Genomic DNA, 55,832 nt, shown 5'->3' on the forward strand with positions numbered 1-55,832 from the left:
TACACGCGGCGGGCAGAACTACACGCTGACTGACGCGCAAATCGCGGGCTGAGCCCCACTTCGCCCCGCTTGTCAGGCCGGCGGGGCGTCCTTGCCGGCCGCCGCCTTCACCAATTCATCCCAACTCGCCCGGCCGGCCGCCGCGGCGCTCACGCGCAGCTGCTTGCGCCTGGAAGTCTCTCCGCGCGCCAGCGTGACCGCCTGCTGTGGAACACCAAGGCAGCCGGCCAGCCATTTGACGAGCGCCTGGTTGGCTTTGCCGTCGACCGGCGGCGCATTCAGCCGCAGGCGCAGCGCCTGCTGGCCGTCTTCGCCGTGCAGGCCCACGACTTGTGTTTTGGCGGCGTTCGGCACCACGTGCACGTCGACCAGCACGTCTCCGTTCTTTTCCATTCTCAGAAAAGGAAGGTCAGGCAAGGGCGCGAATGGGGTCATGGGCAGGAGAGGTTGAGCGGCAACCGGCGAGTGGGTAGAGCAAAACAGCACGGGCATGAAAAAAGCCCGACATCTTTCGATATCGGGCTCTAAGCAGAAATACCTTACTGCTTACGGCTTGCTGGCTGTCGGAAACGGCCAGGCAGCTTGCGGGTTCAGAGTCGTCTGAGCCGCAGGGGCAGCCGCTACAGCGGGTGCTTTGGCAGCAGGTTTTTTCGCGGCTTTCTTCGCAGCGGGCTTCTTCGCTGCTTTCTTGGCGGCAGGCTTCTTCGCAGCGGCTTTCTTGGCCGCTGGTTTCTTCGCTACCTTTTTCGCGGCCTTCTTGGCTGCTGGCTTTTTAGCTGCGGCTTTCTTCGCCGCTGGCTTCTTGGCCGCTACCTTCTTGGCTGCTGGCTTTTTAGCTGGCGATTTTTTCGCAGCTGGCTTCTTAGCCGCTACTTTTTTCGCTGGAGCTTTTTTAGCCGGAGCTTTTTTAGCTGCTACTTTTTTAGCAGGAGCCTTCTTAGCCGCTACTTTTTTAGCAGGGGCTTTCTTCGGAGCAGCTTTTTTAGCCGCAGTTTTTTTCGCAGTTGCCATAGTTTTCTCCTTGATCACGTTGCAAAGAGCACTTCACGGTTGGAGTACGTAAAGCGATTCACGGCGTTGGGCTCCGGATAAACCGGGCCCAGCGCCGCGAACACAGGAGCAAAGCCCAGCGCGCACTCTGCGGTGCTGTCATTGGTCATTGCAATTCTAGAAATCATTGTCGGTTTGCGTTGAGCGTCTTGTTCAATCAATCCCAGGAAAGGGCACCACCGGACTGGTACTCGATCACACGGGTTTCGAAGAAGTTGCGCTCTTTTTTCAGGTCGATCATTTCGCTCATCCACGGAAACGGATTCTCCTCGTTGGGGAAAAGAGTTTCAAGCCCGATCTGCGTGGCGCGGCGGTTGGCGATGTAGCGGAGGTAACCCTTGAACATGGAGGCATTGAGGCCGAGCACGCCGCGAGGCATGGTGTCTTCGGCGTAACGGTATTCCAGTTCGACGGCTTTCATGAACAAGGCCTTGATCTCGGCCTTGAACTCGGCCGTCCAGAGGTGCGGGTTCTCAAGCTTGAGCTGGTTGATCAGGTCGATGCCGAAGTTGCAATGCATGGACTCGTCGCGCAGGATGTACTGGTACTGCTCGGCGGCGCCGGTCATCTTGTTCTGGCGGCCCAGGGCCAAAATCTGCGTGAAGCCGACGTAGAAGAACAGGCCTTCCATCAGGCAGGCGAACACGATCAGCGACTTGAGCAGGGTCTGGTCGGCCTCGGTGGTGCCGGTCTTGAAGTGCGGGTCGGAGATGACTTCAATGAAAGGAATCAGGAACTGGTCCTTGTCCTTGATGGACTGCACTTCGTTGTAGGCGTTGAAGATCTCGGCTTCGTCCAGGCCCAGCGACTCTGTGATGTACTGGTAGGCGTGGGTGTGGATGGCCTCTTCGAAGGCCTGGCGCAGCAGGAACTGGCGGCACTCGGGCGCCGTGATGTGGCGGTAGGTGCCCAGCACGATGTTGTTGGCGGCCAGCGAGTCGGCGGTCACAAAGAAACCCAGGTTGCGCTTGACCAGGCGGCGTTCGTCTTCGGTCAGGCCGTTCGGGTCTTTCCAGAGCGCGATGTCGCGCGTCATGTTCACTTCCTGCGGCATCCAGTGGTTGGCGCAGCTGGCGAGGTATTTTTCCCAAGCCCATTTGTATTTGAACGGCACCAGCTGGTTGACGTCGGTCTGGCCGTTGATGATGCGTTTGTCGGAGGCTTTGACTCGCTGGGTCTTGGCGGGTTCAGCAACGGGGGCCGCTGCTTGAGTTGCCGGGAAGGCGCCGTCATTGAGCATGCGCACTTGCGCCTGGTGTTGCTCAACAGCGTTAAAAGAAAGAGGCGGAAGTTCCATCGAGCGGCCTTCAGGCGAGCCGCTGTTATGAGGTGTTTGCAACGATGGTTTGACTTCTTCGTCCCAGGTCAACATAGAGGTTTCCAATACTGTGGGATTATGAAAGCAGCGATACAAAATGAAAAGTGTTCATTCACATCGCTACAAGATTGTGTTGCTCATATACATCGAATCGCGCGGCCGGGTAACCGCGCGATCCGGTGTTTTTTTATTGGCAGGCCTCGCAACCTGGATCATCGATCGCGCAGAACTTGATGTCGGTGGCGGGCGTTGCGTTCATCTGCGCCTGCGCCGCGGCGGCGGCCGCTTCGAGTGCGCTCATGCCGCTGGGCGCTGTAGCGGTGCTGGATGCCACCGAGTTCATCTTGCCCGCGGTCACGGTTGATTTCTCGGCGTGCGTCGCGCTTTGCGTGCGCAGGTAGTAGGTGGTCTTGAGGCCGCGCAGCCAGGCCAGCTTGTAGGTGTCGTCGAGCTTCTTGCCCGAGGCGCCCGCCATATAGATATTGAGCGACTGTGCCTGGTCTATCCATTTCTGGCGGCGCGCGGCCGCTTCCACGATCCAGGAGGTTTCCACTTCGAAGGCCGTGGCGTACAGCGCCTTGACGTCCTGCGGCACGCGGTCGATGGGGCGCAGCGAACCGTCAAAGTGCTTGAGGTCCACCACCATCACGTCGTCCCACAGGTTCAGGCGCTTGAGGTCGCGCACCAGGTAGTGGTTGATGACCGTGAACTCACCGGACAGGTTGGACTTGACCGAGAGGTTGCCGAAGCAGGGCTCGATGCAGGCGTCCACGCCGATGATGTTGGAGATGGTGGCGGTCGGGGCGATGGCCACGCAGTTGGAGTTGCGCATGCCGTCCTGGGCGATCTTCTTGCGCAGGGCTTCCCAGTCCAGCGTGGCGGAGCGGTCGACTTCGACGTAGCCTCCGCGCTGCTCGGCCAGCATGTCCAGCGTGTCCAGCGGCAGGATGCCCTTGTCCCAGAGCGAGCCCTTGTAGCTGGCGTACTTTCCGCGCTCTTTGGCCAGCTCGGTGGATGCCCAGTAGGCGTGGTAGCAGACGGCTTCCATGGACTTGTCGGCGAACTCCACGGCTTCCTGCGAGGCGTAAGGCACGCGCAACTCGTACAGGCAGTCCTGGAAACCCATGATGCCCAGGCCCACGGGGCGGTGGCGCATGTTGGAGTCCCGGGCCTTCTTGACGGCGTAGTAGTTGATGTCGATCACGTTGTCCAGCATGCGCATGGCCGTGGTGATGGTCTTCTTGAGCTTTTCGTGGTCGACCGCGCCGTCCTTCAGGTGCTGGACGAGGTTGACCGAGCCGAGGTTGCAGACGGCGGTTTCGGTGTCGCTGGTATTGAGTGTGATCTCGGTGCACAGGTTGGAGGAGTGCACGACGCCGGCGTGCTGCTGGGGCGAGCGCACGTTGCAGGCGTCCTTGAAGGTGATCCAGGGATGGCCGGTTTCAAACAGCATCGACAGCATCTTGCGCCACATGTCGGTGGCCTGCAGCTTGCGGGACGGCTTGATCTCGCCGCGCTCGGCCTTGGCTTCGTAGGCGGTGTAGATTTTTTCGAAGTCCTTGCCGAACTTGTCGTGCAGGTCCGGCGTGTCGGACGGCGAGAACAGCGTCCAGCTGCCCTTTTCCATCACGCGGCGCATGAAGAGGTCGGGAATCCAGTTGGCGGTGTTCATGTCGTGCGTGCGGCGGCGGTCGTCGCCGGTGTTCTTGCGCAGCTCCAGGAACTCCTCGATGTCCAGGTGCCAGGTTTCCAGGTAGGCGCAGACCGCGCCTTTGCGCTTGCCGCCCTGGTTGACGGCGACGGCCGTGTCGTTGACGACCTTCAGGAAAGGCACGACGCCTTGCGATTCGCCATTGGTGCCCTTGATGTGGGCGCCCAGTGCGCGTACCGGGGTCCAGTCATTGCCCAGGCCGCCGGCAAATTTGGACAGCAGGGCATTTTCCTTGATGGCGTCGTAAATGCCGCCCAGGTCGTCGGCGACCGTGGTCAGGTAGCAGGACGACAGCTGCGAGCGCAGGGTGCCGGCATTGAACAGGGTCGGCGTGCTCGACATGAAGTCGAAGGACGACAGGATTTCGTAGAACTCGATGGCGCGCTCTTCGCGGTTGATCTCGTTGAGCGACAGGCCCATGGCCACGCGCATGAAGAAAGCCTGAGGCAGCTCGATGCGCTGCTTGCGCACGTGCAGGAAGTAGCGGTCAAACAGGGTCTGCAGGCCGAGGTAGTCGAATTTCAGGTCGCGCTCGGGCTTGAGCGCGGCGCCCAGGCGGGCCAGGTCGAACTGCTGCAGCTTTTCGTCGAGCAACTCGTTCTGCACGCCCTTGGCGATGAATTGCGGGAAGTACTCGGCATAGCGGATGGCCATGTCTTCCTGGTTGACTTCCTCGCCCAGCACTTCGCGGCGGATGGTGTGCATCAGCAGGCGCGCGGTGGCGTAGGTGTAGTCGGGGTCTTTTTCGATCAGGGTACGCGCCGCCAGGATGGACGCCTTGTAGACCTCGTCGATCGGAACGCCGTCGTAGAGGTTGCGCATGGTTTCCGCAACGATGGGATCGGGCTTGACGTCGGCACCCAGGTTGGCGCAGGACGCTTCGATCAGGGCCTGCAGGTTGCGGATGTCCAGGGCGACGCGGTTGCCGCGGTCGGTCACATGGATCAGCGGCGCTGCCGGTGCCTGGCTTTGCGGCTGGCGCGCGCGCTCCTGCGTGCGCTTTTCGCGGTACAGCACATAGGCGCGGGCGATCTCGTGGTGGCCGCCGCGCATCAGGCCGAGCTCGACCTGGTCCTGCACGTCTTCTATATGAAAGGTGCCGCCGCCCGGGCGCGAGCGCATCAGGGCACGGATGACCGCCTGGGTCAGGCCGTCAACCGTTTCGCGAACGCTCGCGGAGGCCGCGCCCTGCGTGCCGTGAACGGCCAGGAAGGCCTTCATCATGGCCACGGCGATCTTGTTGGGCTCGAAGGGCACCACGCCGCCGTTGCGGCGAATGATCTGGTAGTGGGCCAGTGGATTGGACTGGGTGTTGGTATCGCCTGTTGCCGGGTTGCTCGCGGCAACGCTGGACGTTGCGGGCACTGCGTGCTGTGCTGTTTGCATGACTTCCTCTTTGCTTTGTTTTGTGACTGGCTTGATGTGCTGTTCCGGGCAATCCGTTTTGGCGTGAGGGGTTCAAAAGCATGAACCAATTCCTCGCCGCCGGGGCCCGAATTACATCAAACTGAATTAGGGCTTAGACACTATACCTAGGGTATGGGGGGAATACAAGCCACTACAGGTAGTGTATCGCCGTCTGAATGCACCGTTACGTTTTGTGGCTTTTTACGCCCCGGTGCGGGCACTGTTATCGGGCCCTCGCATCGAGCCTTTCAAGCTCGCGGCAAACCCTTGTTTCATCAGGCCTGCGAGGGCCATGCAACGCTGCGGCGCGGCTTTTTGCGGGCTTTGCCCCGCTAACACAAGCCCATATTAGCGCGGTAAAAATACCGGAAAATTCCGGGCGGCAAAGCGCACCACCGCGGTGTGGTTTTGCGCGGCGCGGCGTCAAACGGTTTCGGGAAAATACCTAGGCGGCAGGGCCAGCGCGCCTTGCAGCAAAGGCCAGTCGAAACCGGGGCCGGGATCCTGTTTGCGGCCTGGCGCGATGTGTTCATGCCCGGCAATATGGGCGATGGGCCAGGCCTGGAGCAGCGCGGCGCACAGCCCGGCAAGCGTCTCGTACTGCGGCGCTTCAAACGTGCTTCCTTCCAGGCCTTCGAGTTCGATGCCGATGGAGTCGTCGTTGCAGTTGCCGCGCCCGCGGTAGTTCGACTCCCCGGCATGCCAGGCCCGGTCTGCGCAGCCGACAAACTGCCACAAGGCGCCGGAGCGCTCAATGAAGAAGTGCGACGAAACCTGCAGGCCGCAAATGCCCTGGAAGTAAGCGTGAGCTTCCCAGTCGAGCTGATTGGTGAAGAGGCGCTGCACGTTGCCGTTGCCGAACTCGCCGGGCGGCAGGCTGATGGAGTGGATCACGACGAGGTCGACCTGCGCGCCCTGGGGCCGCGGGCCGAAATTCGGCGACGCCAGCGCGCGCGCATAGCGGTACCAGCCGTCCCGCCACAGGGGCTGGGCGGCGGCCTGGGTTTCAGGCGGGCTCATCGGCGGCGTCGAGGCTGTCGGCGGGGTCGTCGCTGCCCGGCGTCACGATGTTCAGGCGGGCGATGCGGTAGCGGATCTGGCGAAGGCTCAAGCCCAGCCTGGACGCCGCGGCGGTACGGTTGAAGCCGGTTTCGAGCAGGACCTTCGTCAGGATGCTGCGCTCCTGCCTGTCCAGGTACTCCTGCAGGTTTTCCGGGACGGCGACATGTTCTTCGGCCGGCGCGTCGAAGTGCAGCTCGCTGCCTTCGCCGAGCGCCACCGCCCGGTGCAGGGTGTTTTCGAGTTCGCGGACGTTGCCGTTGAAGGGCAACGCGCGCAGCTGTTCCATCACGGCTTCCGTGAGCTCGGGCATCGCAAAGCCGGACTCCTGGCAGATCCTGCCCAGCAGGGCCTTGCACAGGGCCGGCAGGTCTTCCCTGCGTTCGCGCAGGGCCGGCACGAGTATCTCTATCACGTTGAGGCGGTAATAAAGATCCTGGCGGAAGGTTCCGGCCTGGACCTCGGCCGCCAGGTCCTTGTGCGTGGCGCTGACGACGCGCACGTCCACCGCGTCTTCCTGCGCGGAGCCCAGCGGCCGAACGGTGCGCTCCTGGATGGCGCGCAGCAGCTTGGACTGCATGGCCAGCGGCAGGTCTCCGATTTCGTCGAGGAACAGGGTGCCGCCTTTGGCCGCCTGGAAGTAACCCTGCCTGTCCTGGGTGGAGCCGGTGTAGGCGCCTTTGCGCGCGCCGAAAAATTCGGCTTCCAGCAGGTTCTCGGGGATAGCGCTGCAGTTGACAGCCACAAATGGGCCGGCCGCGCGGTGGCTGCAACCGTGCACCGCGCGCGCCACCAGTTCCTTGCCTGTGCCCGACTCTCCCTGTATCAGCACCGGCGCCATGCTGCCGGCCACCTTGACGATGCGCGACTTGACGGCGCGCATCACAGCCGATTCACCGACCAGCTTCTTCAGGATGGGCGGGGCTTCGGCGGCCGGTGCCGGGGCCAGTGTCAGGGGCGCGATGCCGGTGTCCGGCGCGGCGCGCTCGGCCTTGGCGGCGGGCGGCAGGGGTGCGGGCGCCGTTTGTTTCGTGCCTTGCACGGCTGAGGCCACCACGCTGCGGAACTGCTTGAGGTCGACCGGCTTGGTCAGGTAGTCAAAGGCGCCGGCCTTGAGGGCTTCGACGGCGTTTTCGGCGGAGCCGTGCGCCGTGATGACCACGCAGCGCTCGGGGCGCTGCTGGTTGACCATGTCGCGCAACAGCTCAAGGCCCAGGCCGTCCGGCAGCCGCATGTCGGTGATGACGGCATCGAAGCGGTTTTCGCTGAGTTGCTGGCGGGCCTGCGACAGGTCGCCGGCCGCCTCCACCCGGTAACCCTCCCTGAGCAAGGTCAGCTCGTACAGGGTCCGCAGGTCCGGCTCGTCGTCGATGACGAGGATGCGGGCTTGCTGGGGGACAGGGGTTTGCATGCTCATGGTTCAGGTGGGCATTGTGGCAAAAGAGGGCGATGGCGTGTTCGGGAACTGCGGGGAAGGCCGGAACACGACGAAAAACTCATTGCCGTCGGTGCCGTTTCGCTGCACGCGCTGGTAGCCGATCAGGGCGCCGTAGCGCTCGCACAATTCACGGCATATATAGAGGCCCAGGCCGCTGGAGCGGCTTTCCGACGAGAAAAATGGCTCAAACAGGTGGGTCTGCACGGTCTGCTCCAGCGGCTGCCCGTCGCTCCAGACGGACAGGCGCGCCTGACCGGGCGTCACCACCTGGGTGGCGATGTCTATCGCGTGGGCGCCATCGCTGGCATAGCGCAGCGCGTTGTCCAGCAGGTTGATCATCAGGCGCCGCAGATGCTCCGGTTCAAAGCCCACCACGGCGTTGTCCGAATCGAGTGTGACGCGCATGCGCGCCGAGGCCGCGGTCTGCCCCGCCCAGTCGGACGCGATTTTTTGCACCGCGTCGTCCAGCGGCAGGGTGCTGGTTTGCGCCGCAGGCAGCTGCGCCTGGGCCCGGGAAATATTCAGCACTTCGTCCACGATATGGGCAAGGCGCTGCGCGTTCTGCCTGACCATGGCGGTCAGTTGCCGGTGTCCCGCGTCCTGCAGGTCTTCTTCGAGCAAGGCATTGGCCTGCGAGATGGCCGCCAGCGGATTGCGGATTTCATGGGCCACCGCGGCCGACATGCGGCCCATGGCGGCCATTTTCTCGGTTCGCACACGCGCTTCCATTTCGCGCAGGTCTTCCAGGAACATCACGCACAGGCTTTCATGCGTGCCGTTAGGCGAGGCGGCCAGCCGCGTGCGCACATGCAGCCGCCGGGTGTGGCCGCCGGGGGTGTTCAGGCTGACGTCGGCTTCCTGCGGCGATTGCTCCGCGAAGGTACGGTGCATCAACTCGGCCAGGGGTTGCCAGGTATTTTCGGCGGCCAGGATAAAGGGAGCGCTACGCACGGAATCGCCGGCCGCCAGCAGCCGCCGGGAAGCCGGGTTGGCCGAGCGAACGATCCCGTTGATGTCGACGACCAGCACGCCGTCGGCCAGGGCTTCAATCACGAGTTCGTTCACCTGCGTTTGCATGCGCGCGGCGGACTGGCTGCGTTTGGCCAGCTGCTCTTCCCTGGCCAGGCGCAAGGCCAGGTGGTTGGCGAGCAGCGCCACCAGGAAGAAGCCGGAGCCGCTCAGGCCGGACTGCAGGAAACGCGCGTTGGGGTCCCCGAGCGCTTGCAGCCAGTTCCACCAGGCGTCGGCCAGCAGCAGCAGCGTCACGCTGGCGGCCGTCCCGAAGGCCAGCAAAATCGGCCCGAGTATGGACGACAGCAATACCGGCAGCGCGAACAGCGGTGTGTAATTGATGCCGCCCGACTGCAGGAAATTCAGTGCCGAAAAAGTGATGACGTCCACGCCGATGGTCGACAGCCACTGCGCGTCAAAGGTGCTGCCGGGCGGCCGCGGCTTGGCCCAGAGGCGCACCGCCAGCGTGGCGAACAGGTAGGCGATGCAGACCGCGATGGACCAGCGGTTGGTGATGTTGCCCAGCGCGTAGATAAATGCCTGCAGGATGACCAGCACGGTCGCGATGGCGACCCGCGCCGTCATGAACGCGTGCCACAGGCGGCCGAACGAACCGAGCTCGTGCGAGGTTTCCCAGGTGCTCGAGCCCTTGTCGCCCGTTTCGAACCAGTGGGAAGGCGTGTTCATCTAGCCCCCGGCCTGGCGGCGGTGCGCGTCGCTGCAGTAAATACCCCGGCCGCCGATCAGAGCCTCGGATTTCGGCAAATGCACACCGCAGACGTCGCAGGCCACCATTTCGGTGACGGCGGTTTCGCGTTGCGGCGGTGCCGGCGCGCGAGGCGCGGCGGCATCTCGTTCGGCTTCGCGCTTGTTCCGCCAGACCCAGAACACCACCAGCACCAACCCCATGACCAGCAGGTACTTCATGCGCGCCTCAGGATGACTTCAAGCACAAAGCGTGAACCGGCATAGCCCAGCAGCAGCAGGCCCGAGCCCAGGTACAGCACGTGGACCGCCTTGCGGCCGCGCCAGCCCAGGCGCGCGCGGCCTATCAGCAGCCCGGCAAACGTCAGCCAGGCCAGAACCGAGAACACGGTTTTGTGGTTCCACTTCCAGGCCAGGCCCGGGCCGTAAAGCGTTTCGGCGAACAGCCAGCCGACGAACAGGGTGGCCGACAACAGCACGAAGCCGGCCTCCACGAAACGAAAGGTCAGGCGTTCCAGCGTCATCAGCGGCACGCCGGCGTCGGTCTGCGCGGCCAGCCGGATCGAGCGCTCGGAGCGCGTCATGAGCCAGCCGTGCACCACCGCCGCGGCGAACAGCCCATAGGACGCGATGCCCAGGGCCCAGTGCACGGGCAGCCAGGGCGAGGCGATCGCGTGGTAGGTGGTGCCCGGGAAAACCGCCGCCAGGATGACCGCCACGCTGCCCAGGCCCGCCAGCGCCCAGTGGGCCTGCATTTGCGGGAACAGGCGGCTTTCGATGGCGTACACGGTCAGCACCAGCCAGACGGTCATGGACATCGCGGGCGCAAAACCGAAGCGGGCAGGCTCGCCGAGCAGGCCGTCGGCCAGCGCCAGCGCATGCAGCAGCCAGGCGGCCACCAGCATGCCGCGTATGGTGCCGGCGCCCAGGCGCGGCGTAGCCAGTGCCAGGACGGCATAGGCGATGGCGGCGCCGGCCGCTGCCGCAAGACCCCACCAGTCGCTCAAAGCTAAAATCATGGCTAGAGTTTAGCCTTTACTGCTTTGCCGGCGGCCTTCCTGTCGCCACGCAGCAGCCTTTCGTCCCCTCACCTAACTGCACCACGCCCGTGGCGCCTTCCCATGGCCTCAGCCCTCACCGACAAGTTATCCCGCCTCGTCAAGGAAATGCGCGGCCAGGCCCGCATCACCGAATCCAATGTGCAGGACATGCTGCGCGAGGTGCGCATGGCGCTGCTCGAAGCCGACGTGGCCCTGCCCGTGGTGCGCGACTTCATCGCCCGCGTCAAGGAAAAAGCGCTGGGCCAGGAGGTGATGGGCTCGCTCTCGCCGGGGCAGGCGCTGGTCGGCATCGTCAGCAAGGAACTCGCCGCCACCATGGGCGAAGGCGTGAGCGACATCAACCTGGCGGCCCAGCCGCCGGCCGTCATCCTGATGGCCGGCCTGCAGGGCGCGGGTAAAACCACCACCACGGCCAAGCTGGCCAAGCACCTGATCGAAAAGCGCAAGAAGAAAGTGCTGACGGTCTCGGGCGACGTCTACCGCCCGGCCGCCATCGAGCAGCTCAAGACCGTCACAAAACAGGCCGGCGCCGAATGGTTCCCCAGCACGCCCGACCAGAAGCCGGCCGACATCGCCCGCGCCGCCATCGACTACGCCCGCAGGCATTTCTTTGACGTGCTGCTGGTCGACACGGCCGGCCGCCTGGCCATCGACGAAGCCCTGATGGCGGAAATCAAGGAACTGCATGCCATCCTGAACCCGGTCGAAACCCTGTTCGTCGTCGACGCCATGCAGGGCCAGGACGCGGTCAACACAGCCAAGGCCTTCAAGGAAGCATTGCCGCTGACCGGCATCATCCTGACCAAGACCGACGGCGACTCGCGCGGCGGCGCGGCGCTCAGCGTGCGGCAGATTACCGGCGCGCCCATCAAGTTCTCGGGCACCAGCGAGAAGATCGACGGCCTGGAGGTGTTCGACGCCGAGCGCCACGCCGGCCGCATCCTGGGCATGGGGGACATCGTCGCGCTGGTCGAGCAGGTGGCGGCCGGCGTGGACATGGCCTCCGCCCAGAAACTCGCCGCCAAGATCAAGTCGGGCGACGGCTTTGACCTCAACGACTTCCTGGGCCAGCTGCAGCAGATGAAAAACATGGGCGGGCTGTCCAGCCTGCTCGACAAGCTGCCCGCGCACATGAGCGCCAAGGCCGGCCAGGTCGACATGGACAAGGCCGAGAAAGACATCAAGCGCAAGGAAGGCATCATCCAGAGCATGACGCCGCTGGAGCGCCGCAAACCCGAGCTCATCAAGGCCACCCGCAAGCGCCGCATCGCCGCCGGCTCGGGCGTTCACGTCCAGGAAGTCAACCGCCTGCTCAACGAATTCGAGCAGATGCAGGGCATGATGAAGAAGATGAAGGGCAGCGGCATGATGAAGATGATGAAACGCATGGGTGGCATGAAGGGCATGCCCAAGTTCTGAAGAACCGAAGCCATAAAAAAAGCCGCTTGATCAAGCGGCTTTTTTATTGGGAAGGCAGTTTCAGGCCGCCTTGAGTCCCGGTGCTGCCAGCCGGCTCGCATGCAGCCAGGCGCGGCGCAGCACCGCCGGCGAGCGGGTTTCTTCCGGAATCAGCAAATAGTTTTGCGCGCGCAGGGCGGTGCCAACGCCGACCTTGCTGGTGAGCACCGTCATCGGGATCGCCAGCAGCAGCGGCAGGCCCACCGGGATCAGCCAGACCAGCGCGCGCGCGTCGATCACGGCGATGCCGACGGCCAGCAGCGCGATCACGCCGGACATGGGCGCCAGCTGCACCAGCGCGTGGCGCCAGGGCACGGCGGCGGCTTCGCGCGGGGGCGACTTCCACTCGAGCTTCAGGCCCGTCAGCGCCACCACCACGAACAGCGAGTGCGCCAGCATGCGGATGGGCGCCTGCAGCAGGGCGATCAGGGTTTCCAGCAGCGCGCTGCGCAGCAGGCTGGCGGTGCCGCCGTAGGACTGCTGCTCGCGGTTGATCAGCACGGCGGCGATGCCCAGGATGCGCGGCAGGAACAGCATGCAAAGCGTCCAGGCCCACAGCGACATCAGCTCGCCCGGCAGCAGCGTCCAGTCGGCGATCATGGGCGAGCCCGACAGCCACAGCGCAGTGCCCAGCGTCAGGAAGCACAGCCACAGCGGTGCCGAAAGATAGGCCATGGCGCCGGTGCCGAACATGGAGCGATGCACCGGGTGAATGCCCGGTTCAGCGATCAGGCGCGAGTTTTGCAGGTTGCCCTGGCACCAGCGGCGGTCGCGCTGTAGTTCGGCCAGCAGGTCGGGCGGCTGCTGTTCGTAGCTGCCCACCAGGTCGCCCACCAGCCAGACGTGGAAGCCGGCGCGGCGCATCAGCGCGGCTTCGACAAAATCGTGCGACATGATGCTGCCGGCCATGCCGCCCGTGCCCTTGATGTGGGCCAGCGCGCAATGCTCCATGAAGGGGGCGATGCGGATGATGGCGTTGTGGCCCCAGTAATGGGACTCGCCCATCTGCCAGAACTGCATGCCCAGCGTGAACAGGCGGCCCGTCACGCGCGAGGCGAACTGTTGCGCGCGCGCATGCAGCGTCACATGGCCTATCGCCTGGGTGGCGGTCTGGATGATGCCGGCCTTGGGGTTGGCTTCCATCAGCTTGACCATGGAGACCAGGCAGTCGCCGCTCATCACGCTGTCGGCGTCCAGCACCACCATGTAGCGGTAGTCCTTGCCCCAGCGGCGGCAGAAGTCGGCCACATTGCCGGCCTTGCGGTCGGTGCGGCGCTTGCGCAGGCGGTAGTAGACCTCGATCTGCGGCTGCTCGGGGTGGCCGGCCAACTGGGTGCGCAGGTCTTCCCACGCGGCGCGCTCGGCCTGGATGATGGCCGGGTTGTTGCTGTCGGACAGCACGAACACGTCGAAGCTTTTCACATGGCCGGTCATCGCGACCGACTCGCAGGTGGCGCGCAGGCCGGCGAACACGGTGCGCACGTCCTCGTTGCAGATCGGCATGATGATGGCGGTGCGCGTGGAGGCATGGAGCGGGTAGTGCTGGACTTTCTTCGACGACAGCGCGTGCCTGTCGCCGAAGATCGTGACGTAAAAGCCCATCATCGCGGTCATGAAACCGGTCACCACCCAGGCCGATAGCAGCGCGAACAGCGTGATCTGGCCGTACTGCAGCCAGGCGTTGTCGTAGTCGGGCTGCATGTCGGCAAAGATGCTGGTGGCCAGCACCGTGCTGACCAGCGTGAGCAGCAGGAACACCGCGCGGCGGCGTTTGGCCGCGCGCTGCCAGGGTTCCGGCCGCGCTGCGGGCAGGGGGCGCAGGGGCGTGGCCGGGTTGCCGGCCTTGAACAGCGTCACCATGGGCAACAACAAGGCCGTTGCCATGCTGTTCCAGAAGCCGCGCCAGGGGCGCGGCGCCATGGAGCCGCGGTTCAGCGGCGGCGCCGTGACCGAATTCGGATGACGTTCTTCGCGCAGGGTGCTGCGCGCGCCGGACGGTATCAGGGTGTGATCAGGTTGGTCCATGTTTCGCTTACGGTGTGGTTGTCGTGTTTCAGGAAGGCGCGCAGTTCAACCGGCTGGGCCGGGTTCAGCCGCTGCACGCGCAGCGTCATGCGCCATGCGCCGGTGACGGGGTTTTTGTAGGCAATGCTTTCCAGCACGCGGCCGTTGGCATCGGCGCTGGAAATCGCTTCGACCTTGGCGTCTTCGGCCAGGCCGTCCAGCGCCGGGCCGGCAAAGTCGATGACGAACTGGACCTGGCCCGTGAGGTCGGTTCCGGCCTTCGAATACCCGATGCCGCGGCGTGATTGCGTGACCCAGCCGTTGGGCGGCAGCTGCTGGTTTTTGCCCTGCCAGCTGATTTGCCAGGCGATGTCCAGCGACTGGCCGGGCGCCGGCATTTTTTCGGGCACCCAGTAAGCCGCGACGTTGTCGTGGGTCTCGTCGGGTGTGGTGAATTGCAGCATCTCGACCCGGCCGGGGCCCCAGTCGCCCACGGGCGTGATCCAGGCGCTGGGCCGCAGTTCATAGCGGGCTTCGGTGTCTTCGTAGCTGGCGAAGTTGCGGTCGCGTTGCATCAGGCCGAAGCCCTTGAGCGACTTCATGCTGAAGGAGGTCGTCACCGGGGCCGACGGGTTCTGCAGCGGCCGCCACAGCCACTCGCCACCGCCCTTGCCGTCATCGGTGGCCATCATCAGGCCGTCCGAATCGTGCACCTCGGGGCGGAAGTCGCCGGGCCGGGGCTGGTTTTCACCGGAAAAGAACATGCTGGTCAGCGGTGCGATACCCAGCGTGGCCACCGCCGCGCTGTTGCCGCTGGTGGCGGCCGGGCGCATGAAGATACGCGCCTGCACCTGGGTGGTGGTCTGCTCGCCGGGCGTGATGTCAAAACGGTAGGCGCCCGTCATGCGCTCTGAGTCCATCAGTGCGTAGACGGTCAGCGGCTTCGCATCGCCGGCGGGCTTTTCGAGCCAGAAGTCGGTGAAGCGCGGAAACTCTTCCTTGGCGCCGCCCGAGGTGTCCACGGCCAGGCCGCGCGCCGAGACGCCATAACGCTGGCCCGCGCCCAGGGCGCGGAAATAGGTGGCGCCCGTGAAAACCACCAACTCGTCCTTGTAGGTGGGTGAGTTGAGGTTGCTGAAAAAGCGCGCGCCGCCGTAGCCCAGGTCGCCCCAGGTCTGCGGTGACAATTTGTTTTTTCCGAAATTGAAGCTGGCCGGGTTGTAAGGCAGGTGCTTCACGCCCTCTGTCGTGATTTCGTGAATGCGGACCGAGTCGCCGTGACGGCCGACGTGGAAAAAGTTCGCTTCATAAGGCAGTTGGTCGGCACGCCAAAGCGTGCTGTCGGCGTTGAAACGAATGTCGCGGTAGTCGTCGTACTCCATCCTGGCAAGCTCGACGGGCACGGCGTGGGAGGCCTCGCGCCACGGCGCTTGCGAGCGCTGGCGCGCCATCGCAGCCACATCGTCCAGGCTGAAGGCCTGTGCCTGGCTTGCGGCGAGTGTCAGCGCTGCCAGGCCTGCGCATGCGGCGAAGCGGGCTTGCAGCAGGAAGCCGCTGCGCGGTTTGGCGTCGCTGAAGGAGGCTGAAAAAGGCGGAAAAAAAGCTGGCATGCCATGACTAGGGCAAACCCTGTGCCAGCTTCAAAAAACTGTTCTAAATCAACGAGTTAAACGTGATACCTGACTTATCCAAATGTAATCAGGCTCAAAAGCACCGGGAGAGGCTGTTTTTGTCGCCAGTGAGCGACAAGTTCTGCGGGCGAATGGATTAAGTCGTTTTAAATCAAGGGCTTAAGCCTGTCGCCAGAGAGCGACGGCTCACGGCGGGCGAGGCGACTTCTTCAGGTCGAACCGGGGCTCTCAGCCTTGAAGTGGCCTGGCGTCAACCCGTGCTTTTGCATCAACCGGTAAAACTCCGTGCGGTTGCGGTCCGCCAGCCGGGCCGCATCGGCCACGTTCCCGTCCGTCAATTTGAGCAGGCCGACCAGGTAGTCGCGCTCGAAATGCTGCTTGGCTTCGGCAAACGTGAGCACCTGCACGCTGGGCGAGCGCAGCGCCCGCTGCACCAGGGCCAGCGGCACCAGCGGCGTGGTCGACAGCGCGCAGACCTGCTCCACCACGTTGTAGAGCTGGCGCACATTGCCCGGCCAGGCGGCCGTGGTCAGGGCCTTGATCGCTTCGGGCGCGAAACCGCTCAGGCGCTTGTCGTATTTGGCGGCCAGCTTCAGCAGGAAGTGGTTGGCCAGCAGGGGGATGTCTTCGCGGCGCTCCGACAGCGGCGGCAGGGTCAGCGTGACGACGTTGAGCCGGTAATAGAGGTCGGCGCGGAACTGGCCTTCGGCCATGGCCGCGTCGAGGTCGCGGTGGGTGGCCGAGATGATGCGCACGTCCACCGGGATCGACTGGCTGGAGCCCAGCGGCCGCACCACGCGCTCCTGCAGCACGCGCAGCAGCTTGACCTGCAGCGCGGGCGGCATGTCACCGATTTCGTCGAGCAGCAGCGTGCCGCCGTCGGCCGCCTGGAACAGGCCCTTGTGGTTGGCCACGGCGTCGGTGAAGGCACCCTTGACGTGGCCGAACAGTTCGGATTCGAGCAGGGCTTCGGGAATGGCGCCGCAGTTCACCGCGATGAATGGCTTGCTGGCGCGCGCGCCGGCCTGGTGGATGGCCTGGGCCAGCAGTTCCTTGCCGGTGCCGCTTTCGCCGCGCAGCAGCACGCTCGCGTCGGATTGCGCCACCATGCGCGCCTCGGCCAGCGCTTCGGCCATGCGGCTGGAGCGGCTGATGATCTGGTTTTGCCAGGCTTCGGGGCTGCCGCGTCTGGCGGGGTTAGCGGGTGCGCTCAGGGACAGCGCCTGGGCGATCTTGTCGAGCAGGCCCTTGCCGTCAAAAGGCTTGGTGAGATAAGTGAAGACGCCGCGCTCGGTCGCCTCTACGGCGTCGGGAATGGTGCCGTGGGCGGTCAGCAAAATCACCGGCAGGGACGGGTGCTGCTGGCGGATGTCGTCGAACAGCGCCAGGCCGTCCTTGCCGGGCAGGCGCACGTCGCTGAGCACCAGTTGCGGCCGCTCGATGTGAAGCTGGGTCAGCGCCGCCTCGGCGGAAGTGACCGCGGTGACGCGATAACCCGCCGCCGTGAGCCGCATGGTCAGCAGGCGCAGCATGTCCGCATCGTCGTCCACGACGAGCAGGTGGGGCGAAATGGCGTTGGCGCTGTCGCTCATGGCGCGGCGGGACGGGCCCGGTTGTTCGCGGGGGCCGAGGCCGCTGCCGCGGGCTGGCGGCTCGTCAGGCTGCGTTCTATCGCCTTGAGCGCTTCCAGCCGCTCATTGGTCTGGTCCAGGCGGCGCTGCACGTCGCGCAGTTGCTGGTTCTGCTTTTCAAGTTGTTCTTCCAGGCGGCGCTGCTCGCCGTAGCGCGAGGCCAGCAGCCGCGCCAGCGGGTGCAGCGCCCGGGCCTCGCCGTTGCCGAGCACGCGGGCGAGCAATTCCTGGGCGCGCACCAGCTCGGGCAACTGGCGCAACTGGCTCAGCGCCAATGAAAGCTGCAGTTGCGCGCCGGGGCTGGCGGCATCCCCCAGCCGTGCGATTTCCTGGTTGAGTTCGGGCGGCTGCATCAGGCGCACCCGCTCGGCGTAGGCCAGCATGCGCGCCGTGGTGTCGTCCACGACAGGGGCCGTGATGCTTACCGGCGCCGGCTGGCTGGCGCTGGGGCGCGCCGCTTCGGCGACGGCCGACGCGAGCCGGGCCTGGGCAGCCGCCGTTTCCGCCGCGCGCTGGCTTGACGGGCCCGCGCCGCAGCCCGCCAGCAATGCGATGGTCATGGAGGCGGTCAGGCTGTGGCGAAAAGGCAAGGTCATGCGGGCAGGCGTTCGGGTGGGGTGTGTGAAAAATTCAGTGCTTGGAAACATGGGGGAGTTCTATCCTGAAGTGTGCACCAGGTTGGTCCGGCATGAGGGCAATGCTGCCGCCGTGCGCCGCGATGTATTCATGCACGATGGACAGGCCGATGCCGCTGCCGCGAACCACGTCGACCGGCTGACGTTCACCGCGGTAAAAGGGCTCGAAGATGCGCTCGCGGTCGGCCTGGGCCACACCCACGCCCTGGTCGTGGATGTCGATGCGGACAAAACCCCGCTGCACGCTGAGCTCCAGCCGGATCTGGCCTTTGGCCGGCGAATAGCGGATGGCGTTGGACAGCAGGTTGGCCAGCGCGGTGCCGATTTTCTCGGCATCGATTTCCATCACCAGCGGCTCGCCGGCCACGGTGACCGCCAGCTCGCGCGCGCGCCATTGCAGGCGCTGCGCGTAGACCTGGTCTTCCATGAGCTGCAGCAGGTCGACGCTTTGGCGGTGCAGCTGGCGCGCTTCGAAGGCCGCGGTATTGAAACGCAGCAGGTCTTCGATCTGGCTTTGCAGCACGCCGGTGTTGTGCCTGAGGATCTGCGCGATCTCGCGCTGGTCGTTGCTCAGCGTTCCGGCCACGCCGTCTTCCAGCAGCGACACGCCTTCGCGCAGCGAGGCCAGCGGCGTCTTGAGCTCGTGCGAGATATGGCGCAAAAACCGCGACTTGTCGGCGTCCAGCTCGACCAGGCGCAGGCGCAGCCAGTTCAGCCGCTGCCCGACCAGCGCCAGGTCGGCCGGCCCCTGGATGGCGATCACCTGGTCGAGCCGGTTTTCGCCCAGGCCCACGATGGCGTTCTCCAGGCGCCGCAGCGGCAAGGTGAACCACACGCCGAAGGCCAGCGCCATGGCGACGGCCAGCACGATGGCCCAGGTCACCTGCTGCGTCAGGCGCAGGCGGCTGGCCTCCAGCTTTCCTTCGAGCGACTTGTTGCGCTGCTGGATCGCCTGCTGCACCTGCACCGCGATGGCGGCGTTGACGCCCTCCAGCTCGCGGAATTCCTGCGCCAGCTGGCGTTCCCGGTCCAGCGCGGTATCGGGCGGGCCGGCCAGCAGGCCGGTGATGGCCTGCAAATGCGAGCGCCATTGCCGCGCCCGGGCGGCGGGAATGTCCTCGCGCGCCAGGCCCGCCAGGATGTCGCCGGCTTCGCGCGCTTCCGAAGCGAAGCGTTCCTTGAGCACCCGGTCGTCGAGCACTACCGACTGGCGCGAGGTGCGCTCCATCGAGACGCTGCGCTCGCTGAGCGATTGCGCCGCGCCGCTCAGCTCCAGCGCCCGCTCGGCATTGTCGCGGCTTTGCAGCGAAAGGTCTTCCAGGGTGAACAGCGCCCGCAGCGAGGCGGCGCCCAGCAGGGCGGCGATCAGCAGGAAAGCGATCACCAGCAGTTGCCGGAACGAAAATCGTTGCAGCATGCGTGTCGGGTGCTTGAGCAAGGGCGGCGTCAGGCCGCGACGGCGAGGTCCCGCGTCAGGACTTCGCCCCGCAGGGAGCGCTGCGTGGCCTGGGTGATGCTGATGTCCAGCATCTGGCCGATCAGCCGCGGCTGGCCCTTGAAGTTGACCACGCGGTTGCATTCCGTGCGGCCCATGAGTTCGGTCGGGTCCTTGCGCGACGCGCCCTCGACCAGGATGCGCTGCACCGTTCCCTGGCGGCTGGCGCTGATGGCGCGCACGCTGTCGTCGATGGTGGCTTGCAGGTGCTGCAGGCGCCTGAGCTTGACTTCGTGCGGCGTGTCGTCGTGCAGCGCCGCGGCGGGCGTGCCGGGGCGCGGGCTGTAGATGAAGCTGAAGGAGGTGTCGTAGCCGATCTCGTCGATCAGCTTCATCAGCTTGCCGAAATCGTCCTCGGTCTCGCCGGGGAACCCGACGATGAAATCGCTGCTCATGGCCAGGTCGGGGCGGATGGCGCGCAGCTTGCGCACCGTGCTTTTGTATTCCATGGCGGTGTAGCCGCGCTTCATCGCCATCAGGATGCGGTCGGAACCGTGCTGCACCGGCAGGTGCAGGTGGTTCACCAGCTTGGGCAGCTTGGCGTAGGCGTCGATCAGGCTTTGCGTGAACTCGTTGGGGTGGCTGGTCACGTAGCGGATGCGCTCAATGCCCGGGATGTCGGACACGTATTCGAGCAGCGTCGCGAAATCGGCGATCTCGGCCGTGCCGCCGATGCGCGTGCTCATGGGGCCGCGGTAGGCGTTGACGTTCTGCCCGAGCAGGGTGACTTCCTTGACACCCTGGTCGGCCAGGCCCGCGACCTCGACCAGCACGTCCTCGAAGGGGCGCGAGACCTCTTCGCCGCGGGTGTAGGGCACCACGCAGTAGCTGCAGTATTTGGAGCAGCCTTCCATGATGCTCACGAAGGCGCTGGCGCCCTCGACCCGCGCCGGCGGCAGGTGGTCGAATTTCTCGATCTCGGGGAAACTGATGTCGACCTGCGGTTTGCCCAGCCGGGCGCGGTTGGCCAGCAGCTGCGGCAGGCGGTGCAGGGTCTGCGGGCCGAAAACCACGTCGACGTAAGGCGCGCGCTGGATGATGGCCGCGCCTTCCTGGCTGGCCACGCAGCCGCCCACGCCGATCAGCACGCCTTTTTCCTTCAGGTGCTTGACGCGGCCCAGGTCGCTGAAGACTTTTTCCTGCGCCTTTTCGCGCACCGAGCAGGTGTTGAACAGGATCAGGTCGGCCTGCTCCATGTCCTGCGTGGGTTCGTAGCCTTCGGCCGCGTGCAGCACGTCGGACATCTTGTCCGAGTCGTACTCGTTCATCTGGCAACCAAAGGTTTTGATAAAGACTTTTTTACTCATGATCTGCTGGCTCTGCTGACGGGTGGCCGCTGGACTCGATGTCGAATGGAGAGCTGCCTGGCCCGTGGGAAAGAAAGAAATGCCGATGCAAGCCGGCGAATGTCCGGGGACGGAGGGACTCAGCGCTTGTAGGCGGGCAACTGGTCGTACGGCGTCTTGCCGTTGTCCGCCGGGGCGGGAGTGCTGGGACCGCCGCCGGTGATGAAGTTGAAGAAGGTCGTGCTGTCGCCCGGCCGCTTTTCCTTGGTTTCCTCCGCGTTGAGGATCCAGACTTCATGCACCATGCCGGTGTTGTCGAGCACGTAATTCACCACCAGCTTCTGGTTCAGCAAGGCGCTTGACAGCACAAAATGGTTGTTGACGTCGCGTATGCGCGCGCCCACGGACAGCCGCGCCTGCTTGCCGTTCATGCCGATGACCGGCGGCGCCAGTACCACCATTTCGCCGCGCACGGCCTTGGGTGGGAATTTCCGGACGTTGGGCTTGACTGGTTCGGTGGGGGCGGTGCCCTCGGTGGCCTGGGTGCTCTGGTCGCTTTGGGCCAAGGCGGGCAGGCTCAGCAAGCCGGCGGAGGCGGCCAACGCCACGAGGAAGGGGGTCAGACGGAGGTTGCAGCGGTTCATGGTATGTGTCCAGAGGCTGTTGAATATCAAAAGGATAGCAAAGAATGGCCAAAGTGCGCCATAAAAGGACCCGCAAAGGCCCGGAACACAAAGAACAAAGCCCCAGGGGAGGGGACCCTCTGGGGCTTTGCAAGTATTCTTGGTGGTCGTAGGTGGACTTGAACCACCGACATCAGCATTATGAATGCTGCGCTCTAACCAACTGAGCTATACGACCGACAGCCTAAGATTATAGCTATAAAAACACCTCCGTCCAGGCTCACTGCGTGTAGCCTGTTCCCCCCTCGAGGGGTCGAGGGGCGGCGCCTGCGGTCTGGCAAAGCCAGTCCCGCAGCCCCTGCTGGTTGGGGTTCACCTGTGTTTAAAAACTGGCTTGCGCTTGTTCACAAAGGCATCCATGCCCTCTTTCTGGTCTTCGGTCGCAAACATCGCATGGAACAGGCGCCGCTCGAACATCACGCCGTCGCTGAGCCCGCTTTCAAACGAGCGGTTGACGGCTTCCTTGGCGGCCATGACGCTGATCTGGCCGAAGCCGCAGATCAGCAGGGCGGCGCCCAGCGCCTCGTCCATCAGTTTTTCCAGCGGCACCACGCGGCTGACGAGGCCTGAGCGCTCGGCCTCCTGGGCGTCCATCATGCGGCCGGTCAGGGCCATGTCCATGGCCTTGGACTTGCCCACCGCGCGTGGCAGGCGCTGGGTGCCGCCGGCGCCCGGGATGATGCCCAGCTTGATCTCGGGCTGGCCGAAGCGCGCGTTGTCGGCGGCGATGATGAAGTCGCACATCATGGCCAGCTCGCAGCCTCCGCCCAGGGCAAAGCCGCTGACGGCGGCAATGACCGGCTTGCGCACGCTGCGGATCTGCTCCCAGTTGCGCGTGATGTAGTCCTGGTTGTAGACGTCGGCAAAGCCGTAGCCGGCCATGGCGCCGATGTCGGCGCCGGCGGCGAAAGCCTTTTCGCTGCCGGTCAGGATCATGCAGCCTATGCCCTCGTCGGCATCAAAGGCCTTGAGGGCGGCGCCCAGTTCGTCCATCAGCTGGTCGTTCAGGGCGTTGAGCTGCTTGGGCCGGTTCAGCGTGACGATGCCCACCTTGCGGCCGTCCGGGCCTTCGGTGCGGGTTTCAATGGTTTCGTAGGTCATGAAAGAGGTCCTTGGGGAATGCTGGGGCAATGATGCCACGAGCCGAACGGCCCCCGGGAGGCCGCGCCGCAGGTGCTAGATTCGGGGCAGGAGACCTCGCCCATGCCCACCGCTTCCTTTTCCTCCCCCGACCCCTCTGTCTTGTACGCGACCGAGGGCGCCGTGGCCGTCGTCACGCTCAACCGCCCGCAGGCCCTCAACAGTTTCACGCGGCAGATGCACGGCGAACTGTGGGCCGCGCTCGACCGGGCCGAGGCCGATCCGCAGGTTCGCGCGCTGGTGATCACCGGCGCGGGCCGCGGCTTTTGCGCCGGCGCCGACCTGTCGGAATTTGATTTCTCGCCCGGCCCACGCCTCGTCGAGCGCGCCGACCCGGGCCCGCTGATCGACCAGGCCTTCAACCCCACGGCGCGCCGGCTGTTGGCGCTGCGCATGCCCACGGTCGCGGCCGTCAACGGCGTGGCCGCGGGGGCCGGCGCCTCGCTGGCCATGAGTTGCGACATGGCGGTGGCCGCGCCCGGCGCCAGCTTTATCCAGGCCTTCAGCAAGATTGGCCTGGTACCCGATGCGGGCAGCAGCTGGCTGCTGGTGCAAAAGCTGGGGCTGGCCCGCGCCATGGGCCTGGCGCTCACGGGCGACAAACTGCCGGCGGCGCAGGCCAAGGAGTGGGGCTTGATCTGGGACGTCGCCGACGATCCCGTGGCGGCCGCCATGGCGCTGGCGCAGCGGCTGGCCGCGTTGCCGACGCGCGCTTTGGTGGCGACACGGCAGCTGATGCGCGAGGGCATTACCCGCACGCTGCACCAGCAACTCGATGCGGAGCGCGACATGCAGTCGGCGCTGGGCCGCACGCACGATTATCTGGAGGGAGTGGCCGCTTTCCTGGAAAAACGGCCGGCGGCTTTCAGGGGAGATTAGAGCGAGGCAGGCTCAGGCCTTGGGCCCCAGCCACTGGTCCATCAGCGCGGCATCCTGCACCGCCAGGCGCCAGGTGGTGAGCGCGGGCGGCATGGCCAGCTCCAGCCGCATCAGTCGCTTGTCGCGCGACACCAGCGCGATGACTTTTTTGGCGTTGCCGGCATAGTGTGTCAGGTCGTCGAGCCGGCTCATGCGCCAGCCGCCGTCCATGCCTTGCGCTGCGGTTTTAGTGGCAGGCGCCAGCCCCAGCCATTCATCCCCGGGCGCAAAGCCGGCGCGCTCGGCGGCGCCGCCGCGCAACACATTTTTGATCTGCACCGTACCCTGGTTTTCGGCCGCGCGCAGTCCCAGCCGGTGGGCCAGCTGCGCGGGCTCCTCCGTCACGGCCACGCCGTGCTGCAGCAGCAGCGCCTTGAGCGGCAGTTCGTCGCGGCCGTGCACCCAGCCGGCGAGTTCCGCTGCAAATGATCGATGTCCGGCCGCCGCAAGTTCTTCCGCAAAATCGGCCTCGCGCATGGGTCCGGCCTTGCAGCGCAGCCACAGGGCCCGCATCACGTCGTCCAGCGTGCCGGCCTTTGCGCCGCGGTGGTGTTCCTTGCCCTCGCCGCGCAGCGTGAGGTCAAAGCACAGCGCCACCAACGCGCCCTTGGTGTAGTAGCTCACGGTGGCATTGGGCGTGTTTTCGTCCTGCCGGTAGTACTTCACCCAGGCGTCGAAGCTGGCTTCGGCCACCGACTGCACCAGTCGGCCCGGCGTCTGCATGACCTGGTTGATGGTTTTGTTCAGCAGCTTGAGGTAGCCCGCGTTGTCCAGCAGGCCGGCGCGGCGCAGCAGGAGGTCGTCGTAGTAGCTGGTGAAGCCTTCGAAAAACCACAGCATACGGGTGTAGTTTTCGCCGGTGTAGTCATAGTTTTCAAACTCCGCGGGGCGCAGGCGCTTGACGTTCCAGGTGTGGAAGTACTCGTGGCTGATCAGGCCGCGCAGCGTGGTGTAGCCCTCGCTGGTGCGCGGCTCACCCACGCGCGGCAGGTCCTGGCGCTTGCAGATCAGCGCGGTCGAGTTGCGATGCTCCAGGCCGCCGTAACCGTCGTCCACGGCGTTGAGCATGAACAGGTAGTTCTGGAAGGGCGGTTTTTTGGCGCCATGCCAGAAACGGATCTCGGCTTCACAAATCTTGTGCGTATCGTCCAGCAGCCGCGCGCTGTCGAAGCTGGCCGCCGCGCCCGCGACCACCACGCGATGCGGCACGCCGCGCACCGTGAAGGTGCCGCTCCAGAAGGTGCCCATCTCTACAGGGCAGTCGACCAGTTCGTCATAGTCGGCCGCGGTATAGCTGCCGAAACCCTGCTTGCCGGTTTCGCGCGGCGCCAGGCCCGTGGCCAGCGACCAGCCCTTGACGGCCTTGGGCGCGGGGACCTCGAGCACGTGTTCGGATTTTTCGTGGCCCTGTACTTTCAGGCACAGGCTGGTGCCGTTGAAAAATCCGCGGTGTGCATCCAGCCAGGCGGTGCGCACCGAGTTGTCGTTGGCATACACCTCGTAGCGCAGCACCAGCGGCTTGGCCGGCGAGCATTGGACCTGCCAGGTGCACTTATCCAGCTGTTCCACGGCAAGCGGCGTGCGGCCGGTTTGCCGGGCTTCGAGTTTCTGCAGGTTTTTGGAGAACTCCCGCACCAGGTAGCTGCCGGGAATCCACACGGGCAAGGAAACCCGCTGCAGCGCCTCGGGTTGCGCGATCGTGAGGGTGACGCGAAAGAGATGCGCGTGGAGGTCGCCGATTTCAACGCGGTAGTGGAGAGGGGGAGGGGTATTTCGGGTGGTGCCTGGCATCTTGGCCACAGAATACCCCAGGTCGGTGCTCAGGGGGCTTTTGCGGCGACCAGCATTTTTTCAACCTCTTCCGCGCTGATGGCGCCGGGTGCGCGCGAGCCGTTGGCAAAAATCAGGGTGGGCGTTCCGGTGATGTTGTATTTCTGGCCGAACTCGCGGTTTCGCTTGAGGGCGGCGATGTCGCAATCGGCGTTGGCGGGCGTGGTGTTGCGCAGCATCCAGTCGTTCCAGGCCTTGGGCTTGTCCTTGGCGCACCAGATGTTGCGCGACTTGGCGACGGAGTCCGGGCCGAGCACGGGATACAGGAAGAGGTAGACGGTGACGTTGTTGACGTTGGTCAGGTCGCGTTCGAAGCGTTTGCAGTAACCGCAGTTGGGGTCTTCGAACACCGCCAGCTTGCGCTTGCCGTCGCCGCGTACGATCTTGAACGCGTCGGCCAGGGGCAGCTTGTCGAAGTCCACCTCGCTGAGCTTTTCGACGCGCTCCTCGGTCAGGTTCTTGCGCGCCCTCACGTCCATCAGGCTGCCCTGCAACAGGTAGTTGCCCTGCTCGTCGGTGTAGAAAATGTCAAAACCGACACGCACTTCATACAGGCCGTTCATCGGCGTCTTGCTGACTTCGTCGATTTTCGCGAACGCCGGGAATTTTTCGGACAGGTTTTTACGGATCGCGGCTTCCTGCGCAAAGGCTGGAACCAGGCTGCATGCCAGCAAGCCGAGCACGGCGATTGATCTCAAGAATTTCATGTCGGTTCCAGTGTGTTTCGCTGTCTCAAATTTCTATAAGCCCGCGGCCTGCCGCGTCAGCCAGCTTTTCAGGAAGCCGCTGCGTCCAAAGCCCTTCATGCCCCAGTTGCGCAAAGCCTGCCAGGGCCCGTCGGTCTGCGCAAAAAGCCCGTGCAAACCGTCGGTCACCGCGCCCATGGCCGCCACGTCGGCCTTGCGCGCCCTTTCGTAGCGGCGCAGCAGCTTTTCATCGCCCAGCCCGCGCCAGTATTCGCGCTGCGCCAGCACGCCGGCCAGGCAGGCTGCATCGGCCAAGCCCAGGTTCAGGCCCTGGCCCGCCAGCGGATGCACCGTGTGCGCTGCATCGCCCGCCAAAGCCCAGCCCGGGCCCACCCAGTGCCCGGCGCTTGACAGCGAGAGCTGCCAGCTGGCCCGCTCGCTGGTCAGCCGCAGCGTGCCGGCTTCCTGGCCGCAAACGGCCTCAAGCGTCTTGCAAAATTCTTCGGGCGGCATTTTTTCGAGGATGCCGGCGCGCTCCACAGAGACTGACCACACCAGCGCCGCCAAGTTCCCCTGGGCGCCGGATAAAGGCAGCAGGGCCACAATATCGCCGCCCAGGAACCACTGGCGGGCGATGCCGCCATGGGGTTTTTCGAGTTCCAGCCGCGCGGCGACGGCTTTTTGCGGATAGGGCTTGACGGTCCAGTTGATCGGTCGCGCCTGCCCGAGTTCATCGCGGCTGGGGCTTTTCTGGCCTTCGCAGATGACGGTGAGCGCGGCTTTGACTGGCTCCGTCACGGTTTCGATTTGCGGCTGGTAGCGCACTGCCTGGAGCAATTGCTGCTCCAGCGCGGGCACGTCGACGATCCAGGCCAGTGCCTCCTGGCCCACGCTTTGGGCTGTGAAGTCGAGCTTGCCGCCATCGTCGCCCCAGACCTGCATTTCCGCCACCGGTGTGGCGAAGGCCGGCTCGGGCCAGGCGCGCAGGGCTTCGAGCACGCCGCGCGAGGCGCTGTTCAGCGCGTAGGCGCGCACATCGGCGGACTGCGGCGTCCCTGCGGCTTTTTCAGGCCGGGTCACGAGGGCGACGCGCAAGCGCTCACGCGCCAGCAACAGGGCCAGCGTGCGGCCCACCACACCGTCGCCGCGAATACAGACATCAAAGGTCTTGGTCATGCCCCATTTTAGAAGGCAGTGCAAAATCGGCGTTTCGGGCAAGCCTCTTTGCCACATTCACAAGGATTTGACGACGTGAGCGACTCATTGAACGACACAGCGGCCGGTGCGGCCTTCGACCTGAGCGCGGTGATCTCGCGCCTCTACGTCTATCCGGTGAAATCCTGCGCCGGTGTGCAGGTGCAGGATGTGCTGCTGACCGAGACCGGGCTGGAATTCGACCGCGCCTGGATGGTGGTGGACGCCAAAGGCCGTTTCCTCACGCAGCGCGAGCTCCCGCGCATGGCGCTCATCAAGCCGCAGCTGCGGCACCACGACATGATCCTGCGCGCGCCCGGCATGCTGGCCCTGCACATCGCGCTGGACCAGGTGGAGGAACCGGTGCGCGTGCGGGTATGGAAGGACGAAGTGCAGGCCTACGACATGGGTGCCATCGCGGCCCAGTGGTTCACCGACTTCCTGGGCCAGACGGCGCGCCTGGTGCGCTTCGACCCCGAGCACAAGCGGGTCTGCAATACGGATTGGACCGGCGGCCTGGAGGCGCTCAACCAGTTCAGTGACGGGTATTCGATACTGGTGCTCAGCGAGGCTTCGCTGGCGCAATTCAATGAAAAACTGGCGGCCCTGGGTGTGGCGCCCGTGGGCATGGAACGTTTCCGGCCCAACATCGTGCTGGGCGATGCGGCGGGGGCGGAGGGCCTGGCACCGCATGACGAGGACCGCGTCGACCTGCTGCAGATCACGACCGAACAGGGGCCGGCACAGCTCAAACCGGTCAAGCCCTGCCCGCGCTGCCCGATTCCCAACATCGACCCGGCCACCGCCATCAGCAGCCCGGAGGTGGGCGACATGCTGCAGACCTACCGGCAGGACCCGCGTGTCAACGGCGCGCTGACCTTCGGCATGAACGCTATCGTGCTGGGCGGCATAGACCACCAGCTCAAGGTGGGCCAGCCCGTGGGCGCCAGCTACCGGTTTGAGTGACTTTTGACTGCCCGCAGCGCCGGCGCCTGCACGACGGCGGGCGCTTGCGACGCGGGTGGCGCATGGGGCCCGTGAGGCCCGGATTCGGCGCCGTCAAAACCTGAGTCCGTCGCCAGCGGCATGGGGTGGGTCAGCTCCGGCTCCAGGAAGCGAATCGGGCGGCGCGTGCGGGCCGCCATGCCGTGCAACAGGTCGCCCAGCGCGGTGGAGATGTCCTCGGGGCTGCCCAGGCGTTCGTTCAGCACCACGCCGGCCACGTGAAACTGCAGCACCACCTCCGGCTTGAGCCCCTTGAGCGGCATCAGGCCGGCGGCGATCAATCGGGCCGCGAGTTCGGTGACCGGCGTGCGGGAGGCCACGCCTTCGAGGATCAGGCCGAAGCGGGCTTCGTCGATACGCCCCACGGTATTGACGTCGCGCAGGATGCGGCGCAGCTTGATCACGCTGCGCAGCAGGCTTTGCTCGGCCACCGCCGTGCCCCAGGTTTTCTTGATGTAGCGGTAGTTGACCAGCTCGATGTAGACCACCGCCGCCGGTTCCTTGTAGCGTTGCGCGCGCGCCACCACCTGCTTGAAGCGGTCGTGGAAAAGATGCGCGGCCAGCAGGCCGGTGAGGGCATCCTGGCTGGACATGGCCTGCTCGCGCGCCTCCACCGCGTGGCGCTCGCGCGAGCGCAGGTTCAGCGCCACCAGCAGCAGCGGCACCTCTATCACCAGGCCGGCCATCAGGCCGTACTGGGACAGCCACGAGACCGACAGCAGGCCCAGGATGCTGGTGACGACCAGCAAGGTGGCCAGCGCCAGCGGCGTGAACGCGGCCAGGACCCAGAAGCCCACCACGTCCTGGCGCCGCCAGGTCATGTAGGCACGGCCCACGCCCAGCACCACGACGGCAACCAGGTAAACGCCGATGAGGCGCACACCCAGGCTGCGCTCCAGCATGGTGTAGAGCAGGGCCAGCGGCAGCCCGGCCAGGCCGGTCCAGTAGCCGATGCGTTCAAACCACTTGTGGCGCGTGCCCACCCCGCACAGCTGGTGCACCACCAGCAGGGCCGAGCCGCCGCCCAGGATGCCCAGGCAACCCTGCGCCAGGTTGTTCCAGGCGCTGAAGTTGCTCCACAGCAAATGGCCGGCCACGCCGCTCCAGGCCGCCACCACCACGGCCATGATGGATGCGTAGACGGCATACCAGCCGTAGGCCTTGTCGCGGTACACCCAGCTTTGCACCGCGCAGGCGACGATCAGCAGCACCAGCGCGCCGAACACCACGCCGATGGCCAGGTATTCCAGCTGCAGGCGCTGTGCCTGGCTGCTGCGGGTGCTGACGCGCACCGGAATTCCGACTTCCGTCACGTGCTGGATGCGCACGTAGACGTCGTGCACGCCGTTGTCCGGCAAGTTGAGCTCGAACTGCCCGTAGCGGCCGGGTTCGGGCCAGCTGGAAACCGCGACGGTGTCCCCGGCGGTTTGGGAGGTCCAGGCGCCCGCAGCGCCGCGCTGGTACACCGTCGCCAGGTCCAGCAGGGGCAGGGGAAACGCCAGCAGCCAGTCCTGGCGCGAGCCTGACGACTTGGCAAAACGGTAGTGCAGCCACAGCGCCGCGTGGGGCCCGAGTGAATAAATGGTGTCGGCCGCCGTGGGCGTGAACGCCGGACCGCTCTTGCCGGCGGACACCTGCTCAATGCCGGCCTGGCCGTCGGCATCGATCCATGCGAAAGCGTCGGCATGGACGTCCAGCATGGGATTGACGTCTTTCAAGGCCAGCACGGGCTGGGCCTGCGCGGGGCCGGCCTGCAGCAGCAAAGACCCGCCCAGCAAAAGGGTGGCGAATGCCTGCCACAAAGCCGCCCAGCCCCGGACTGCCGCGCATCGCATACACTTCTCAGCCTGTTTTTGAAGGTTTCTCATGAGTTTGAAGTGCGGCATTGTAGGTTTGCCTAACGTTGGAAAATCCACCCTTTTCAATGCGTTGACCAAAGCGGGGATCGCGGCTGAGAACTACCCCTTTTGCACGATTGAGCCGAACGTCGGCATTGTGGAGGTGCCCGATCCGAGGTTGGCCCAATTGGCGGAAATCGTCAAGCCCGAACGCATTGTTCCGGCCATCGTCGAGTTTGTGGACATCGCAGGCCTGGTGGCGGGCGCCAGCACGGGCGAAGGCCTGGGCAACAAGTTCCTGGCCCACATCCGCGAAACCGACGCCACTGTCAATGTGGTGCGCTGCTTTGAAGACGACAACGTGATCCATGTCGCCGGCAAGGTGGACCCGATCTCCGACATCGAAGTCATCCAGACCGAGCTCTGCCTGGCCGACCTGGCCGCCGTGGAAAAAGCCCTGCACCGGGTGACCAAGACAGCACGCTCCGGCGACAAGGAGTCCATCAAGCTGGTGGCCCTGCTCGAAAAATGCCAGGCCGCGCTCAATGAAGGCAAGCCGGTGCGCACCGTGGACTTCAGCAAGGAAGAGCTGCCGCTGCTCGGGCAGTTCTTCCTGATCACCGCCAAGCCCGCGATGTTCGTGGCCAACGTGGCCGAAGACGGCTTCGAGAACAACCCTTTCCTGGACCGCCTGAAAGCCTACGCCGAAGCCCAGAAGGCGCCGGTGGTGGCGATCTGCGCCAAGATGGAAGCCGAGATGGCCGACATGGAGGAGGAGGACAAAAAGATGTTCCTCGCCGAGATCGGCCAGGACGAGCCGGGCCTGAACCGCCTGATCCTGGCGGCCTACAAGCTGCTGGGCCTGCAGACCTACTTCACCGCAGGCGTCAAGGAAGTGCGCGCCTGGACCATCCACGTCGGCGACACCGGCCCGCAGGCGGCCGGCGTGATTCACACCGACTTTGAAAAAGGCTATATCCGCGCCCAGACCATCGCCTTCGCCGACTTCATCACCTTCAAGGGTGAGCAGGGCGCCAAGGATGCCGGCAAGATGCGCAGCGAAGGCAAGGAATACGTCGTCAAGGACGGCGACGTGATGAACTTCCTGTTCAGCAGCTAGGCTGCGGCGAACCCCGGCTTGCTTCGGGGTGAGTCCGGCGCATCATGGGCAGCGGCTGTTTGAAGCTGTTGAAACCTCGTCCCTGTTAACACACCCGCTTTGAAAGAGAACACCATGACCATCCAGCGCATCGAATCCGGCCCCCGCATGTCCCAGGCCGTCGTCCACAACAAAACCGTGTACCTCGCTGGCCAGGTGGCCGGCGACGACGCCGGCGCCGGCGTGTACGAAGAGACCCGCAGCATCCTGGCCAATATCGACCGTTTGCTCGCCGCCGCCGGCAGCGACAAGTCGCGCCTCCTGAGCGCCACCATCTGGCTGACCGACATGGACAGCTTCGCCGACATGAACCGCGCCTGGGAAGCCTGGGTGGTGCCCGGCGCCACGCCCGCGCGTGCCACGGTCATGAGCCCGCGCCTGGCGTCGCCCAAGTACCACGTGGAAATCGGCGTGGTGGCGGCGCAAAGCTAGTCTCCCCCTCGACGCTCCGCCATGACGGCCCCGCCGCGATGACAGAACCTGTTCGCCTCGCCAAGCGCCTGGCCGAGATGCTGTCCTGCTCGCGCCGCGAGGCCGAGCAGTACATCGAGGGCGGCTGGGTCAGCGTCGACGGTGTCATCGTTGAAGAGCCGCAGTTTCGCGTGCTCGACCAGGCCATCACCCTCGACAGGGACGCCAGCCTGCTCGCGCTCACGCCCGTGACGCTTCTGCTGCACAAGCCCGCGGGCCATGAGGCGGGGCCGGACGGCAATGCGGCGTCCCTGGCGCCCCTGCTGTCGTCCGCCACGCAGTCGCCCGACGACCGATCCGGCATTCGCCCGCTCAAGAAACATTTTTCGTCGGTGGAACTGGTGACGCCGCTGGCCACGCCGGCCAGTGGTCTCGTCGTGCTGACCCAGGACTGGCGCGTGACGCGCAAGCTGCGCGAAGACGCCCGTTTGATGGAGCATGAAGTCGTCGTCGACGTCAGCGGCGACATCAAGCCCGGCGGCCTGGAGCGGCTCAACCGCGTGGACCACGGCTTCACCTACAAGGGCATGCTGTTGCCGCCGGCCAAGGTGAGCTGGCAAAACGAAACCCGCCTGCGCTTTGCGCTCAAGGGCGAGGTGCCGGGGCAGATCGCCTACATGTGCGAAAGCGTGGGCCTCAAGGTCGAAGGCATGAAGCGCCTGCGCATAGGCCGTGTCGCGATGAGCCAGCTGCAGCCCGGCCAGTGGCGCTACCTGCTGCCGCACGAGCGCTTCTGATTTTCCTGCTTGTCTAGCCGGTCACCACGCCGGGGAAGGCCCAGATCAGGCTGCCCGTCATCAAAAAATAACGCGCGAATTTGCCGACCGCCATGTAAGCCAGGCAGGGCCAGAACGGAAACTTGAGCCAGCCCGCTACCGCGCACAGCGGGTCGCCCACTACCGGCAGCCAGGCCAGCAGGCAGGCTTTGGGGCCGAGCTTTTCCAGCCAGCGCACGGCGCGGCCGTGGTGCGAGGAGTGCGGGTATTTGTCCACCACCTTGTGGGCGCCGTAACCCATCCACCAGTCGAGCGCGCCGCCCAGCGTGTTGCCCGCGGTGGCGACCAGCACCGCCGGCCAGAACATTGCCGGATTGAGTTTGACGAGGCCGAAGACCACGGGCTCCGAACCCAGCGGCAACAGCGTGGCTGAAATGAAAGACACCACGAACACCGTGCTCAGGCCGTATTCGGGCAGGGCCAAAAGTTCTATCAAACGGTGAATCCAGGCTTCCATATATGCATTCGAGTATAGGCAGGGCGCGCCGGCCGCCGTGTCAGGAAGACGCTTACAAGTCCGTGTGCAAATTTCAATTGCTGAAATTTTGGGCAGGTACAATCGTGCCTCCTTTTTCAGCAACCCGCACCCTCCATTTCCCATGAACATCGGCCCTTACGCTTTGGCAAACAACCTGTTTGTCGCGCCCATGGCCGGCGTGACGGACAGGCCGTTTCGCCAGCTCAGCAAAAAGCTGGGCGCGGGCTACGCCGTCAGCGAGATGGTGACCTCGCGCAAGGACCTGTGGGACAGCCTGAAGACTTCGCGCCGCGCCAACCACGAAGGCGAGGCCGCGCCGATTGCCGTGCAGATCGCCGGCACCGATGCGCAGATGATGGGTGAGGCCGCGGCCTACAACATCGATCGCGGCGCGCAGATCATCGACATCAACATGGGTTGCCCGGCCAAAAAGGTCTGCAACAAATGGGCGGGCTCGGCCCTGATGCAGGACGAAACCCTGGCGCTGCAGATTGTGGAGGCCGTGGTCGCCGCCTGCGCGCCGCGCAACGTTCCGGTCACGCTCAAGATGCGCACCGGCTGGTGCCAGGCCGAGAAGAACGCCCTCGCGATTGCCCGCGCGGCCGAAGCCGCCGGCGTGCAGATGATCACCGTGCACGGCCGCACGCGCGAGCAGGGCTACAAGGGCGCGGCCGAATACGACACGATTGCCGCCGTCAAGGCCGCGCTGCGCATTCCGGTGGTAGCCAACGGCGATATCAGCAGCCCCGAAAAAGCCCGCGACGTGCTCGCTTACACCGGCGCCGACGCCGTGATGATAGGCCGCGCGGCGCAGGGCCGGCCCTGGATTTTCCGCGAGGTGGCGCATTTCCTGTCCACCGGCACGCATCTTGCGCCGCCTCTGGTGGCCGAGGTCGAGCGCCTGCTGGTCGATCATTTGCGCGACCACTACGATTTGTACGGCGAGTTCACCGGCGTGCGCACGGCGCGCAAGCACATCGGCTGGTACGTGAGGGCCTTGCCCGGCGGCGAGGCCTTTCGCGCGCGGATGAATTTGCTGGAAGACTGCGACGCGCAACTGCGCGCGGTCAGCGGGTTTTTTGAAGGGCTGGGCACGCGGATGGACCGGATTCCGGCCAATGCCGCCGAGTCCGGCATTGAGGGCGTGCCGCTGGCACGGGCGAATAAAGATAAAAATCAGGAAGAAGCTGCGGCATGAGCAAGAAACACATCGAAGAGTGCGTACGCACCAGTCTGGAAGGCTATTTCAAGGACCTGCGCGGCACCGAGCCCGACGGCATGTACGAAATGATGGTCAAAGTGGTGGAAAAACCGCTGCTGGAAGTCGTCATGCAACACGCCGAACAAAACCAGTCGCGCGCCGCCGAATGGCTGGGCCTGAACCGCAACACCCTGCGCAAGAAGCTGGTCGAGCACAAGCTCATCAAATAAAAATTTCCGCCGCCCGGACCTTCCCGGGCATTCGAACCGGCTCCCCTTTTTAGAACACCACCATGAACGCACTGATTTCCGTTTCCGACAAAACCGGCATTCTCGAATTCGCGCAGGCGCTGCACGCCCTGGGCATCAAGCTGCTGTCCACCGGCGGCACGGCCAAGCTGCTGGCCGACGCCGGCCTGCCGGTGACCGAAGTCGCCGACCACACCGGTTTTCCGGAAATGCTGGACGGCCGCGTCAAGACCCTGCACCCCAAGATCCACGGCGGCCTGCTGGCCCGGCGCGATGTGCCCGAGCACATGGCTGCGCTGACGGCCCACGGCATAGACACCATAGACCTGCTGGTGGTGAACCTCTACCCCTTTGAGTCCACCGTGGCCAAGCCCGGCTGCACGCTGGAAGACGCGATCGAGAACATCGACATCGGCGGCCCGGCCATGGTGCGCTCCGCCGCCAAGAACTGGAAGGACGTCGGCGTGCTGACCGACGCCTCGCAGTACGCAGGCGTTCTGGATGAATTGAAAAACGGCGGCAAGCTCAGCGACAAAACCAAGTTCGCCTTGTCGGTGGCCGCGTTCAACCGCATCAGCCAGTACGACGGCGCGATCAGCGACTACCTCTCCGGCATCCAGGCCGACGGCACCCATGGGATGTTTCCCGGCCAGGCCAACGGCCGCTTCATCAAGGTGCAGGACCTGCGCTACGGCGAAAACTCGCACCAGCAGGCGGCGCTCTACCGCGACCTGCATCCCGCGCCCGGTTCCCTGGTGACGGCCAAACAGCTGCAGGGCAAGGAGCTTTCGTACAACAACATCGCCGATGCCGACGCCGCCTGGGAATGCGTCAAAAGCTTCGACTTCATCAAGGACGGCGCCGCCTGCGTGATCGTCAAGCATGCCAATCCCTGCGGCGTGGCTGTCGGCAAGGACGGCCTGGAGGCCTACAGCAAGGCCTTCAAGACCGACCCGACCTCGGCCTTCGGCGGCATCATCGCCCTGAACTGCCCGCTCGACGAGCGCGCCGCGCAGCAGATCTCCAAACAGTTTGTCGAAGTGCTGATGGCGCCCGCCTTCACGCCCGAGGCGCTGGAAGTCTTCAAGAGCAAGGTCAATGTGCGCATCCTGCAGATCGACCTGCCGCCCGGCGGCGACACCGCCTGGAAGCAGGGCCGCAACCTGATGGACGTCAAGCGCGTGGGTTCAGGCCTTTTGATGCAGACCGCCGACAACCACGAACTGGCCATCGGCGACCTCAAGGTGGTCAGCAAGCTGCAGCCCACGCAGGAGCAGCTGCACGACATGCTGTTTGCCTGGAAGGTCGCGAAGTACGTCAAGTCCAACGCCATCGTGTTCTGCGCCGACGGCATGACGCAGGGCGTGGGGGCCGGCCAGATGAGCCGTATCGACTCGGCCCGCATCGCCTCCATCAAGGCCGCCAACGCCGGGCTGAGCCTGCAGGGTTCGGTGGTCGCGAGCGACGCCTTCTTCCCCTTCCGCGACGGCCTTGACGTGGTGGTGGATGCTGGCGCGACCTGCGTGATCCAGCCCGGCGGCAGCATGCGGGATGATGAGGTCATTGCCGCTGCGGATGAACGCGAAGTGGTGATGGTGTTGACGGGCGTTCGGCACTTCCGGCACTGAGTTTTAAAAGCCGCAAGTGGGCCCGGCAATCCGGGCCTGCGGCGCCGCCCGCCGAGGGCGGAACAGCCGGCTCAGCCCGCGGCGAAAAACTTCGCGGCCGCGTCCACGGTGGCTTCAATGTCGGCCGCCGCGTGCGCCGAACTGACGAAGCCCGCTTCATACAGCGCCGGCGCGTAATACACCCCGCTGTCCAGCATCGCGTGAAAGAAGCGGTTGAACGCGGGGCTGTCGGTGGTCATCACCGTGGCGTAGTTCTGCGGCAACTGCCCCAGCAGGAAAAAGCCGAACATGCCGCCTTCGCTGTCGCCGCAAAACGGCACGCCGGCCTTGGCGGCTGCTTGCGTGAGGCCGGCGACCAGGCTGCGGGTGCGTTCGCTTAAAGCTTCGTAAAAACCCGGTTTCGAAATCTCGCGCAGGGTGGCCAGGCCGCAGGCGGTGGCGACCGGGTTGCCGGAGAGCGTGCCGGCCTGGTAGACCGGACCCAGGGGGGCGAGTTGCTCCATCACGGCGCGGGTGCCGCCAAAGGCCGCCAGCGGCATGCCGCCGCCTATGACCTTGCCCATGACCGTCATGTCGGGCTTGAAGCCGGGAATGCTGCGGGCATAAACGCTTTGCGCGCCGCCCAGCGCCACGCGGAATCCGGTCATGACCTCGTCGAAGACCAGCAGCGCGCCGTATTGCGTGCACAGCTCGCGGCAGCGCTTCATGAAGGGCACGCTGGCGCGCACAAAATTCATGTTGCCGGCGATGGGCTCGATGATCAGGCAGGCCAGGTCCTTGCCGTGCAGGGCAAAGGCCTCCTCCAGCTGGGCGATGTGGTTGTATTCGAGCACCAGCGTGTGCTGCACCACCTCGGGCGGCACGCCGGCGCTGGTCGGGTTGCCGAAGGTGGCAAGGCCCGAACCGGCTTTGACCAGCAGGGCGTCGGCATGGCCGTGGTAGCAGCCCTCGAACTTGATGATCTTGTTGCGCCCGGTGGCGCCGCGCGCCAGGCGGATGGCGCTCATGGCCGCTTCCGTGCCCGAGCTGACCAGTCGCACCATTTCGAGTGAAGGCACGAGCCGCACGAGTTCTTCGGCCAGTTCGACCTCACGCTCGGTGGGCGCGCCGTAGGAAAAGCCCTCCAGCGCGGCCTTCTGCACGGCTTCAAGCACGGCGGGGTGGCCGTGGCCCAGGATCATGGGGCCCCAGGAGCCGATGTAGTCGATGTAGCGCTTGCCGTCGGCGTCCCAGAAGTAGGCGCCCTGCGCGCGCTGCACGAAGCGCGGTGTGCCGCCAACGGCCTTGAAGGCCCGGACGGGCGAGTTGACCCCGCCGGGAATCAATTTTTTGGCGCGTTCAAAGAGGGCGTCGTTGCGGGAGGCTGTTTGGGGGGCGGCGGGCTTAGTGTTTGGTTGTTCCATTGGGGGGCAGGTCAAGGGTGGGTTTGGACGTCAGCTCGACGTCGTCATTGGCATCGCCCGTTTCTTCCCCGGGTTCTTCTTCAGGGTCGACATCGGCCTGCGCCCAGAACAGGCGGTCCGGCACGATGTTGCCCATTCCGGGGTGAAAGCCGGCGTCCAGGCTGTGGTCCAGGAAAGTCAGGGCCTCGGCGGTCGCGGCCTGCAGGTCGTGGCCATTGGCCAGCAAGGCGGAAAGGGCGGCGGACAAGGTGTCGCCGGCGCCGGCAAAGACCGCCTCGAAGCGTTCGAATTTCTCGCTGTAGAGCACCGCTTGCGGCGTGGCCAGCACGTTGTCGATGAACTGGTCGGGCATGGGGATGCCGGTGACGAGCGTATAGGGCACGCCCAGGTCGGCGGCCGCCTTGGCGATGTCCCGGGCCGAGGGATTGCGCTCGCCCGGCCAGTCCGGAAGCAGCCAGCGCCACAGGCTGCTGTGGTTGCCGACCAACACTGTGGTCTGGGGCAGCATCAGCTCGCGAAAGGCGTCCAGGTAGCTGTCGATTTCGCTTTCTTCCCACCAGGACAGGTTGGGCATGTAGGCGATCAGCGGCACGTCGGCATAATCCGAGGCGATTTCGGCGATGGTGGAGATGTTCTCGGGGCTGCCGACAAAGCCCACCTTGATGGCTGCAACCGGCATGTCTTCGAGCGCTGAGCGCGCCTGGTCCGTGACGGCTTCTTCATCGAAGGCAAAGTGGTCGAAAATCTCGGCTGTATCGCGCACGTAAGCGCCCGTTACAACTGCCAGCGCATGGGCGCCGGCCGAGGTGATGGAGGCAATATCCGCTGTCAGCCCGCCGGCTCCGCTGGGGTCGTTGGCATTGAATGTCATGACGCAGGCCGGTGACGCGTCGGTGTCCTCGATTTGGAGTTGTCGGCTGTCCAGTTGAGGGGTTTTTGGGTTTGCCATAGGCTGCGATTTTGCCTTGTACGCGAATAAGCAACGCCGCCTCGATACAATTGTTGCATTCTATTCGAAGGCAACTTAAGCTGTGACTCAATCAATGACGTGGATGTGTTTAATTTGTGGGTGGATTTATGACGAAGCTGCCGGCGCGCCCGAGCACGGCATAGCCGCCGGGACGCCATGGGCCCAAGTGCCCATGAACTGGACCTGCCCTGAATGCGGGGCGCGCAAGGAAGACTTTGAAATGGTTCAGATATAAGGGTTCAGGTGTCAGCCTGGACAACCGCAGACCGGCGTACCCGCCGGCGCCTGCAACAAGAGGAGCATAGGCAGTGAGCATTCCCAGTTCCGGACTGAAGGTTTTGGTCATCGATGACAGCAATACCATCCGGCGTAGCGCCGAGATATTCCTGAAGCAGGGAGGGCATGAAGTGTTGCTGGCCGAGGATGGGTTCGATGCCCTCTCCAAGGTCAACGACTACGAGCCCAATCTGATTTTCTGCGACATTTTGATGCCTCGCCTCGACGGCTATCAAACCTGTGCGATTATCAAGCGCAATGTGAAGTTTTCCAACGTTCCCATTGTGATGCTGTCCTCGAAGGACGGCGTATTCGACAAGGCGCGCGGTCGCATGGTGGGTTCGCAAGACTACCTGACCAAGCCTTTTACAAAAGATCAGCTGCTGCAGACCGTTCAGGAGCTCGGCAGCGCCAAACAAGGAGTAGTGTGATGGCAATCAAGAAAATACTGGTAGTTGACGACTCCAAAACCGAATTGATGTTTTTGACCGATCTGCTGGTTAAAAATGGTTTTTCAGTCAAAACTGCTGAAAATGCGGAAGACGCGTTCCGGCGCCTCGCAGAAGACAAACCCGAGCTCATCCTCATGGACGTGGTGATGCCCGGGCAAAACGGTTTCCAGCTCACGCGTGCCATCACGCGCGACCCGCTGTATTCCGACATCCCCATCATGATGTGCACCAGCAAGAACCAGGAAACCGACCGGGTCTGGGGCATGCGCCAAGGTGCCCGCGACTACATCACCAAGCCGGTGGACGCGGACGAGCTGATGGCCAAAATCAAGGCCCTTGGCTGAATACGGCGTAAAACCAAAGCATGGCGAACAGACAAGCCCTTAGAGAGCTCCAAACCCGGCTGGCCGACAGGTTGCAGATTGCGCGGACGCAAGGTGTCGCCGCGTCGTGGCTGGCCGTGGAAGCGGGCGGGAAGAAGTACCTGTTTCCGCTGAGCCAGTCCGGTGAAATTTTCCCCTGGGTCAGCACGCAACCGGTCCCCTACACGCAGGACTGGTTCGCCGGGGTCGCCAACTTGCGGGGCGGCCTTTTCGGCATCGTCGATCTCGCCAGCTACGTCAGCGGCAAGGCGCCGCCTCCCAAAACCGAACTCGCGCGCACCGACTCCCGGCTTGTGGCGCTTAACGCCGCGCTGGAAGTCAACTGCGCGCTGCTGATCGACAAGCTCTCCGGGTTGCGCAACCAGGATGCGTTCAGCGATTTCTCCGAAAAAGCGCCCGACGCCCCGGATTTCTTTGGTAACCAGTATGTAGACCTTAACGGTGCAACCTGGCAGGAAATCAACCTTCAGTTGCTTGCCCAGCAAGCGCATTTTTTGACGATAGGCGCATAGCGCACACTGTTTCTCCCCGGAAGGCTCACCATGTCTGTTATTGAAAATATCCAGAAGCTATTTAAAACCAAGTCCGTCCAGCCCGAGGACAGCATGGACATGGCTTCCGTCGGCACGCCGGATCCGCTGGCAACCGGCGCCATGGATGAAGCTTCCCTGCAGACCGCCACGGCGCGGCGGGCGGATGGCAATGATGATGCTTTTGGCTCCACCCGCATAGCGACGGCCGAGGACTCGGTAGTCGCCACCCCCGAAGTCCTGAGCTTGCCCGTGCTGGGCCGCAGGACCATCGGCCAGCACCAGCGGATCCTGGTGTTTTTCCTGGCTGTTTCGGTGGCGGTTCTGGGTACGGTGACTTTCCTTGCGCTGAGCCAGGCGGACAAAGTGGCTCAGCAGGTGGCGGCAACCGGCCAGTCGCTGATGCAGTCGCAACGCCTTGCGAAATCGGTGTCGCAGGCGCTGGTGGGCAGTGCCCAGGCCTTCCCCGACGTGCGCGAAAGCTCCGACGTGCTGGCCAAGACCGTGCGCGGCCTGAAGTCCGGCGAAGACAGCCTGCGCCTGGCGCCGGTCAGCGAAGACCTGCAGCCCGACGTGGAAAAAGTCACCCCCTTCATGGAACGCGCCGAAAAGAACGCCAAGACCGTGATGGGACAGCAGAACATTCTGACCCAGGTGGGCAACGCGCTGCGCACCATTAACCGCCAGTCTTCGGACCTGCTGGAAATCGCCGAAACCGTGTCCTCGCTCAAGCTGCAGCAGAATGCGGCGCCGGCTGAAATTTCCGCCTCCGGCCAGCTGGTGATGTTGACCCAGCGTATCGGTAAATCCGCCAATGAGTTCCTGACCATGGAAGGCGTGAGCCCTGAAGCCGTGTTCCTGCTGGGCAAGGATTTGAACTCGTTCAAGGAAATCGCCCAGGGCCTGCAGGAAGGCAGCCCCGAGTTGCGCCTGGCCGGCTCCAAGGATCCGCAAACCCGTGAGCGCCTTGATGCGCTGATGGCCCTCTACGAACAGACGCGCGTGCAGGCCGGCGCCATTCTGGGCAACTTGCAGGGCCTGGTGTCCGCGCGTGAAGCGCAATCCTCCATCATTGCCGACAGCGAACCGCTTCGCCGCGGCCTGGAAGACCTGCAGGGCAAGCTGTCCGTGCAAACCGGTTTGAGCGTGACTTCGCTGGGTATTCTGGCCGGTGCCGCCGCTTTTGCGCTGCTCTGCGCGGCCGGCCTGGCCCGTCTGCAGGTGCTGGACAGCCAGCAGCGCCAGGCGGTTGCGGAAACGCAGCGTCAGGAAGCCAAGGGCCAGGAGCAGGACGCCAAGCGCGTCAACGACGCCAACCAGGCCGCCATTTTGCGTTTGATGAATGAGTTGCAGACAGTGGCTGAAGGCGATTTGACGCAGGAAGCGACCGTGACCGAGGACATCACCGGCGCCATCGCCGACTCGGTGAACTACACGGTGGAAGAGTTGCGCCAGCTGGTGGGTAACGTGCAGAACACGGCCACGCGCGTTGCGCAGACGACGGCGCAGGTGGAAAGCACCTCCACCGAACTGCTGGCGGCGTCCACCGAACAGCTGCGCGAGATTCGCGAAACCGGCCAGTCGGTGCTCGACATGGCGTCCCGAATCAATGAAGTGTCCACGCAGGCGCAGGAATCTTCCCAGGTGGCGCGCCAATCGCTGACCGCCGCCGAATCCGGCCTGCAGGCCGTGCAGAACGCCATCGGCGGTATGAACTCCATCCGCGACCAGATCCAGGAAACCTCCAAGCGGATCAAACGGCTGGGCGAATCGTCCCAGGAGATTGGTGAAATTACCGAGCTGATTTCCGACATTACCGAACAGACCAACGTGCTGGCGCTCAATGCGGCCATTCAGGCGGCGTCCGCTGGTGAAGCCGGACGAGGCTTCTCGGTGGTTGCGGAAGAAGTGCAGCGGCTGGCTGAGCGTTCCGCGGATGCGACGCGCCAGATTTCGGCCCTGGTGAAAGCCATTCAGACCGACACGCAGGATGCCGTGGCCGCTATGGAACGCTCCACGCAGGGTGTGGTGGAAGGGGCCAAACTGTCCGATAACGCGGGTACCGCGCTGACCGAGATTGACCAGGTGTCACGCCGCCTCGCTGAACTGATTGAGCAGATTTCCAACTCCGCGTCCCGCGAAGCCGCTTCGGCCAACGTGGTGGCCGGCAACATCCAGCACATTTTCGCGGTGACGGAGCAAACCGGAGAAGGTACCCGTTCCACGGCGCAGCAGGTGCGTGACCTTTCCCGCATGGCTGAAGAACTGCGCCAGTCTGTGTCCCGATTCAAGATCGCCTGATGCCAGCTTGCCCGTCGTGCGCTGACCGCCGCCTTAGCCTCTGACACCGATTCCCGAACCGGCCCGTTATCTATGCAATCCAACGTCACGAACTCAACCGCTGCCGAGCTCGACCTTGCCGTCAATGACCTGGGCCCCCTCGCATGGGTGCTCGATGAGCTTCGCAAGTCGCTGGATGGCGCCGCCAAGGCCCTGAAGCGTTTCGTGCGCGACGCGGAAGCCGCGCGCGGTTCCGACCTCGCGGCCGTCGATGCCAGCCAGCTGCGGATTGCCCGCCAGCAACTGCACCAGGCAGTGGGCGCGCTCGAGATGGTCGGCCTCGCGGGCCCCGCGCTGGTGCTCCGCGCCATGGAAGCGGCGGTGCAGAAATTTGTGCAGCAACCCGAGCAGTGCAACCAGGACGCGGCCGGAAAAATCGAACGGGCCAGCTTTGCGCTGACCGAATACCTCGAAGGCGTGCTGGCCGACAAGCGCGTCTCCGCGGTCTCCCTGTTCCCCCAATACCGCGACGTGCAGGAACTGGTGCGAGCCGACCGCATCCATCCCGCCGACCTGTGGCCTTTCGAGTGGCGCTGGCTGGAGCCGGAACTGCCGTCCGCCGCCGAACCGCGCAATTACGACGACAGCGCGCGTGCCGTGCTGGATCAGTCGGTGCTTCAGATCATGAAGGGCAAGGCGCCGCAAGCCGCCAAAAACCTGAAGGAACTGAGCCTCGGATTTGCCGCCAGGCAGGCCGACCGCCAGCCCAGGATCTTCTGGAAAATCGCCGCGGCATATTTCGAAGCGCTTGCCAACGAACTGCTCGGCTCGGACATCTACGTCAGGCGCGCGGGTTCCCGCATCCTGATGCAGTACGCCTCGCTGGCCAAGGGCGACACCGCCGTCTCGGAACGGCTTGCCCAGGACCTGCTGTTTTTCTGCTCGCAAGCGGTTTCCGCGCGTGCCAGCGACACGCCCGTGCTGTCGGCCGTCCGCTCGGCCTACGGCCTGAACCGCTTCAAGCCGGTTGATTACGAACTCGTCCAGTTCGGGCGTTTCGATCCGGCCCTGCTGGCGCAAGCCCGCAAGCGCATCACCTCGGCCAAGGAAACCTGGTCCTCGCTGTCCGCCGGCGACGCCAACAAATTCAAGTCGGTGGCCGACCAGTTCAGCCTGGTGACCGACTCGCTGCTCAAGCTCCATCCACCGAGCGAACCCCTGGCCCAGGCCCTGACCCGCGCCGTCGACACGACGGTACGCTCGGGCCATGCGCCCGGTATTGAACTGGCCATGGAAGTGGCCACCTCGGTGCTCTACCTGGAAGCTGCTTTCGACGACCTGGACCCCAACGACCCACAGCTGGCGGTGCGTACCGCCAACCTGGCCGAGCGCCTGGAAGGTGTCAGGGCCGGCGGGCAGCCCCAGCCGCTGGAAGGCTGGATGGAAGAGCTCTATCGCCGCGTCAGCGACAAGCAGACCATGGGCAGTGTGGTCGGTGAGTTGCGCATTTCGCTGGGCGAGCTCGAAAAATCGCTGGACGTGTTCTTTCGCAACCCGCAAGACAAGGCGGCACTGCAATCTGTTCCCGGCCAGCTGTCCCAGATGCGCGGTGTGCTGTCCGTGCTGGGGCTGGACCAGGCTTCGCACGCGGTGCTGCGCATGCGCGACAGCGTCGAGCAGATGCTCGTCACCGAAATCGACGAACAAATGGCGCGCGCCGCGGGCACGTTTGAACACCTGGGCAACAACCTGGGTGCCTTGAGTTTCCTGATCGACATGCTGAACTACCAGCCTGCGCTGGCGAAGAAGCTCTTTGTCTACGACGATGAAAAGGGCGAACTCCGACCGCTGATGGGCCGCACGCTCAATGCGTCCAGCGCCGCCTCGGCCGTCTCCGTCAGCAGCGACATGCTCTCCCAGGAAGTCATTTCCGTGGTGCAGGATGCCGGCCACGGCGAAGCCGAAGCAAGCCTCACCGTCAAGCTCGATACCCTGGCGACCCATGCGGCGCTGGCCGAGCAGCCGGCCTTGGCCCAAACCGCGCGCGAGGCATCCGCCGCCGTATCGGGCAGCAATGCCGGTGCGGCCGCCACCGCCTTGACGACGCTGGCCTTCTCCGTGACGCCGGCTCCCGTCGCGCCTGAAAGCCAGGCCGCATCCGACGACTTTGAAGAAGACGACCTGCGCGACATCTTCCTGGAGGAAGCGCGCGAAGTGGTCGGTAACGGCCAGGAAGCCCTGGCCGCGCTGGCCGGCGACCCCGCCGACATCTCGCAGCTCACCGTCTTGCGGCGTGCCTTTCACACGCTCAAGGGCAGCTCACGCATGGTGGGGCTCAATGAGTTTGGCGAAGCCGCCTGGTCGCTGGAGCAAATGCTCAACAGCTGGCTGGCCGACCAGAAGGCCACCACCGATGAATTCAGGGCCTTGTCTAGCGAGGCCATGAACGGCTTCGCGAGCTGGATCGCCGACATTGCCGCGAACCAGGACGGCGCCTGGTCGGCTTCAGCCTTCCGCGTCAGCGCCGACGCCATGCGCACCGAAGGGCGTTACAGCCCCTTGGTTCTGGGCGCCAAGGCGGACGCGGCGGCAAGCCCCTCGCCCGCCGTGGAGCCGCCGGTCGCGGCGGCCGAAACGTTTTCCATGCCCGAGTTCGACCTGGACGCCGGTGCGCCCGAGGTCGTCGGCACCGCAGCGGCTGAAACCCCTGCCGCCCTTACCGACCTGGACTTTGACCTGGTGTTCGAGAACGTGGACGCCACCGCGCAAGCCAAGCCCGCCGAAGCGGTGGGGGAGCCCGCCGTGGAGATCGCCGGCATCGATTTCGGCAGCCTCGCCGGGCTTTCCGCGAACGCCGAGATTACCGTGGCGCCCGTCGCCGCGAGCGATCCCGGCCCGTCGCTGGACCTGGACACCGGGGAATCCATCGAACTGTCCGATGCGGACTTCGACAAGCACTTCCAGGCTGAAGCCACTGAACCGGCCGAGCCCGCCAGGGCCGACTTTGCCGCCGACTTCTCATTCGACGCATCGCCCGCAAGCGCCGCCGAGCCCGCACCGGTTCAACATCTTGAGACCATTGAGGCGCTGGATGCCCTGGACACCGTCGAGGCGAGCGACAGCATGCTGTCCGCCGACGGCAGCGGGGACGAGCAGGTGAAGGTGATAGGCGCATTGCGCATCGGAATCCCGCTGTACAACGTGTACCTCAACGAAGCCGACGAATGGTCGCGCAGGCTGGTGACGGAAGTGGCCGAATGGTCGCTCGAGCGCAACCAGCCGGTCAGCGATTCCACCGTGGCCCTGGCGCACTCCCTGGCCGGCAGCTCCGCCACGGTCGGCTTTGACGCCCTGTCCGAAATGGCCCGCGCGCTGGAGCATGCCTTGCAGCAATCCCGCGCGCACCACAGCAACGGCGCCGTCAAGTACGGCCAGGTGTTTGTGGACGCGGCGGAAGACATCCGCAGGCTGCTGCACCAGTTTGCCGCCGGTTTCCTCAAGGAGCCGGACGCGAGCGTTCTTGACCGCTTGAAGCAGCTTGATTTCTCCGACTCGGTTTTGCCACCGGGCACCGATCTCTCCGACTTTGATTTCGCTCCCGATTCCCTTGAAGCCGACGAGCCTGTTGCCGAAGCAACGCCCCTGCCCGAGCCTGAGGCTGTTCCTGTGCAGGCCGTCAAGCCGGCCCCGGTTGTCGAAGCACCCGCACCCGCGCCGGTAGCACCTGTACAGGCGGCTACGCCTGTGCCGCCGCCTGTAACCCTGGTTGCGCCTCCTATGCGGCTGGTCACGCCGGCTCCCGCACCCGCCGCCCAGAATTTCGGGGATGAGGAAGACGAGGAAATCGATGCGGTCGACGCGATCGACCCCGACCTGTTCCCGATTTTTGAAGAAGAAGGCGCCGAATTGATGCCCCAGCTGGGCGGCGCGCTCAGGCAATGGTCCGCGCGGCCCGACAACAAGGGCGCGCGCATGGAAGTGCTGCGCGCACTCCATACGCTCAAGGGCAGTGCCCGGCTTGCCGGCGCGCTGCGCCTCGGTGAAATGGCGCACAGGATCGAATCCGAAATCGAGTTCCTCGGCTCCGACGCCGCCGCCTCGGCCGAATTCGAACCCCTGATCAACCGTTTTGATGCCATGGAAGCCGCGTTTGAAGCGCTGCGCCATGCCGACGCGGCCGCCGCCGCCGCGCCTGTGCCGCTGGCGCCTCTTGCCGCCGCCGAACCTGTCCTGAAGCCCGTGCCCGTTGAAGAAGCCGCCGCACTGGATGACCAGGATGCCCCGGCGGAAACGGCCGCACCGGTTGCCGCCACCGGCTCCCGCAAACTCACGGTGCCGGCGCCGCAGACCATGGCCATGCAGCCCCTGCGGCAAGCGGCCAACGCGTCGATTCGCGTGCGCTCGCAACTGCTGGACCGCATGGTCAACCAGGCTGGTGAAGTCATGATCACCCGCTCGCGCCTGGAGGCCGAACTCGGCCAGCTGCGCGGCTCGCTGAACGACATGAGCGGTAACTTGAACCGCTTGCGCCAGCAGTTGCGCGACATCGAACTGCAGGCTGAAACCCAGATGCAATCGCGCCTGGCGCAGGCCAAAGAGGCCCAGGCCGGGTTCGATCCGCTCGAGTTTGACCGCTTTACCCGCGTGCAGGAACTGACGCGCATGATGGCCGAATCCGTGAACGACGTGGCGACCGTGCAGCGCACCTTGCAGCGCACGGTGGAAGCCACCGAGGACGACCTGATCGCCCAGGCCCGCCAGACCCGCGAATTGCAGCGCGACCTGCTGCGCACGCGCATGGTGGAGTTCGAAGGCATTTCCGAGCGCCTGTACCGCGTGGTGCGCCAGGCTTCCAAGGACACCGGCAAGCAGGTGAAGCTGGACCTGCTGGGCGGCACCATTGAAATGGACCGCGGCATGCTGGACCGCATGACGCCCGCGTTTGAGCATTTGCTGCGCAATTGCGTGGCGCACGGTATCGAAAGCACCGAGACCCGCACCAACGCCGGCAAGGACCCGGTCGGCCTGATCACCGTCCATTTGCGCCAGGAAGGCAACGACGTTTCGGTCGACTTCAGCGATGACGGCGCCGGCCTGGACCTGCGCCGCATCCGCGAAAAAGCCATCAGCCTCGGCATGATCACGCCGGACCAGCCGCTGGAAGACAGCGACGCCGCCAACCTGATTTTCATGCCCGGCTTCTCCACCGCAGCGCAGGTCACTGAACTGGCCGGCCGCGGCATCGGCATGGACGTGGTCCGCTCCGAGGTCAACTCGCTGGGCGGCCGGATTGAAACGTCCACCGTGACAGGCAAGGGCACCCACTTCAAGCTGGTGCTGCCCTTGACCACGGCCGTGACGCAGGTGGTGATGATCCGCGCCGGCAATCTCTCGGTGGGCGTGCCCGCCAACGTGGTGGAAACCGTGCGCCGCGCTACCGCCAAGGAACTGCAACAGGCCTACAACACCGGCACGCTGGACGTCGCCGGCGAAGCCGTCCCCTTCTTCTGGTCGGGCGCCTTGCTGCAGGCCTCCCACCGCAGCGGCGAGCCCCAGGGCAAGACCACGCCGGTCGTGATTTTCCGAAGCGCCGCACAGCGCATCGCCCTGCACGTCGATGAAGTGCTGGGCAACCAGGAAGTTGTGGTGAAGAATCTCGGGCCGCAGCTGTCGCGCCTGCCGGGCCTGGCGGGTATGTCCGTGCTGGCTTCGGGCGCCGTTGTGCTGATTTACAACCCGGTCGCGCTGGCTTCCGTGTACGGCCAGCAGGCCCGTGCCTGGAGCACGGACAGCGCCGAGCCGCATATGCTGGAAGACGCCGGCGGCGGCAGCACTGCAAAGGCGCCTGTCCTGATGCCGGTGGCGCCGCAGATCCCGCTGATCCTCGTGGTCGACGATTCCATCACGGTGCGCCGCGTCACGCAGCGCCTGCTGCAGCGCGAAGGCTACCGCGTCTCGATGGCGGCCGACGGCCTGCAGGCGCTTGAGCGCCTGCAGGAAGAGCGGCCGGCCGTGGTGCTGTCCGACATCGAAATGCCGCGCATGGACGGCTTCGACCTGGCGCGCAACATCCGCGCCGACGTGCGGCTGAACAACCTGCCCATCATCATGATCACCTCGCGGATCGCTGAAAAGCACCGCGAGCATGCCAAGGAACTCGGCGTCGACCACTACCTGGGCAAGCCTTACTCCGAAGAAGAGCTGATGAGCCTGGTGCGCCACTACTGCGCCGCCGAGACCGCAATCTCCGCTTGAGTTTGCCGGATTCCGCCTGCTGCGCAGGTGGAATCCTCGCAGGCCGCGCGCTCTCCTTGAGATCGCCGGCTCAGGACTTTTTCACCACCGCATAGCGCTGCAGGGTCAAGGCCCGGGCTTCGTCGTGCCGCACGATGGGCAGCGGGTAATCCTTGCCCGGCACCACGCCCGCGGCCGCCAGTTCCAGCGGCGCGGCCAGCCAGGGGCTGTGGATGGCCGATGCGGGCAGCTTCGCCAGCGCGGGCACATATTTACGGATGAAGCCGCCGTCGGCGTCGAATTTCTCGCTCTGGCTGACCGGGTTGAAGATCCGGAAGTAGGGCTGCGCATCGCAGCCCGTGCTGGCCGCCCATTGCCAGCCGCCATTGTTGGCCGACAGGTCGAAGTCATTGAGCTTTTCGGCAAAGTAACGCTCGCCCCGGCGCCAGTCGATGCCCAGGTCTTTCACCAGGAAACTCGCCGTCACCATGCGCAGGCGGTTGTGCATGTAGCCGGTCTGGTTGATCTGCGCCATGGCCGCGTCGACCAGCGGGTAGCCGGTGCGGCCTTCGCACCAGGCCCGGAACAGCGCATCGGCCTTCTCGCCGCTCTCCCATTGGATCGCGTCGTATTCCGGCTTGAACGCGCTGTGCACCGCATGCGGGAAGTTGCTGAGGATCTGCGCATAAAAATCGCGCCAGACCAGTTCGCTGAGCCAGGTCGCCGCGCCCTCGCTGTCCCTGTGTTCGGGGCTCAGCGCCGCCGCGGCCATTTGCCGGATAGACACCGTGCCGAAGCGCAGGTGCACGCCCAGGTAACTCGGCCCCTTGACGGCCGGGTAGTCGCGCGTTGCCTTGTAGTTCGCCATGCGGCCGAGGAAGTCTTCAAAAAGCCGTGCGCCACCCTCGCTGCCGGTCGGTATTTTCAGCGCCGTCAGATTGGTCTTCTCAAACCCGAGTCCGGCCAGTGAGAGGATGGCGCGCTTTTCATCCGGCATGGCCGCCAGCGCCGCCGCGTAGCGGTCAATCGGGTAAGGCTTGAGGTAAAAATCGTCGACCTTTTTGAGCCAGGCGTTTTTGTAAGGCGTGAACACCGTGTAGGGCTTGCCCGCCAACGTCAGCACTTCCTGGCGCTCGAAGATCACGTGGTCCTTGAAGCTGTGCCAGGCCACGCCTTGGGCTTGCAGCGCGGCCTGCACGGCGGCATCGCGCGCCAGGGACTGGGGTTCGTCGTCATGGTTGGCAAAGACGGCGTCGGCGGACAGTTCCGCGGCCAGCCGGGGAAGGGCGTCGCCGGCACGGCCATGCACCACGATGAGGCCCGCGTGCGGGCTGCCGTTCGCGGCGCCGAGTTGGCGCAGCTGGCCATCCAGGCCCAGCACCGATTCGTGGATGAATTCCACGCGCCGGTCGGCGCGGGGCAGGGGGTCCAGGATGTCCCGGTCGAACACAAAGACACAGAACACCTGCTTACAGGCTTTCAATGCGTGGTGCAGCGCGGCGTTGTCCTGGGCCCGCAGGTCGCGCCTGAACCACATCAGGCCAGCCTGGTATTTCTTTTGCATGATGGGATGGTAGCGAAAGCAAAGCCGCGCACGGCGCTTTCCACTGCGCGTAAAATCCGGGAATGGCCACGGATTCCGCATCGATCAACCTCACGCATCACTTCCTCATTGCCATGCCCGGCATGGACGACGAAGCTTTTGCCAAAAGCGTGGTCTATATGTGCGAACACAGCGACAGGGGCGCGCTGGGGCTGGTCATCAACAAGCCCAGCGACATCAGCCTCAAAAACCTGTTCGACAAGGTCGAGCTGCCCTTGCGCCGCGACGACCTGACGCAAACCCCGGTGTTCCAGGGCGGCCCGGTCCAGACCGAACGCGGGTTTGTGCTCCACGAATCCATGATGCCCGGAAGCGAATCGGTCTATGCCTCGACCATGACGATTCCCGGCGGCCTCGAAATGACCACCTCCAAGGACGTGCTGGAAGCCCTCTCCACGGGCGCCGGCCCGCGCCGGGTGTTTGTCTCGCTCGGCTACTCGGCCTGGGGCGAAGGCCAGCTTGAATCGGAAATCTCCGACAACAGCTGGCTCACCGTCGCCGCCGACGTCGGCGTGATCTTCGACACGCCGGTCGAACAGCGCTACGACAAGGCGCTCATGCTGCTGGGCCTCCAAAGCTGGATGCTCTCTCCCGAGGCCGGCCACGCATGAGCCTGGCGGCCATGCCTTCCCCTCAGGCCACTGGCCTTCACACCTTTCTGGCTTTCGACTTCGGTCTCAAGCGCACCGGCGTGGCCACCGGCAATGTGCTTACGCGCACCGCCTCGCCACAGGCCACCATTTCCGCCGAGGGCAGCGACGCCCGCCTCAAGGCCGTCGAGGCGCGCGTCAAGGAATGGCAGCCCGACGCGCTGGTGGTCGGCGTCCCTTTTCATCCCGACGGCGCGAGCCACGACAATACCCTGCGGGCGAAGAAGTTCGCACGCCAGCTTCGCGCCCGCTTCGGCCTGCAGGTCTTCGAGGTCGATGAGCGCTACAGCACCACCGAGGCTCTGGCCGGCGGCGCGGCCGACGCCGACGCTGCCTCGGCCTGCATCATCCTCGAGCAGTTTTTAAGGAGTCTTCCATGAGCAGTCTGACACTGGACGCCGAGGCGCTGTACGGCGACCTGCTGCGCGGCATGCGCCAGCAACTCGCGTCCTATCCCACACCGCCCATGCTGGTCGGCGTGGCCTCGGGCGGCGCCTGGCTGGCGCAGCGCCTGCAAAAAGATTTGGGCCTGGCCGCCGAAGCCGGCATCCTGTCGTCCTCCATGCACCGTGACGATTTTTCGCAGCGCGGCCTGGCCTCCAGCGGGCAGACCCTGCTGCCGTTTGACGTCAACGGCGCCCACCTGATCGTGGTCGACGACGTGCTCTACACCGGCCGCACCATACGCGCGGTGCTCAACGAGTTGTTCGACTACGGTCGGCCCGCCAGCGTCAAGCTGGTGGTGCTGGTGGACCGCGGCGGGCGCGAGCTGCCGGTGCAGCCGGACCTTGCCGTGGCACGTGTGGCCTTGCCGGCCTCGCAGTCGCTGGAGCTGGCGCGCGCCGAAGACGGCAAGTTCAGCTTCCAGGTGCAGGACCACCAGGCCTGACGCTATCCAACCTACGAGACCCATAAGAGAACAAGAGGAGTCCACAACGTGCTGTACCGACGAAACCCGCAACTCAACAAAAACGGCGAGCTGATCCACCTGCTGTCCATCGAAGGCCTGCCCAAGGCCACACTGACGCAAATCCTCGACACCGCCGCCAATTTCGTCAGCGTCAACAACCGCGAAGTCAAAAAAGTCCCGCTGCTGCGCGGCAAGAGCGTTTTCAACCTTTTCTTCGAAAACTCCACGCGCACCCGCACGACCTTCGAGATCGCCGCCACACGGCTGTCGGCCGACGTCATCAACCTGGACATCGCGCGCTCCTCGGCCTCCAAGGGCGAGTCGCTGCTGGACACCATCGCCAACCTGAGCGCCATGGCCGCCGACCTGTTTGTGGTGCGCCACAGCGAATCGGGCGCGCCCTACCTGATCGCCCAGCACGTCGCGCCGCACGTGCACGTGATCAACGCCGGCGACGGCCGCCACGCGCATCCCACGCAGGGCCTGCTGGACATGTACACCATCCGGCACTACAAAAAAGACTTCAGCAACCTGACCGTCGCCATCGTCGGCGACGTGTTGCACTCGCGCGTGGCGCGCTCCGACATCCACGCGCTGACCACGCTGGGCTGCCCCGAGGTGCGCGTGGTCGGCCCCAAGACCCTGGTGCCGGCCGACATGGCGCAGATGGGCGTGCGCGTGTGCAACACGCTCGAAGAAGGCATCAAGGGCGCCGACGTGATCATCATGCTGCGCTTGCAGAACGAACGCATGTCGGGCGCGCTGCTGCCCAGCAGCCAGGAGTTCTTCAAGAGCTTCGGCCTCACCACCGAAAAACTGCAGCTGGCCAAACCCGACGCCATCGTCATGCACCCCGGCCCCATCAACCGCGGCGTCGAGATTGACTCCGCCGTGGTCGACGGCACGCAAAGCGTCATCCTGCCGCAGGTCACCTTCGGCATCGCGGTCCGCATGGCGGTGATGAGCATAGTCGCCGGAAACGAAGCCTGAACGCGCGGAGAAAAAGAATGAAGATACTGATCAAGAACGGCCGCGTCATCGACCCCGGCTCCAACTTCGACGAAACCTGCGACGTGGCGATTGCCGCCGGCCGCATCGTCTCGCTCAAGAACACCCCCGCCGATTTCGCGCCCAACAAGACCATAGACGCCGCCGGCTGCATCGTCGCGCCCGGCCTGGTCGACCTGTCGGCCCGGCTGCGCGAGCCCGGGCATGAGCACGAAGGCATGCTCGAAAGCGAACTGGCGGCGGCCGTCGCCGGCGGCGTGACCAGCCTGGTCTGCCCGCCCGACACCGACCCGGTGCTCGACGAGCCGGGTCTCGTGGAGATGCTCAAGTTTCGCGCCGAAAAACTGCACCAGTCGCGCGTGTTCCCGCTGGGCGCGCTGACCCGCGCGCTCAAGGGCGAGACGCTGACCGAGATGGTCGAGCTGACCGAGGCCGGCTGCGTCGGTTTCAGCCAGGCCGAAGTGCCGCTGGCCAACACGCAGGTCATGATGCGCGCGCTGCAATACGCCTCCACCTTCGGCTACACCGTGTGGCTGCGGCCGCAGGAGCTCTACCTGGGCCAGGGCGTGGCCGCCAGCGGCGCGCTGGCCACGCGCCTGGGCCTGAGCGGCGTGTCCGTCGCGGCCGAGACGATCGCGCTGCACACGATTTTTGAGCTGGTGCGCGCCACCGGCGCGCGCGTGCACCTGTGCCGCATCAGCAGCGCCGCGGGCGTCGCGCTGGTCGCCAGGGCCAAGGCCGAAGGCCTGGCCGTGACCTGCGACGTCAGCATCAACAGCCTGCACCTGACCGACGTGGACATCGGCTACTTCGACAGCCGCATGCGCCTGGACCCGCCGCTGCGCCAGCAGCGCGACCGCGACGCAATCCGCCAGGGCCTGGCTGACGGCACCATTGATGCCCTGGTGTCCGACCACACGCCGGTCGATGAAGATGCCAAAACCCTGCCGTTTGCCGAAGCCGAGCCCGGCGCCACCGGATTGGAATTGCTGCTGGGCCTGGCCTGCAAGTGGGGCAGCGACAGCAACGCCGGGCTGCTGCGCGCGCTGGCGGTATTGACCAGCGAACCCGCGCGCGTGCTCGGCGATGCGCTGGGCACGCTGCAGGGCAGCGCGGGCCGTCTCGTCAAGGGCGGCGTGGCCGACATCTGCGTGTTCGACCCGAAGGGCGAATGGACGGTGGAGCCGGCCGCGCTGCGCAGCCAGGGCAAGCACACGCCCTTCACCGGTCACCAGATGCCGGTGCGCGTGCGCTGGACGGTGGTGGGCGGGCAGCTCGCCTACGAAGCCTCGCACTGAGGCGCGGCCAACCCATGAGATGGCTTCGTTTCTGCTGGACGCTGCTGCGCGCCACCGTGCACGCGGTGCAGGGCTTCTGGACGATCAAAACCCTTTTTCCCAAACTGGAACAGGCCGACAGGGAAGCGCGCGTGCAGGTGTGGGCCGGCGCCATGCTGCGCATCGTCGGCATCGAACTGGTGGTCAAGGGCACGCCGCCCGCCAGCGGCCCCATGCTGCTGGTGGCCAACCATATTTCGTGGCTGGACATCCTGGTGATGCACGCGTCGCGCCATTGCCGCTTTGTCTCCAAGGCGGACGTGCGCGACTGGCCTTTTGTGCGCACGCTGTCCGACGGCGCCGGCTCGCTCTACATCGAGCGCGAGTCGCGCCGCGACGCCCACCGGGTGGTCACGCAGATGGCCGACCGCCTGCAGGCGGGCGACATCCTCGCGGTGTTCCCTGAAGGCACGACGGGCGACGGCATCACGCTCAAACCCTTCCATGCCAACCTGATCCAGGCGGCCATTGAAGCCGCTGTGCCGGTGCAGCCGGTGGCGCTCAAGTTCATCGACGCGGCCAGCGGCGCCACCAGTTTCGCGCCCAGCTACGTGGACGACGAAACCCTGGCCGGCTCGATCTGGCGCACGCTCACGGCGCCGCCCATCAAGGCGGTGGTGGTCTTTGGGGAGCCGCAGGCACCGCAAGGGCAGACGCGGCGGGTCTGGGCGCAGACGCTGCGGGAAGACATCGAACGCCTGCGGCTGCAGGCTTAAGGCGCGACACTTTCTTCGCGGGGAAAAGTCACCACGTGGTCGACCTCGGCGCGTATGCCTATCCACTCGCCCAGCGCGTGGTTGTGGTGCGAAGGCACATGCGCCATCACGGTCTCGCCCGTCTGCAGCTTGAGCGTGTACAAAAACTCCGAGCCGCGAAAGGCCTTGCGCTGGATTTGCGCTTTGACCGGCGCGTTGTCGTCGTGCACGATGTCGTCGGCCCGCAGCAGCACGTCGCACAAGCCGCCGGCGTAGGCGCCCGGCAAGGGGCATTCCAGCATGTCCGTGAGGTCGCCCAGCGCGGTATGCACCACCACCTCCTCGCCGTGCTGCTCGATATGGGCCTGCGCAAACACGCCATGGCCTATGAAGTCGGCGACAAAGCGCGTGGCCGGCCGGTGGTACAGCGCGTAAGCCTCATCCCACTGGTGCAGCCGGCCCTGGTGCATCACGCCTATGCGGTCGCCGATGGCGAAGGCTTCGAGCTGGTCGTGCGTGACGAACAGGGCAGTGGCCCCGGCCGCCTTGAGGATGCCGCGCACCTCGTGCGCCAGGCGCCCGCGCAGGTCCACGTCGAGATTCGAAAAAGGTTCATCCAGCAGCAGCAAGCGCGGCTGCGGCGCCAGCGCCCGCGCCAGCGCCACGCGCTGCTGCTGGCCGCCCGACATGCGGCGCGGATAGCGATCGGCGAAGCCCTTGAGGCCGACCAGTTCCATCGCCTCCTGCGTGCGCCTGTCGCGATCGGACTTGGGCACGTCGCGCATCTCGAGCCCGAAGGCGATGTTCTCCGCCACGGTCATGTGGGGAAAGAGTGCATAGCTCTGGAAGACGATGCCGAGACCGCGCTTGTTGGGCGCGACCGAGACCAGATCGGCGCCGTCGAGCCGGATGCCGCCGTGGTCGACATCGACGAAGCCGGCGATCA

General features: G+C 65.1%; 49 protein-coding genes and 1 tRNA gene (1 of these 50 only partly in view). 22 read left to right on the plus strand and 28 right to left on the minus strand.

Annotated elements, in window-relative coordinates; translation table 11 throughout:
• Positions 1–52, plus strand: partial view of a carbohydrate kinase family protein gene (locus ACLV74_RS03565; RefSeq protein ID WP_411877992.1) — the 3' end only. 851 nt of this gene lie to the left of the window's left edge; the window shows 52 of its 903 coding nt (coding positions 852–903); its start codon lies off the left edge, out of view; its stop codon occupies positions 50–52.
• Between the two features lie 20 nt (positions 53–72).
• On the opposite strand, the gene ACLV74_RS03570 is transcribed toward ACLV74_RS03565, so the two are convergent.
• The 10 genes from ACLV74_RS03570 to ACLV74_RS03615 form a co-directional block, all read right to left on the minus strand.
• The gene (locus tag ACLV74_RS03570) at positions 73–393 is read right to left on the minus strand and encodes a DUF167 domain-containing protein (RefSeq protein WP_411877993.1); all 321 of its coding nucleotides are present in this window, start codon (positions 391–393) and stop codon (positions 73–75) included.
• A gap of 153 nt (positions 394–546) precedes the next feature.
• Complete coding sequence (locus tag ACLV74_RS03575) at positions 547–1,011, minus strand: histone H1-like DNA-binding protein (protein WP_411877994.1); 465 nt, start codon at positions 1,009–1,011, stop codon at positions 547–549.
• 14 nt (positions 1,012–1,025) lie between these two features.
• Positions 1,026–1,160 carry a hypothetical protein gene (locus ACLV74_RS03580; protein WP_411877995.1) on the minus strand — a complete coding sequence of 45 codons (135 nt, stop codon included), beginning with the start codon at positions 1,158–1,160 and terminating at the stop codon, positions 1,026–1,028.
• Between the two features lie 47 nt (positions 1,161–1,207).
• The gene (locus ACLV74_RS03585) at positions 1,208–2,422 is read right to left on the minus strand and encodes a ribonucleotide-diphosphate reductase subunit beta (RefSeq protein WP_411877996.1); all 1,215 of its coding nucleotides are present in this window, start codon (positions 2,420–2,422) and stop codon (positions 1,208–1,210) included.
• Positions 2,423–2,555: 133 nt separating this feature from the next.
• Positions 2,556–5,465, minus strand: a complete 2,910-nt coding sequence (locus tag ACLV74_RS03590; RefSeq protein WP_411877997.1) for a ribonucleoside-diphosphate reductase subunit alpha — start codon at positions 5,463–5,465, stop codon at positions 2,556–2,558.
• A 444-nt stretch (positions 5,466–5,909) separates the two neighbouring features.
• Positions 5,910–6,506, minus strand: a complete 597-nt coding sequence (gene ampD, locus ACLV74_RS03595) for a 1,6-anhydro-N-acetylmuramyl-L-alanine amidase AmpD (RefSeq protein ID WP_411877998.1) — start codon at positions 6,504–6,506, stop codon at positions 5,910–5,912.
• Positions 6,493–7,962, minus strand: coding sequence for a sigma-54-dependent transcriptional regulator (locus ACLV74_RS03600; protein WP_411877999.1), 1,470 nt, complete (start codon positions 7,960–7,962; stop codon positions 6,493–6,495). The genes ampD and ACLV74_RS03600 overlap by 14 nt, the downstream gene beginning before the upstream one ends.
• 3 nt (positions 7,963–7,965) lie before the next feature.
• Positions 7,966–9,681 carry a two-component system sensor histidine kinase NtrB gene (locus ACLV74_RS03605; protein ID WP_411878000.1) on the minus strand — a complete coding sequence of 572 codons (1,716 nt, stop codon included), beginning with the start codon at positions 9,679–9,681 and terminating at the stop codon, positions 7,966–7,968.
• Positions 9,682–9,921 carry a PP0621 family protein gene (locus tag ACLV74_RS03610; protein ID WP_411878001.1) on the minus strand — a complete coding sequence of 80 codons (240 nt, stop codon included), beginning with the start codon at positions 9,919–9,921 and terminating at the stop codon, positions 9,682–9,684.
• Positions 9,918–10,718 (minus strand): inner membrane protein YpjD, encoded by an 801-nt coding sequence (locus ACLV74_RS03615; RefSeq protein WP_411878002.1) that lies wholly within the window; start codon positions 10,716–10,718, stop codon positions 9,918–9,920. Before ACLV74_RS03615 ends, ACLV74_RS03610 begins: the two co-directional genes overlap by 4 nt.
• A gap of 102 nt (positions 10,719–10,820) precedes the next feature.
• Between ACLV74_RS03615 and ffh the strand changes: the two genes are divergently transcribed.
• Positions 10,821–12,179, plus strand: coding sequence for a signal recognition particle protein (ffh, locus tag ACLV74_RS03620; RefSeq protein ID WP_411878003.1), 1,359 nt, complete (start codon positions 10,821–10,823; stop codon positions 12,177–12,179).
• Positions 12,180–12,239: 60 nt separating this feature from the next.
• On the opposite strand, the gene mdoH is transcribed toward ffh, so the two are convergent.
• From mdoH to ACLV74_RS03665, 9 genes are all read right to left on the minus strand, one after another.
• The gene (mdoH, locus tag ACLV74_RS03625) at positions 12,240–14,243 is read right to left on the minus strand and encodes a glucans biosynthesis glucosyltransferase MdoH (RefSeq protein ID WP_411878004.1); all 2,004 of its coding nucleotides are present in this window, start codon (positions 14,241–14,243) and stop codon (positions 12,240–12,242) included.
• A complete protein-coding gene (locus tag ACLV74_RS03630; RefSeq protein ID WP_411878005.1) occupies positions 14,219–15,832 on the minus strand; it encodes a glucan biosynthesis protein G in 1,614 nt (537 codons plus the stop codon). The genes mdoH and ACLV74_RS03630 overlap by 25 nt, the downstream gene beginning before the upstream one ends.
• A 230-nt stretch (positions 15,833–16,062) precedes the next feature.
• Entirely contained in the window at positions 16,063–17,445 is a 1,383-nt protein-coding gene (locus ACLV74_RS03635; RefSeq protein ID WP_411878006.1) for a sigma 54-interacting transcriptional regulator, read from the minus strand.
• Positions 17,442–18,080 carry a hypothetical protein gene (locus ACLV74_RS03640; protein ID WP_411878007.1) on the minus strand — a complete coding sequence of 213 codons (639 nt, stop codon included), beginning with the start codon at positions 18,078–18,080 and terminating at the stop codon, positions 17,442–17,444. The genes ACLV74_RS03635 and ACLV74_RS03640 overlap by 4 nt, the downstream gene beginning before the upstream one ends.
• A 34-nt stretch (positions 18,081–18,114) precedes the next feature.
• Entirely contained in the window at positions 18,115–19,536 is a 1,422-nt protein-coding gene (locus ACLV74_RS03645) for a sensor histidine kinase (RefSeq protein ID WP_411878008.1), read from the minus strand.
• A 29-nt stretch (positions 19,537–19,565) separates the two neighbouring features.
• On the minus strand, positions 19,566–20,921 hold the full coding sequence (miaB, locus tag ACLV74_RS03650) for a tRNA (N6-isopentenyl adenosine(37)-C2)-methylthiotransferase MiaB (protein WP_411878009.1): 1,356 nt from the start codon (positions 20,919–20,921) through the stop codon (positions 19,566–19,568).
• 119 nt (positions 20,922–21,040) lie between these two features.
• Positions 21,041–21,544: a hypothetical protein gene (locus ACLV74_RS03655; RefSeq protein WP_411878010.1), complete on the minus strand. Its 504-nt coding sequence runs from the start codon at positions 21,542–21,544 to the stop codon at positions 21,041–21,043.
• A 140-nt stretch (positions 21,545–21,684) separates the two neighbouring features.
• Positions 21,685–21,761, minus strand: a tRNA-Met gene (locus ACLV74_RS03660).
• 134 nt (positions 21,762–21,895) lie between these two features.
• Positions 21,896–22,684 (minus strand): enoyl-CoA hydratase, encoded by a 789-nt coding sequence (locus ACLV74_RS03665; protein ID WP_411878011.1) that lies wholly within the window; start codon positions 22,682–22,684, stop codon positions 21,896–21,898.
• Positions 22,685–22,786: 102 nt separating this feature from the next.
• Here ACLV74_RS03665 and ACLV74_RS03670 point away from each other — a divergent pair, with 102 nt between their 5' ends.
• Complete coding sequence (locus ACLV74_RS03670) at positions 22,787–23,602, plus strand: enoyl-CoA hydratase-related protein (RefSeq protein WP_411878012.1); 816 nt, start codon at positions 22,787–22,789, stop codon at positions 23,600–23,602.
• Between the two features lie 12 nt (positions 23,603–23,614).
• Here the strand turns inward: ACLV74_RS03670 and ACLV74_RS03675 are convergent, their stop codons facing one another.
• Genes ACLV74_RS03675 through ACLV74_RS03685 form a run of 3 tightly spaced genes read right to left on the minus strand, consistent with a single transcriptional unit; the run spans position 23,615 to position 27,333 of the window.
• Positions 23,615–25,432 carry a M61 family metallopeptidase gene (locus tag ACLV74_RS03675; protein WP_411878047.1) on the minus strand — a complete coding sequence of 606 codons (1,818 nt, stop codon included), beginning with the start codon at positions 25,430–25,432 and terminating at the stop codon, positions 23,615–23,617.
• A gap of 29 nt (positions 25,433–25,461) precedes the next feature.
• Positions 25,462–26,178, minus strand: a complete 717-nt coding sequence (locus ACLV74_RS03680) for a DsbC family protein (RefSeq protein WP_411878013.1) — start codon at positions 26,176–26,178, stop codon at positions 25,462–25,464.
• 33 nt (positions 26,179–26,211) lie between these two features.
• Complete coding sequence (locus ACLV74_RS03685) at positions 26,212–27,333, minus strand: FAD-dependent monooxygenase (protein WP_411878014.1); 1,122 nt, start codon at positions 27,331–27,333, stop codon at positions 26,212–26,214.
• A 75-nt stretch (positions 27,334–27,408) separates the two neighbouring features.
• Between ACLV74_RS03685 and ACLV74_RS03690 the strand changes: the two genes are divergently transcribed.
• Entirely contained in the window at positions 27,409–28,317 is a 909-nt protein-coding gene (locus tag ACLV74_RS03690) for an MOSC domain-containing protein (protein WP_411878015.1), read from the plus strand.
• On the opposite strand, the gene ACLV74_RS03695 is transcribed toward ACLV74_RS03690, so the two are convergent.
• The gene (locus ACLV74_RS03695) at positions 28,302–30,191 is read right to left on the minus strand and encodes a 7TM diverse intracellular signaling domain-containing protein (protein WP_411878016.1); all 1,890 of its coding nucleotides are present in this window, start codon (positions 30,189–30,191) and stop codon (positions 28,302–28,304) included. The two genes, ACLV74_RS03690 and ACLV74_RS03695, sit on opposite strands and share 16 nt — an antisense overlap.
• Before the next feature lie 31 nt (positions 30,192–30,222).
• Between ACLV74_RS03695 and ychF the strand changes: the two genes are divergently transcribed.
• The 3 genes from ychF (at position 30,223) to ACLV74_RS03710 (ending at position 32,561) form a co-directional block, all read left to right on the plus strand.
• Positions 30,223–31,314 (plus strand): redox-regulated ATPase YchF, encoded by a 1,092-nt coding sequence (gene ychF, locus ACLV74_RS03700; RefSeq protein ID WP_411878017.1) that lies wholly within the window; start codon positions 30,223–30,225, stop codon positions 31,312–31,314.
• Positions 31,315–31,428: 114 nt separating this feature from the next.
• Positions 31,429–31,785 carry a RidA family protein gene (locus ACLV74_RS03705; RefSeq protein ID WP_411878018.1) on the plus strand — a complete coding sequence of 119 codons (357 nt, stop codon included), beginning with the start codon at positions 31,429–31,431 and terminating at the stop codon, positions 31,783–31,785.
• A 38-nt stretch (positions 31,786–31,823) separates the two neighbouring features.
• Positions 31,824–32,561 (plus strand): rRNA pseudouridine synthase, encoded by a 738-nt coding sequence (locus tag ACLV74_RS03710; RefSeq protein ID WP_411878019.1) that lies wholly within the window; start codon positions 31,824–31,826, stop codon positions 32,559–32,561.
• 13 nt (positions 32,562–32,574) lie between these two features.
• On the opposite strand, the gene ACLV74_RS03715 is transcribed toward ACLV74_RS03710, so the two are convergent.
• Complete coding sequence (locus ACLV74_RS03715; protein ID WP_411878020.1) at positions 32,575–33,057, minus strand: YqaA family protein; 483 nt, start codon at positions 33,055–33,057, stop codon at positions 32,575–32,577.
• Positions 33,058–33,199: 142 nt separating this feature from the next.
• Between ACLV74_RS03715 and dusB the strand changes: the two genes are divergently transcribed.
• The 3 genes from dusB to purH all read left to right on the plus strand — a co-directional run bounded on the left by dusB (position 33,200) and on the right by purH (position 36,155).
• The gene (gene dusB, locus ACLV74_RS03720) at positions 33,200–34,276 is read left to right on the plus strand and encodes a tRNA dihydrouridine synthase DusB (protein ID WP_411878021.1); all 1,077 of its coding nucleotides are present in this window, start codon (positions 33,200–33,202) and stop codon (positions 34,274–34,276) included.
• Positions 34,273–34,509 (plus strand): Fis family transcriptional regulator, encoded by a 237-nt coding sequence (locus ACLV74_RS03725; protein ID WP_348047983.1) that lies wholly within the window; start codon positions 34,273–34,275, stop codon positions 34,507–34,509. Before dusB ends, ACLV74_RS03725 begins: the two co-directional genes overlap by 4 nt.
• A gap of 62 nt (positions 34,510–34,571) precedes the next feature.
• Entirely contained in the window at positions 34,572–36,155 is a 1,584-nt protein-coding gene (gene purH / locus ACLV74_RS03730; RefSeq protein ID WP_411878022.1) for a bifunctional phosphoribosylaminoimidazolecarboxamide formyltransferase/IMP cyclohydrolase, read from the plus strand.
• A gap of 71 nt (positions 36,156–36,226) precedes the next feature.
• On the opposite strand, the gene hemL is transcribed toward purH, so the two are convergent.
• Positions 36,227–37,558, minus strand: coding sequence for a glutamate-1-semialdehyde 2,1-aminomutase (gene hemL / locus ACLV74_RS03735; protein WP_411878023.1), 1,332 nt, complete (start codon positions 37,556–37,558; stop codon positions 36,227–36,229).
• Positions 37,539–38,507 carry a bifunctional hydroxymethylpyrimidine kinase/phosphomethylpyrimidine kinase gene (locus ACLV74_RS03740; protein WP_411878024.1) on the minus strand — a complete coding sequence of 323 codons (969 nt, stop codon included), beginning with the start codon at positions 38,505–38,507 and terminating at the stop codon, positions 37,539–37,541. The genes hemL and ACLV74_RS03740 overlap by 20 nt, the downstream gene beginning before the upstream one ends.
• Before the next feature lie 82 nt (positions 38,508–38,589).
• Between ACLV74_RS03740 and ACLV74_RS03745 the strand changes: the two genes are divergently transcribed.
• From ACLV74_RS03745 to ACLV74_RS03770, 6 genes are all read left to right on the plus strand, one after another.
• The gene (locus tag ACLV74_RS03745) at positions 38,590–38,763 is read left to right on the plus strand and encodes a rubredoxin (protein WP_092131853.1); all 174 of its coding nucleotides are present in this window, start codon (positions 38,590–38,592) and stop codon (positions 38,761–38,763) included.
• Positions 38,764–38,836: 73 nt separating this feature from the next.
• Positions 38,837–39,235: a response regulator gene (locus ACLV74_RS03750; RefSeq protein WP_411878025.1), complete on the plus strand. Its 399-nt coding sequence runs from the start codon at positions 38,837–38,839 to the stop codon at positions 39,233–39,235.
• Positions 39,235–39,600 carry a response regulator transcription factor gene (locus ACLV74_RS03755; RefSeq protein ID WP_411878026.1) on the plus strand — a complete coding sequence of 122 codons (366 nt, stop codon included), beginning with the start codon at positions 39,235–39,237 and terminating at the stop codon, positions 39,598–39,600. The genes ACLV74_RS03750 and ACLV74_RS03755 overlap by 1 nt, the downstream gene beginning before the upstream one ends.
• Before the next feature lie 20 nt (positions 39,601–39,620).
• Positions 39,621–40,151 carry a chemotaxis protein CheW gene (locus ACLV74_RS03760; RefSeq protein WP_411878027.1) on the plus strand — a complete coding sequence of 177 codons (531 nt, stop codon included), beginning with the start codon at positions 39,621–39,623 and terminating at the stop codon, positions 40,149–40,151.
• A 30-nt stretch (positions 40,152–40,181) separates the two neighbouring features.
• Positions 40,182–42,470, plus strand: coding sequence for a methyl-accepting chemotaxis protein (locus ACLV74_RS03765; RefSeq protein ID WP_411878028.1), 2,289 nt, complete (start codon positions 40,182–40,184; stop codon positions 42,468–42,470).
• A gap of 72 nt (positions 42,471–42,542) precedes the next feature.
• Entirely contained in the window at positions 42,543–48,704 is a 6,162-nt protein-coding gene (locus ACLV74_RS03770) for an Hpt domain-containing protein (protein WP_411878029.1), read from the plus strand.
• A 70-nt stretch (positions 48,705–48,774) separates the two neighbouring features.
• On the opposite strand, the gene ACLV74_RS03775 is transcribed toward ACLV74_RS03770, so the two are convergent.
• Positions 48,775–50,247 (minus strand): cryptochrome/photolyase family protein, encoded by a 1,473-nt coding sequence (locus ACLV74_RS03775; protein WP_411878030.1) that lies wholly within the window; start codon positions 50,245–50,247, stop codon positions 48,775–48,777.
• Positions 50,248–50,309: 62 nt separating this feature from the next.
• Between ACLV74_RS03775 and ACLV74_RS03780 the strand changes: the two genes are divergently transcribed.
• The 6 genes from ACLV74_RS03780 to ACLV74_RS03805 are packed head-to-tail and all read left to right on the plus strand — an operon-like array spanning position 50,310 to position 54,907.
• The gene (locus ACLV74_RS03780) at positions 50,310–50,897 is read left to right on the plus strand and encodes a YqgE/AlgH family protein (RefSeq protein WP_411878031.1); all 588 of its coding nucleotides are present in this window, start codon (positions 50,310–50,312) and stop codon (positions 50,895–50,897) included.
• Positions 50,894–51,316: a Holliday junction resolvase RuvX gene (gene ruvX / locus ACLV74_RS03785; RefSeq protein ID WP_411878032.1), complete on the plus strand. Its 423-nt coding sequence runs from the start codon at positions 50,894–50,896 to the stop codon at positions 51,314–51,316. Before ACLV74_RS03780 ends, ruvX begins: the two co-directional genes overlap by 4 nt.
• On the plus strand, positions 51,313–51,825 hold the full coding sequence (gene pyrR / locus ACLV74_RS03790) for a bifunctional pyr operon transcriptional regulator/uracil phosphoribosyltransferase PyrR (RefSeq protein WP_411878033.1): 513 nt from the start codon (positions 51,313–51,315) through the stop codon (positions 51,823–51,825). The genes ruvX and pyrR overlap by 4 nt, the downstream gene beginning before the upstream one ends.
• Before the next feature lie 48 nt (positions 51,826–51,873).
• Positions 51,874–52,836: an aspartate carbamoyltransferase catalytic subunit gene (locus ACLV74_RS03795; RefSeq protein ID WP_411878034.1), complete on the plus strand. Its 963-nt coding sequence runs from the start codon at positions 51,874–51,876 to the stop codon at positions 52,834–52,836.
• 17 nt (positions 52,837–52,853) lie between these two features.
• Positions 52,854–54,152 carry a dihydroorotase gene (locus ACLV74_RS03800; protein WP_411878035.1) on the plus strand — a complete coding sequence of 433 codons (1,299 nt, stop codon included), beginning with the start codon at positions 52,854–52,856 and terminating at the stop codon, positions 54,150–54,152.
• Positions 54,153–54,166: 14 nt separating this feature from the next.
• Positions 54,167–54,907, plus strand: a complete 741-nt coding sequence (locus ACLV74_RS03805; RefSeq protein WP_411878036.1) for a lysophospholipid acyltransferase family protein — start codon at positions 54,167–54,169, stop codon at positions 54,905–54,907.
• Here the strand turns inward: ACLV74_RS03805 and ACLV74_RS03810 are convergent.
• Positions 54,904–55,832: ABC transporter ATP-binding protein (locus ACLV74_RS03810; protein WP_411878037.1), on the minus strand; the 929-nt coding region annotated here is incomplete at its 5' end. The genes ACLV74_RS03805 and ACLV74_RS03810 overlap by 4 nt on opposite strands.

This window comes from Polaromonas sp. YR568 (assembly GCF_943369415.1).
Lineage (GTDB): Bacteria > Pseudomonadota > Gammaproteobacteria > Burkholderiales > Burkholderiaceae_C > Polaromonas.

Coding starts and splice junctions, on each gene's coding strand:
- ACLV74_RS03630 (WP_411878005.1), bottom strand. CDS start 15,832: ATGCCAGCTTTTTTTCCGCCTTTTTCAGCCTCCTTCAGCGACGCCAAA.
- ACLV74_RS03770 (WP_411878029.1), top strand. CDS start 42,543: ATGCAATCCAACGTCACGAACTCAACCGCTGCCGAGCTCGACCTTGCC.
- ACLV74_RS03685 (WP_411878014.1), bottom strand. CDS start 27,333: ATGACCAAGACCTTTGATGTCTGTATTCGCGGCGACGGTGTGGTGGGC.
- ACLV74_RS03705 (WP_411878018.1), top strand. CDS start 31,429: ATGACCATCCAGCGCATCGAATCCGGCCCCCGCATGTCCCAGGCCGTC.
- ychF (WP_411878017.1), top strand. CDS start 30,223: ATGAGTTTGAAGTGCGGCATTGTAGGTTTGCCTAACGTTGGAAAATCC.
- ACLV74_RS03680 (WP_411878013.1), bottom strand. CDS start 26,178: ATGAAATTCTTGAGATCAATCGCCGTGCTCGGCTTGCTGGCATGCAGC.
- purH (WP_411878022.1), top strand. CDS start 34,572: ATGAACGCACTGATTTCCGTTTCCGACAAAACCGGCATTCTCGAATTC.
- pyrR (WP_411878033.1), top strand. CDS start 51,313: ATGAGCAGTCTGACACTGGACGCCGAGGCGCTGTACGGCGACCTGCTG.
- ACLV74_RS03725 (WP_348047983.1), top strand. CDS start 34,273: ATGAGCAAGAAACACATCGAAGAGTGCGTACGCACCAGTCTGGAAGGC.
- ACLV74_RS03615 (WP_411878002.1), bottom strand. CDS start 10,718: ATGATTTTAGCTTTGAGCGACTGGTGGGGTCTTGCGGCAGCGGCCGGC.
- ACLV74_RS03610 (WP_411878001.1), bottom strand. CDS start 9,921: ATGAAGTACCTGCTGGTCATGGGGTTGGTGCTGGTGGTGTTCTGGGTC.
- ACLV74_RS03585 (WP_411877996.1), bottom strand. CDS start 2,422: ATGTTGACCTGGGACGAAGAAGTCAAACCATCGTTGCAAACACCTCAT.
- ACLV74_RS03580 (WP_411877995.1), bottom strand. CDS start 1,160: ATGACCAATGACAGCACCGCAGAGTGCGCGCTGGGCTTTGCTCCTGTG.
- dusB (WP_411878021.1), top strand. CDS start 33,200: ATGAACATCGGCCCTTACGCTTTGGCAAACAACCTGTTTGTCGCGCCC.
- ACLV74_RS03710 (WP_411878019.1), top strand. CDS start 31,824: ATGACAGAACCTGTTCGCCTCGCCAAGCGCCTGGCCGAGATGCTGTCC.
- ACLV74_RS03800 (WP_411878035.1), top strand. CDS start 52,854: ATGAAGATACTGATCAAGAACGGCCGCGTCATCGACCCCGGCTCCAAC.
- ACLV74_RS03740 (WP_411878024.1), bottom strand. CDS start 38,507: ATGGCAAACCCAAAAACCCCTCAACTGGACAGCCGACAACTCCAAATC.
- ACLV74_RS03605 (WP_411878000.1), bottom strand. CDS start 9,681: ATGAACACGCCTTCCCACTGGTTCGAAACGGGCGACAAGGGCTCGAGC.
- ACLV74_RS03640 (WP_411878007.1), bottom strand. CDS start 18,080: ATGACCTTGCCTTTTCGCCACAGCCTGACCGCCTCCATGACCATCGCA.
- ruvX (WP_411878032.1), top strand. CDS start 50,894: ATGAGCCTGGCGGCCATGCCTTCCCCTCAGGCCACTGGCCTTCACACC.
- ACLV74_RS03635 (WP_411878006.1), bottom strand. CDS start 17,445: ATGAGCGACAGCGCCAACGCCATTTCGCCCCACCTGCTCGTCGTGGAC.
- ACLV74_RS03645 (WP_411878008.1), bottom strand. CDS start 19,536: ATGCTGCAACGATTTTCGTTCCGGCAACTGCTGGTGATCGCTTTCCTG.
- ACLV74_RS03760 (WP_411878027.1), top strand. CDS start 39,621: ATGGCGAACAGACAAGCCCTTAGAGAGCTCCAAACCCGGCTGGCCGAC.
- ACLV74_RS03755 (WP_411878026.1), top strand. CDS start 39,235: ATGGCAATCAAGAAAATACTGGTAGTTGACGACTCCAAAACCGAATTG.
- ffh (WP_411878003.1), top strand. CDS start 10,821: ATGGCCTCAGCCCTCACCGACAAGTTATCCCGCCTCGTCAAGGAAATG.
- ACLV74_RS03675 (WP_411878047.1), bottom strand. CDS start 25,432: ATGCCAGGCACCACCCGAAATACCCCTCCCCCTCTCCACTACCGCGTT.
- ACLV74_RS03665 (WP_411878011.1), bottom strand. CDS start 22,684: ATGACCTACGAAACCATTGAAACCCGCACCGAAGGCCCGGACGGCCGC.
- ACLV74_RS03765 (WP_411878028.1), top strand. CDS start 40,182: ATGTCTGTTATTGAAAATATCCAGAAGCTATTTAAAACCAAGTCCGTC.
- ACLV74_RS03695 (WP_411878016.1), bottom strand. CDS start 30,191: ATGCGATGCGCGGCAGTCCGGGGCTGGGCGGCTTTGTGGCAGGCATTC.
- ACLV74_RS03600 (WP_411877999.1), bottom strand. CDS start 7,962: ATGAGCATGCAAACCCCTGTCCCCCAGCAAGCCCGCATCCTCGTCATC.
- ACLV74_RS03575 (WP_411877994.1), bottom strand. CDS start 1,011: ATGGCAACTGCGAAAAAAACTGCGGCTAAAAAAGCTGCTCCGAAGAAA.
- ACLV74_RS03775 (WP_411878030.1), bottom strand. CDS start 50,247: ATGCAAAAGAAATACCAGGCTGGCCTGATGTGGTTCAGGCGCGACCTG.
- ACLV74_RS03655 (WP_411878010.1), bottom strand. CDS start 21,544: ATGAACCGCTGCAACCTCCGTCTGACCCCCTTCCTCGTGGCGTTGGCC.
- ACLV74_RS03570 (WP_411877993.1), bottom strand. CDS start 393: ATGGAAAAGAACGGAGACGTGCTGGTCGACGTGCACGTGGTGCCGAAC.
- ampD (WP_411877998.1), bottom strand. CDS start 6,506: ATGAGCCCGCCTGAAACCCAGGCCGCCGCCCAGCCCCTGTGGCGGGAC.
- ACLV74_RS03805 (WP_411878036.1), top strand. CDS start 54,167: ATGAGATGGCTTCGTTTCTGCTGGACGCTGCTGCGCGCCACCGTGCAC.
- ACLV74_RS03590 (WP_411877997.1), bottom strand. CDS start 5,465: ATGCAAACAGCACAGCACGCAGTGCCCGCAACGTCCAGCGTTGCCGCG.
- hemL (WP_411878023.1), bottom strand. CDS start 37,558: ATGGAACAACCAAACACTAAGCCCGCCGCCCCCCAAACAGCCTCCCGC.
- ACLV74_RS03670 (WP_411878012.1), top strand. CDS start 22,787: ATGCCCACCGCTTCCTTTTCCTCCCCCGACCCCTCTGTCTTGTACGCG.
- mdoH (WP_411878004.1), bottom strand. CDS start 14,243: ATGGACCAACCTGATCACACCCTGATACCGTCCGGCGCGCGCAGCACC.
- ACLV74_RS03715 (WP_411878020.1), bottom strand. CDS start 33,057: ATGGAAGCCTGGATTCACCGTTTGATAGAACTTTTGGCCCTGCCCGAA.
- miaB (WP_411878009.1), bottom strand. CDS start 20,921: ATGAGTAAAAAAGTCTTTATCAAAACCTTTGGTTGCCAGATGAACGAG.
- ACLV74_RS03780 (WP_411878031.1), top strand. CDS start 50,310: ATGGCCACGGATTCCGCATCGATCAACCTCACGCATCACTTCCTCATT.